The sequence below is a fragment of the Pseudomonas sp. NPDC096917 genome, assembly GCF_044762555.1.
Lineage (GTDB): Bacteria > Pseudomonadota > Gammaproteobacteria > Pseudomonadales > Pseudomonadaceae > Aquipseudomonas.
The window spans coordinates 216,346-265,082 of the sequence record NZ_JBIWEO010000007.1 but is presented as its reverse complement, the minus strand read 5'-3'; the positions used below and the strand labels follow the sequence as shown (position 1 = coordinate 265,082).

Here is a 48,737-nt window from a genome sequence, read left to right as displayed (position 1 = left end):
ACGGCCGGCGGCCAACACCTGCTCGTCAGTGCCGCCGGGATATACGTCAGTTCACCGATCTTGTTGGGAGGGGTGCCGGTGCCGGGGACTGCGGCACTGCCCGCCATCACCTCTGACGTTGCAGCGCTGACAGCTGCCGTACTCACCCCAAACCAAATCAACAGCCTCAAGCGCAACGCACCTTTCTGCGAAGAGTGCGAACAATGCAAAGGAGGTGTGTGTGACATCTGAATCCCTCACTGCCCAGCAATGGCTGGCAGATAACCCACTGCGTTGCGGCGAACACCTGTACGCCGTGATCAGCTGCGCCAGCGATGCCGACCCGCTCGCCGCCTACCGCCAACGGGGCGGAGTCGAGCCCCCCATCGCGCTGTGGGCCGAAACACCGTATGCCGATTGGCTGCCCGTCATGCCTTATTTGCTGAGCCTGACGCCGGACAGCGAATGTGTGCAGTGGGCCGCCGAAACCGACGCGCACGATTGGGGCTGGCTGGCCGTGTCGACCGCAGCCCCTGAACTCATCGCCTCACACCTGCGCGGCCTGACCCACGTCTTGATGCCCGCTGGCGTTGCCGTGTTTTTCCGCTTCTGGGATGGCCGCCACTGGCTGCCCATCCTCCAGCACCTAGGCCCTGCCGCTCGTGACGTTTTACCGGTGTTTGACCGCTATTGGGTCAACGGCCAGCCCGTGGCGGTGGGCCAGGGTGCGGCGCTGCCGGCTCAATCATTCCCTTGGTGGGAAGTTCCCAAAGACCTGCTCAACACCCTCGCCGAAAAGGATTCCAGCACCGTGATCGACAACTTGCTGCAGTGGCTGAAAGAAACTCAAACCGAGCTGTATTTCTCCCTGCCTGAGTCGGGCTTACGCCAGAAAGTCGAGCATTTCGTAACGCTTTCAGACTCAAACCAGGACGACGATAAGCAGCGTTTTATGACCTACCTGCAGCAGGAGCTCGGTCGATGAGTGCCACCCCCCCGACCGGGGGCAAAAGCATTCTGCCGGATGCGCCGACGATTGTGCTGCAACTCAACGACTGCCTGAAGGACTACCGCCAACAGACCGAAAAATTCTATGGCGGCATGCTCGATGTCGAGCAAAAGTTCAGTGCGGGTGAGAACACGATCACCCGCCCCATCAAGCGCAAGGGCCCGTCCAATAACTACGCACAATGCGCGGCAGACGGCACCTTAACGCTGGTTCACGCCTTTGAGTCCGCGCACTTTGTGCCCATTGGCAATACCCCGGTACGCCTTGTCCCCTTGCGTGCGCACCCCCTGAGTGGAAGAAACAAAGGCTTTGAAGAAGCCATCGATGCGCCTGAAATCAACACGTTCATTGATCAAAGCGGCCGCAAACTGCTGGAGGGCTGCAAGCCCAATCAGGAATACCGCGTTACGTTCTACCCCGACACAACCCCTCAGCAGATCGATGCGTACTTCAACTCTTATCAGGGCCTGCTCAACGAGCTAGGCAGTTGGCTGACAGCTCAATGGGAGACCGATTATTTACCGTTGTGGCAGGCGTATGAGCAAGCCAGCAGTCTAGGCCGTCTGTGGATGAATGTTGAGGCGATGATCCAGGGCGTTATCAACTCTTTGAGGAAGCTGTGGGAAAACATCGCCAAGCTGTTCGACATCGTGACCCACCCGAAGAAATACCTCGACAGACTCAGCACTCTTCTCAGCGCTGATCAACTCGAACAACTATTAAACGCTACCAAAGAGTCACTCAGCACCCTGTATTTGGTGGCCACTGACGAGCCGCTGCTATGGGCGTATTCCTCAGCGCTTGTTGCGTGGCTCAAGCTACTGCCGCCACCCACCCTTAGCGAAATAGTCGGGTGCTTAGGCAGTGAAGTACTGATAGACATCGGCATCTGCGTAATCCTGGCTGGCGGCTTGGGCTTGGCTGTAAAAGTCGTCACAAAGGCCGTTGATGGCGTGGTGACAACAGCCAAGTCCACGCAGTTGCTGGATGCATTTATCGACATGCTGATGCGCACCAGCAAAGCCCGCTCGACGCCCCACGCTGAAACCAGCAAACCCATACTGTTACAGGGTGAAGGCGTTTTTAATTCGGCGAAAAAGGGCCCAATTGAGGCCTCTCATCCAGAGAATGGAGCGGTCACAGAATCCATCTCCGACGCCACATTCGCCGTGCGCGCAAAACCTCAAAGCTACACCGAACTGAAGCAAGTCCAGCACGTCGACGACGCCCCCGTTCAATCCAAAACCCCCAACGACCAACCCGCAGAGCCCGCCAAGGACACCCAAACCAACGGTTGCCCGGTCTCAATGGTCACCGGCGAAGAACTGCTGACCCTGACCGATGGCGTGCTCGACGGCGTATTACCGCTTGAGTGGACCCGTCTGTACCGCACCAGCGCGGTCGAAATAAACGGCGACTTGGGATTCGGTTGGAGCCACACCCTCTCTCATCGCCTGCAACGCGATGGCGACGAACTGCTGTGGACCGATCACGAAAACCGTCAGACCCGCTTTCCGCAACCCAGCGCCCAACGCCCGGCCATCACCAACAGCCTCGCCAAGGCCGCGATTTACCTGGGCGACAAAGACAACGAATTGATCCTCGCGCAAGCCGGGAAGAACAGCCGCTTCTACCACTTCAACGACCTGCAACTGTCCGCCATCAGCGACGCCTACGGCAATCGCCTGAAAATCACCTACCTCGACGGGCGCCTGCACCGCATCGACAACGGCGCACATCGAGCCTTGCTGTTGCGTTATGCCCATGGGCGCCTCTGTGCGGTGGACTACCAGCAATACGATGAAAGCCGCGAATTTGCGGAGCGCTCAAACACCCACTACGCCACACATCGCGAACACCTTGAGCGCTGGACCACCCTGCACACACAGGTCACCTACCGCTACAACGACGCCGGCCAATTGATCAGCGCCAGCAATGCGCTGCAAGAAACCGAGCACTACCGCTACGACGACCAGCACGTCATTCAAGAACGCCAACTGGCGGGTGGCGCGGCGTTTTACTGGCAATGGCAACACGCAGGCAAACAAGCGCGCTGCATCCGTCACTGGGCCAACTTCGGGCAGATGGACGCCACCTACGAATGGGATGACAACGGTTCGGTCACGGTCAAAAACCGCGACGGCAGCCAGCAAGTGTATGTGCACGACGACAACGCCCGGCTGATCAGCCAAACCGACCCGGACGGCGCCGAACACCAAAAAGCCTACGACGACAAAGGCCGCCTGATCGCCGAAAAAGACCCGCTCGGCGCCGTCACCGAATACCAGTACAACGAAGCTGGGCAACTCACCGCGCTCATTCCGCCCGCTGACGAGCCGACCTTCTACCGCTACTTCAACGGCCACGTGCGCACCGTGCAACGTGGCCTGGCGATCTGGAAATACGAGCGCAACGCCCAAGGTGACATCACTCGCCAGACCGACCCGGACGGCCATGTCACCCACTACAAATACACGGCCAAAGGCCAACTGAGCGGCCTGTACTACCCGGACGGCAGCCAGCACACCCTGACCTGGAACCCCCTCGGGCAATTGCTCGACGAAACCCTGCCGGATGGCACACAACGCCGTTATCGCTACGACGCCCAGGGTCGCAAAATCACCCAGCAGGACGAGCGCGGCGCCATCACCCAGTACCAATGGGACGCCGCCAACCGCCTGATCCAAACCACCTTGCCCGGCGGCAAAACCCGGGCCTGGAGCTACAACGCCTACGGCAAAGTCACCGCCGCGCGCGACGAGCGCGGCCACATCACCCGCTACGAATACGCCGACAACCTGCACCTGATCAGCCGCCGCATCAACCCAGACGGCAGCCAGCTCAACTACCGCTACGACAACGCCCGCCTGCTGCTGACCGGCATCGAAAACGAGCGCCACGAACACTACCAGTTGGAGTACCACCCCAACGGCCTGATCCGTCAGGAAATCGGCTTCGACGGCCGCAAAACCGCCTACGCCTACGACCTCAATGGCCACCTGCTGGAAAAGACCGAATACCCGGATGCAGTACACCCCGATGCAGAACCGCTAATAACCGCTTACCAGCGCGACGCGGCCGGGCGCCTGCTGATCAAAACCCTGCCCGACGGCAGCGAAATCACCTACACCTACGACACCCTGGGCCGCCTCACCGCCGTCGATGACGGTAAATGGCCATTGGCCTACGAATACGACCTGCAAGACCGCCTCATCAGCGAACATCAGGGCTGGGCCACCCTGCGCTACCAATACGACACACTCGGCCAACTCAGCGACTGCCGCCTGCCTGACGGCAACCGCCTGCACTACCACTACCAAAAAGGCGGCGCCCTCAAAGCCATCGACCTCAATGGCCAGCGCCTCACCGGCCACCGCTTTGCCGGCGGCCTTGAAACACTCCGTCAACAAGGCTCATTGGTCAGCCACTACCAATACGACGAACAAGGCCGACTGCAAGACCACGCCGTCAGCCAACTCAATGCCCGTGGCAACATCGACGGCGACCCGCTGTACCGCCGCCACTACCGATACGACGCCAACGGCAACCTCAGCCTGCTCAGCGACAGCCGCAAAGGGCAAAAAAGCTACGCCTACGACCCGCTCGACCGCCTGATTGAAGTGCGCGGTCAACACCCCGAACACTTCATCCACGACCCCGCGGGCAACCTGCTCGACCAAAGCACCGAATTCCAACGACACGGCAGCTACGCCAACATCAAAGGCAACCGCCTGTTGATGCAGGGCGACAGCCACTTCGACTACGACGCCTACGGCAACCTCAGCCAGGAACGACGCGGCACAGGCCAACGCCTGACCCGCGACTACCGCTACGACGGGCAACACCGGCTGATCGGCATCACCCTGCCAGACGGCAGCCAAGTGGCCTACCGCTACGACGCCTTTGGCCGACGCATCGCCAAAGAAGTCGACGGCACCACCACCCAATTCATCTGGCAAGGCGAACGCCTGATCGCCGAAAGCGCCCAACAAAAGGGCCTACGCGGCATCAGCCACTACAGCAGCTACTTATACGAGCCGGGCACCTTCAAACCCCTGGCCCTGCTACAAGGCGAAGGCAAAGGCGCAGAGGTCTACCACTACCAACTCGACCACCTCGGCACCCCACAAGAACTCACCACCCACAGCGGCCAAATCGTCTGGTCGGCGCACTACCGCGCCTACGGCAACGTACTCAAACTCGACAAAGCCGAAATCAGCAACCCGCTGCGCTTTCAGGGCCAGTACTACGACGAAGAGAGCGGACTACACTACAACCGCCATCGCTACTACAATCCCAACACCGGCCGCTACCTCACCCCCGACCCGATCAAACTGGCCGGTGGACTGAACAGCTACCAGTACGTGCCCAACCCCACGGGGTGGGTGGATCCGTTGGGGTTGAGTTGTGTTGAGGGGGATTGTCCTTCTGATGAAAAACCTGATGAAATTTCCCGAGCAGTTGCTTATGAAAACTTGCCGCACTTACCTGCTGCCGAAGAGGGGTATGTATACCGAGGAATTCATAAAGGGCATCCAGCAGAGAATGAAGCGTTACAGGGAAGAGTCACGCCCGGAAATATGAACGGAGAGATAACTCCTCAGGAACACAATTACGGAGGGGAGTCGGCCAATAGTGCATACACCTCATGGACAAGATCCCCTGAAATTGCTAAAACCTTTGCTAAAAAGGATGGGCTAATTCTTAGAATAAAGCCTAGCCCCCCATCAGATAACTCAACATGGTCGTGGCAGTACTCTGATGACGAATGGAATGAACAAGAAGTTTTATTAAAAGGCCCACGCACAGAAGGCATACAGGTGTTCAAACCATGAATATATTCGAGTTTATTGACAAAAACTTCCACCTAGCTAAAAACTCATTAATCTCACTCAGAAAAGCTGAAAGCCTAATCAATGAAGACATTGAATTTAAAAATGAGCACACTGTAAAAAAAACCTGCGCTGCTTATATTGACGAGATAGAAATACACCACAATATAGCAACTTCAGCCTGCGCGGAAATATCAGGATTTGAAGAACTCATATCTACGCTAAAACTCCAATCTCTAGACAAAGAAATTTTCATGCGATTTATAAATAGCACCAACTGGAGTGGATACGTCTATTTTGATGAGTCAAATAATTTTTTAGGCTATTTAATTGGTAGAAAAAAAAACATAGGGTGGAGCACTCCCCCAAATTGGGATGGGACAGAGAAAATGCTTGAAGAATACAATACTAAAAAATATTAAATGGACAAATTAAATAACTTTAGTTAGCTCTTTAAAAATATGAAACCCATGCAAGCCATAACCCTTCATGGTCGTGAGCTTTAGCCCGGCATCAGCCACTACAGCAGCTACTTATACGAGCCGGGCACCTTCAAACCCCTAGCTCTGCTACAAGGCGAAGGCAAAAACGCACAGGTCTACCACTACCAACTCGACCACCTCGGCACCCCACAAGAACTCACCACCCAAAGCGGCCAAATCGTCTGGCCGGCGCACTACCGCGCCTACGGCAACGTACTCAAACTCGACAAAGCCGAAATCACCCACCCGCTGCGCTTTCAGGGCCAGTACTACGACGAAGAGAGCGGACTGCACTACAACCGCCATCGCTACTACAATCCCAACACCGGCCGCTACCTGACCCCCGACCCGATCAAACTGGCCGGTGGACTGAACAGCTACCAGTACGTCCCCAACCCCACGGGGTGGTGGATCCGTTGGGGTTGAGTTGTGTTGAGGGGGGTTGTCCGGGGCAAGAAAACCTTGATATCGCACCTGGCAAGTTTGATTATTTATTTGGTCGAGTTGCTAGTAATCCTCATAATGCAGCACGCTCAAACCAACTCGCGCTTGAAATGAAACGACTCGGAGTTCCAGACAGTCCTGCCGGACACCAAATGCTGACTGATCACCTGGCAATTTCTGCAAAAACCGAGAACAATGTGTTAGATAAGTTCACCAATCAGCATGGAACCTTCGAAGTAAAAGAATCTTTTTTTATTGGACCTTCAGGTAAGGCAGTTGTTTTTCAGAGTACTTTCTTAGTACTAAATAATGGTAGATCTAAACTCAGCACACTGATACCGCGCCATTAAGGAGAAAATAATGATATTTCCAAAAAATTACGAATTCATGGAGACTTTTGGCATCGAGCCTATAGAAGAGGACTCAAGCATTAGCTTATGCAGATATATTAAGAAAGCTAAAAACAATGAGCTTGAAATAGATATCTCATTTAGTGCTACGATGAAGTCCTTCCAAGTCGTATTAAGACTTTCAGGCCAAGAAATTTCGACAATCTCCTCTGAGTGTGTTCACTCAATTAAAATAGTGAGCGACAACTTAGGAGCAGGTTTGCATGTTGTCTTTGATATATCTGGTACCATTTCTGAGGCGAGAGTTATGCTGGAACCAGATATTGGTTTCCGATGGTGGACATTAAGCGATGCATGAACCTGATCATTATTAACAGAGGTAGACTATTACAGACCTCATTATTTTAAACTCTTATAGCGCAAAAGTCCGTAATTTAGGCTATTACGACAAAATACTAAAACCAAGTATGAGCTGGGTTTGATTCGCTGCGCCGAGTTGCTGAAAAAAGCTGGATATGAAGGATTTTAAATGGCTAAGAAGGTAAAGTTGGGCGACATTTTGCAGGTATTAACCTCGCAGGGTGTCGCATATGCGCAAGTTACTCATAAGCATCCGAAATTTGGTTTTTTAATTCGTATTCTCCCTGGACTCCATAATGAATAACCAAAAGATTTCTCGGTTGTAGTTGATGGTGAACCACTATTTTCCGCATTGTTTATTGTTCAAAGTGCGGTAAATCAAGGCCTTCTATCCGTTGTGGCAAATGTTCCGGTTCCCGAAAGGTTACAAGTGTTTCCTACGTTCCGCTCCAGGAATGGCGGGCCGGGAGGCTCTATTTGGCTGTGGAGTGGAAGCGAAGCACTTCGGCTGGAGAGAGATATTAGCTCGGAAGAGCTGAAGCATTCCACAAGAGGAATTATAAGTGCGCCGTTACTTGTTGAGCGCATTGAAAATAATTACAGAGCGGAGACCCATGAGGTCTGGTGAACTGTAGAAATTTTTCGTCTTGATCTTGTTCCACAGATACCGGCCTCGCGCCGATGTTGTTTTATCCGTCAAGCTGTTACTTCCTTTCGGCTATCCGGCTGCTACCGAACTGCTACTTGTAGCGATTTAATTGGGGATTTTTCATGAAGGAAAAAACTGTAACCAAGGAATCAATACTGCGGCTAGAGGTGGCTTTTGGTCTTGGCAAAGACAGAGCAATCGACAACCAAGAGCACCGCGAAGTTATTTTTAATTTTTCATGGAGTATTAGAGCAAAGAGCTGAAACATTTATACCCCTCACACACAAGACAATTAAAAAAACAATTTTTTGGTTTTAAAAAAACATCCATCATACTTAAATCAGTCGCTTCATACGCTCTTTAACATTCAGACCGATGTAATCTAAAGCTGGTTGTGCTTATTTGAAATACACCTACGAAAGCCTTTGTTCGACGCTTCGCCACCCAATTCATCTGGCAAGGCGAACGCCTGATCGCCGAAAGTGCCCAACAAAAGGGCCTACGCGGCATCAGCCACTACAGCAGCTACTTATACGAGCCGGGCACCTTCAAACCCCTGGCCCTGCTACAAGGCGAAGGCAAAAGCGCAGAGGTCTACCACTACCAACTCGACCACCTCGGCACCCCACAAGAACTCACCACCCACAGCGGCCAAATCGTCTGGTCGGCGCACTACCGCGCCTACGGCAACGTACTCAAACTCGACAAAGCCGAAATCACCCACCCGCTGCGCTTTCAGGGCCAGTACTACGACGAAGAGAGCGGACTACACTACAACCGCCATCGCTACTACAATCCCAACACAGGCCGCTACCTGCCCCCGACCCGATCAAACTGGCCGGTGGACTGAACAGCTACCAGTAAGTGCCCAACCCCACGGGGTGGGTGGATCCGTTGGGGGTGAGTTCGTGTCCTGGGGAGGATGCATGTAAAGCTGGTGAAGGTGCTGTAGATCCGACAGCTATAGCAAAAGTTAATCATGGAGAGCCTGGTGCATCTAACTCTCCAGTTAGAGCTAATAATTTTGCGTCCAAAGAGAGATTGCTAGAGCATTATGATAAACATGGAGGCGAGTTCAATTCAAAGAGTAGTGATGACTATCTCGCTACGGCCAGATATGTTGTGACTAATGGAATTAAAGCAGAATACCTTTACAGAGAAAAGTTAACAACCGGCTATATCGCGCTTATGGGCACTAGCAGCAGAGGACAGGCAAAGTTTGCATTTACCGGAACCAACAACAGACAGGAAACAACAACGCCACACACAAAGAGCGGAAAGATTTTTGGAAACCTATAAACAACGACCCGTCAGACAAAACTATCAGACCCACAAATGAATAACATAAAAAAAGCGAAACTCATAAAATTAAATACAACCATAGAAGAAGAGGTGACTTTATTAGTGGAAGGCGAAGTGATCGAATGCTTTGCAAGTTTCTGCCCTTACAATCTCGAGGTTGGGAAAATTTACGAAGTTGAGCTTTCGCTAAATCTACCTCAAGACTATAAGATTAAAAAAATCGAACCTACAGAGGTCCGTGCAATTAAAAAAGGACGTGGCTTTGCATATTATCTTTACGGAAACCTGGAAGATGAAAAATTTCAAACATTCACAACTTTATTCGATGAAAATATACACTACGAGCATCCAGACTTAAATAATCATTTTATTTGCCTAGAAGTTGAAAGGATTGATGCGAGTTTCTGTTAACTCCCAACCAGATTATGCTAAAGAAAAATATAGACTAATCACTGTATATTGAGAAAGCCGCACTAAAATAGCGAGGTAATCCTACGATCAAAAATACGCCTACTGCCAAGATACTTATTTATTAAAAAAACGCTTCAATGCAGCCTGTCTGCGCGTTCATTAAAAACGCGATTAATTAGTTAGACCAGTTTTGTATTCTTTAATATTTTATTGGTCAATTTCAAAAATCGTAAGGGCAACCTCAGCCTGCTCAGCGACAGCCGCAAAGGGCAAAAAAGCTACGCCTACGACCCGCTCGACCGCCTGACCGAAGTGCGCGGTCAACACCCCGAACACTTCATCCACGACCCCGCGGGCAACCTGCTCGACCAAAGCACCGAGCTCCAATGACACGGCAGCTACGCCAACCTCAAAGGCAACCGCCTGTTGATGCAGGGCGACAGCCACTTCGACTACGACGCCTACGAACGACGCAGCACAGGCCATTAAGCAGGCTTACTGAGAGGCTTGGCATCAAGGGCAACAGTGCTTCGTGCTGCGTCCATTGCAAGTCATCAGCCTAGAACCGACACCTCGAAACACGAGTCTGTAGAGGCTCAACCGCAGGCACCCGGTAATCCCTACATCTTGACGTCCGGTTCCGGCCCGCCCATTTCGGGCGTTATCTCAGGCTCAACATCAGCCTCCCCCACCACCTCAACCCCATCCACCATCTGATCCTGCACCACTTGCTCATCCACACGCGGGTCAAGCGCGGCGACCAATGGTGAGCTGGACATGCTGTCGGGCATGGCGACGTGGTGCAGCGGTGCGTCGTCGACCTGGTGCAGGTTGGTGACGGCGTTCGGGCGGATGCGCCACACCAGGATCAGGCTGGTGACGCTGAAGAATGCATAGAGCATTTGGCTGCCCAGTACTTTCATCAGTACCCCGGCCAACAGGGGCCCGACGCTCGCGCCAATGCCGTAGGTCACAAGCAGCATGGCGGTCAGCGAGACTCGGCGTTCGCTTTCGATGTGGTCGTTGGCAAAGGCCACGGCCAGCGGGTAGATGCAGAATTGCAGCAGCGCGCACAAGAAGCCGGCCACGAACAGCACTTCGACAGGCACGTCGGGAAAGATCGCCAGCGGTAGGGCTGCCACGCCCAGCAACAGGGCGAAGATGCGGATCAACAGCGGTCGGTCATAGCGGTCTGACAGCCAGCCCAGCGGCCATTGCGAGACTAAACCGGCGAAGATGCAGCAGCCCATGTACAGACCCACCTGTTCGGTCGATAGCCCTTGTTGCGATGCGTAAAGCGGTGCCAGGCCGTAGAACGAACCGATCAGCAAGCCTGCGCCCATCACGGCGATCAGTGACTGCGGGACGCGCTTGATGAAGAATTTCGGGTCCATCGGTGCAGGCCGCAATGGCGCCGGGTGGATGCGTCGGGTCATGGCGACCGGTACCAGGCACAGGGCGAAGCATATAGCCACCAGCATCAACAGTTCAGGCCCCAATTCAGGGTGGATGACCAGAATCAGTTGCCCGAGCATCAGCCCCAGATAAGAAGCAATCATGTACAGGCTAAACACCACGCCGCGCTGTTTAGCGTCGGCCTGCTCATTGAGCCAACTCTCGATGACCATGTACTGGCACATCATGCCGAGGCCGACGATCAGACGCAGCAGCAGCCATGCCGGTAGCCAGTCGGTCAGGCCGTGGCACAGCACCGCCGCCCCGACGATCCCGGCGCAGGTCGCGTAAGCCCGTATATGCCCGACTCGGGCTATGAGTCGGTGCCCCAGTTTGCCGCCCAGCACCAGACCACAGTAGTTGGCAGCCATCAGGGCACCAATCCATAACCCGTCGACATTGTCAGCCGCCAGGCGCAAGGCGAGGTAGGTGCTCAACAGACCCGAGCCGATCAGCATCATCAGCGAGGCAAAATATAACGCTCGAAAAGACTTCCAGATTTGGTGCATTGGCTTCCCGTGCGGCTCCTTGTGCAGACCATCAACGACCTCGAGGTCGCCAACTGTTACGGTTCAAACGGGCATGTGCCCGTCTAAACAATTAAGCCTGAGCCGCCAGAACGCGACGTTCCCAGGGGGTTATTTCGTCGTGAAAGCTGGTCAGTTCCAGGGTCTTGGACGCAATGTATCCTTCGATGAACTCATGGCCGAACAGTTCCTTTGCTAACTCACTGCGTTTGAGACGTTCAAGGGCAGCATGCAAGGTACATGGCAGAGACAAAGCTTCTGGCACTTGGAACTCACCCTGAATCGCATCGGTGGGTTCGAGCCGGTGTTCGATGCCGTGCAGGCCGGCTGCCAGGCTCGCCGCAATGGCCAGATAAGGGTTGGCATCAGCACCTGGCAAACGGTTTTCGACCCGTCGTGCGACGGGGGCGCTGGCCGGGATTCGCAATCCGGCGCTGCGATTATCAAGCGACCAGCAGGCGTTGTTCGGTGATGCAAACGGGTGGTACAGCCGTTGGTAAGAGTTGACGTTGGGTGCAAACAGCGCCGTGAAGTCCGCCATGCACGCCTGTTGCCCACCTATAAAGTGGCGGAAGGTAGCCGTGGGTTGCCCCGCCTCATCGCTGAATACGTTACGCCCGCTGCCCGTCTCGACCACGCTTTGGTGAATATGCATCGAGCTGCCCGCCGTGTGTGCCAAGGGCTTGGCCATGCACACCACGATCAGGCCGTGCTTGAGCGCGACTTCTTTAAGCAAGTGTTTAAACAGCAGGGTTTGATCAGCGAGCAACAGCGGGTCACCGTGCAGCAGGTTGATCTCGAACTGGCTGACGCCCATCTCATGCATGAAGGTGTCACGCGGCAAGCCCAGTGCGGCCATGCACGCATACACCTCATTGAAGAACGGCCGCAGGCCGTTATTGGAGCTGATGCTGAACGCCGACATACCGTCTTCGCAGCGACCGTCCAGCCCGACCGGCGGGCGGAACGCTTGAGTCGGGTCAGGGTTGGCCGCAAACACAAAAAACTCAAGCTCGGTGGCCACCACGGGCGCCAGGCCAAGGGCGGCGTAACGGGCGATCACCGCTTTCAACTGGCCACGGGTCGAGAGCCGTGAACGGGCGCCCGTGAGTTCAACCGCGTCGCAAATGGCCAGTGCCCGTGGCGTCTGGCTCCACGGCAAGCGGTGGATCTGCGCAGGGTCTGGAATCAAGGCAAGGTCGCTGTCGTCGCTGCCGTAGAAACGTGCCGCAGGGTAGCCACCCATGATGCATTGCAGCATGACGCCTCGGGCCATTTGCAGGCGCCGTCCTTCGAGCAATCCTGCTGCGGTCATTACCTTGCCACGCGGCACGCCATTCAGATCCGGGGTCACACATTCAATCTCATCAATGCCCGCCAATCGCTGTGCGAGTGAGTCGTGGCCATCGGTCGTCATGACGCTTTCCTTATTGTTGTACAAACCGCGAACGGCAATGCGCACAAAATACGCATCCACTGTTCGTGAATTCAAGCGAGCCACGCATAAATCAGAATAAAGCCACAGCGACTGCGAAGAACAACAGGATCGATTGTATTTTTTCGCGCAGTACCCGGCATGTCCAAAGACGACATTCACTTGATCACCCACACGATGTGGCTCTACAAACACACCGACGGGTTTTGCCGACTAGACTCAGCGCCCACTGTGTCCTGCAAGGCCCAAAGGAAAAACGATGAAGACGTTGACCCCGCTCTACACCGGTCTGCTGCTCGCCAGCATGATCAGCCTGCCCGCCTTTGCCCAGCCCCCAACCAGCGAGGGCTACGTGCTGGACAAGGTTGTTCAGGTCAGCCGCCACGGCGTGCGCCCGCCCACGGCGTCCAATGAAAAACTGCTGACCCACGTCACCCAGCGCCAATGGCCGACCTGGCTGGTGCCCTTCGGCAACCTGACCGGTCATGGCTACACCGGCGCGGTCGAAATGGGCCGTTATCGGGGCGAAGTGTTGCGCAGCGCCGGGTTGATCCCGCAAGGCTGCCCCCACGCCCGTCAAGTGCTGGCCCACGCCAGCCCTATGCAACGCACCAAAGCCACCGCCCAAGCCCTGCTCGACGGTATGTTCCCCGGCTGCGGCTTGCAGCCGGGTTACGTCAGCGGTGAACAGGACGCGCTGTTCCAGGCCAATGAAATGCCCTTTGCCGCACTCGATCCGGACAAAGCCCGCGCCCAAATTCTCCAGGCACTGGGTGGCAGTGTCGAAGCGGCCCAAAAGCGCTACGCCCCTTACGAAGCACAACTGCGAGAAGTCGCCTGCCTGCCCGGCACCGACTGTCCGTACGGCAAACAAACGTGGAAGCTCGAAGAAAACGCCAAAGGCCGTTTTTCGATCAAGGGCCTGAGCGCGGGCGCCAACATGGGGGAAGTGTTCCGTCTTGAATACAGCCAAGGCCTGCCCCTGGATAAAGTCGCGTTTGGGCATGCCCGCACCGCCGCGCAAGTCTCCAGCCTGATGGTGCTGACCAAAGCCAAATATGACTACCTCAACGACATCCCCTATATCGCCAGCCGTGGCGCGTCAGAGTTGATGAACCAGATATCGCTTGAGCTCAAACAAGGCACAGCACTGGCCGACAACACCGCGCCAGGCACACCGCCGGATGTGCCGTTGATGCTGTTGGTGGCCCACGACACCAACATTGCATACCTGCGCACGATGCTGGGTTTTGGCTGGAAACTGGGCGACTACATCGAAAACAATATTCCGCCCGTGGGCACGTTGCAGTTTGAACGCTACAAGGAAGTCAAAACCGGCGAATACTTTTTGCGCATTGCCTTTGAAGCGCAGTCGATGGATCAGATTCGTAATCTGACCCCACTGAACGGCGGGCAAAAACCGCTCAAGCAAGACTTCGCCAGCAGCAAGGATTGCCGCAAAACCAGCGTCGGATTGCTGTGCCCGCTTAAAGAAGCCATGGCCACCGTCGACCACAACATCGACCCGACCGCGCTGACGCCGTACACCTGGTAGCACCCTGCTTGCCTCGCGATTTTTTAAAAGATCAAACGATCGCGAGGCAAGCTCGCTGCGACACGAAAGCGCGAGGGTGAGCGTGACGCAGGGGCTGTCGCCTATAGATACTGCGCCCTGACGTGAGATACATTGAAACGGCCTGTTACCAAAACAACAGCCCGTTCACTCACAGAGGGTGCCACTTGAATACAAATCAAAAAATGCGAACCTTCGATCTGATCCGCGAGGCGGTACTGCCTGAGTACCGCGACCGTGTAGACGACTACCTGAGCCTCTACGAGCAAGCGCTGCACAATGAGCACGCCCCGACCGATAACCTGCACGCCATGGCGCACCAGCTTCGGGGCTACTTGCGGGGCCTGAATACCACGCGTGTGCTGGGCATGGCGGATTGGGAAGAACTCGACCGCCGGGTGACCGAGTCCTGGCTGGAATAACCCGCCTTACTGAGCGTTACGACTGAAGATGCGGATCACTTCATCCAAGTGCTCGGCCATCGCCTGACGTCCATTTTGTGGGAGAGGGCTTGCTCGCGATGCAAACGACTCGGTCTATCTGAATGACCGAGTTGATGCCATCGCGAGCAAGCCCGCTCCCACAGGTTTTGCAATACGTCATAGCCATATGGCATCCCATAGAGGGTAATCCCCTACTCGCTTGACCAGCCCTGCGCGTATAGGGTTGGCGATGACATAACGTGCCAGATGCTTCAAATCTTCGTCATCACGTAAAGCGTGGTCATGGTAGCCCTGCTGCCATCGGCTGCCTGTTCGACCGGTTGCTTGGTTAATGGCCCGCGTACTCAACGATTTGGTGCGACACATCAATTCGTCAAGCGAACCGCTCTGAAGCACCACCAGCCAATGAAAGTGATCAGGCATCACGACCCATGCAAGCGAGTCGACAAGACCTTGTTCTTGTGCGCACCTCAGTTGTTCTACAACCCTCCTGCCGATATGCCAGTCCAAGAAAATGGGCTCGCGATTCAATGTATTGGCGGTTAACAGATAGAGACGGTTTTGCTCGCTGTAACGACCAAGGCGCAGACGATGAGAGGTAGGAAATACGTGCATAAACAGGCTCAATGGGTTGATAAGCCCAAAAACTAGTCACTGCCAAGAAGGCAGCAGCGGGAATCGTTTAACCGTATATTTCATAGCTCCCACAAAAACGTAATGGCGCGAGTTTTTCCTGAGACGCTAGCGTAGACTGCCCAGGTTATTTCAGTATGTTACGAAGGAAAGAAGTCGGTCAAAATCCGACGCGGTCGCGCCACTGTAGTCGGCTCCTTGCCGAAAGCCAGATCTTCCTTTGCCTTATGCACTCTTGCCGGGACGCGCAATCCCAGAGGTAATCATGGCTTACAACGCTTCAACTCAGACTGACATCTCCCTGCCTGCCATTCCCTTGGGCGATATTTTGCCTTGGGCGATCTTCGGCGGCCTGTTGCTGATGCTGGCGATTTATTTCGTCGGCGCCGAACAAGGCGCCACTGCCATTTTCAAGGGCATGTACGTTCACGAATTCGTACACGACGGCCGCCATCTGCTGGGCTTTCCCTGCCACTGATCCGAGGATTACTACATGACTGGTCGTTTACTCGTCAGGGGCATGCTTGTCGGTCTGATTGCTGGCCTGCTGGCTTTCGGTTTTGCCAAAGTGTTCGGGGAGCCCCAGATTGAGAGCGCTATCGCGTTCGAAGAACACATGTCTCACTCACACGGCGATGCCGAGCAAGGAGAACCCGAACTGGTCAGCCGCCAGGTGCAAAGCACCTTCGGCCTGTTGACCGGGGTGGTGGCGTACAGCGTGTCACTGGGCGGCATTTTTGCCCTGGTGTTTGCTTTCTCTCTGGGGCGCGTCGGCAATGTCGGCCCACGCGGCCTGTCTGCGCTGTTGGCGCTGACCGCCTTTGTGGTGGTGTTTCTGATCCCGGGTCTCGTTTATCCGGCCAATCCACCGTCAGTGGGCGATCCGAGCACCCTGGGCAAGCGCACCCAACTGTTCTTTCTGATGTTGCTGGTGTCGGTTGCCGCTGCGGTGATTGCAATCAGTGCAGGCCGCACGTTCATCGCCCGCTCGGGTCTGTGGAATGGCGCGATCAAAGGCGTGGCGCTGTATCTGGTGATTGTTGCAGTGGCCGGCTACCTGTTCCCGACCATCAGCGAAGTGCCGCAAAACTTCTCGGCAGTCTTGCTGTGGAAATTCCGCGTCGCAGCCCTGGGCATTCAAGGGGTGATGTGGACTGCTCTGGGGTTGATCTTCGGCGCAGTGGCTGAACACTTGCTGTTGCCGGCGGGCAAGGCTTACAAGGCCTGAGTCATTGAAATTCTGTAGTCGCTGACGAAGTACGAAGGCTGCGCAGCCGATCGCAGCCTTCGCTCCTCGACAGCGACTACAAGCCCCATCCTCCACCCAAACTTTGAATCAGCGCCACGCTGCCCTGGCTCAGTTGCGCCTGGGTATCGCGCAAGTTCTGCTCGGTCTGCAACAGGATTAATTGCTGAGTCAGGACGTTCTGCTGGCTGACGGTCCCGGCTTTCAACTGCGCCTCTTGGCTGCCAAACAGTTGCTGGTTGCGCGTATAGATCTGTTGGTAAGTGTCGGCCTGCACGTTCAGGTGATTGATCGCCGACAAGTTGTCTTCGACGTTCTGCAACGCTGACAGCACGGTGCCACGGTAATTGGCCGCGTCCTGGTCGTAGCTGGCCTGCGCCTGTTGCACCGCCGCCTCGCGGGCGCCGCCATCAAACAGGGTCGCCGCCAGCGCCGGGCCCAAGGTCCAGATGCGGTTGGGCACGCTGAACAGTCCACCCAATGCGCTAGCGCGATAACCGGCTTCGGCGGTCAAGTCCAGAGTCGGAAAGAACGCCGCTTCGGCCACGCCGATTTTGGCGTTAGCCGCCGCTGCGTTACGTTCCGCCGCCACCACGTCCGGCCGGCGCAGCAGCAGGTTGGACGGCAAGCTCAATGGCGGGCGCGGCACCACAAAGGTGTATTGGGCTTTGGGCTCGATGCTCAATTGTGCAGGCGCAACGCCTACCAGCACCGCTAAAGCGTGTTCGTATTGTTCGCGCGAGCGCTGGGCGGTCTGCAACGCAGCGACCACGCTGCTCAGTTGGTCTTGCGCTTGCAGCAGTTGGTCATTGGCCGCCGTGCCCTGCTGGTATTGGGCCTGGATCATGTCCAGCAGTTGCTGGTTGATCTGCTGCTGTTGCTGCAACAGGCCGATGTCGATGTCCAGTTGGCGCAGGCCCAGATAATTGCTCGCCACGCTGGAACTGATGGACAGCCGCACCCCGGCCAGCAAGGCGTCGGACGCTTGGGCTGTGGCATTGCTCGACTCGATGCCGCGACGCACTTGCCCCCATAAGTCCGGCTCCCAACTGGCAGTTAGGGTAGCGCTGACCACGTTCACCACCCCGCCGCCCGTACTGGTACTCGAACCACTGGAACTGCTGCCACCTACGCCCCGGGTGCCGGACAGTCCGGCCCCCAGGGTCGGCCATAAACCGGCCCGGCTCGATGACACTTGCGCTTGCGCCAGCCGATAAGCCGCCTCGGCGGCATCGATGGACGGGTTAGCCGTGGCCGAACGCTGGATCAACTCGGTCAGCAGCGGATCGTGGTATTCCAGCCACCACTGGCTGGCCAGCGCGCCTTGCGGGTTGGCCACTGCCCGCTGCCATTGCAGGCCCTCCTTGAAGCCCATGGGCAATGACATCGGCGGTTTTTGATAGTCCGGCCCCACCATGCACCCGCCAAGCGTCAGGCTAAGGGTCACAGCCAAGAGCAGCGGTTTGAGATTCATTGGGTTGTCTCCTTGGGTGCCCGGCGCAGACGGTGTGACACGCGGTCCAGCCACAGGTAAATCACGGGTGTGGTGTACAGCGTCAGCATTTGACTAAATAGCAGTCCGCCCATAATTGAAATCCCCAGCGGACGCCGCAGTTCCGAGCCGTAGCCGCTGCCCAGTACCAGCGGCAAGGCACCAAGCATCGCCGCCAGCGTGGTCATCATGATGGGCCGGAAACGAATCAGGCAGGCGCTGCGAATCGCTTCCTGAGCACTGAGCCCCTGCTCTTTGCGTTGGGTGATGGCGAAGTCGATCATCATGATCGCGTTTTTCTTGACGATACCAATCAGCAAAATCACCCCCACCAAGGCGATGATCGACAGCTCGGTGCCCGTCAGCAGCAACGCGATAAGCGCCCCGACCCCGGCCGAGGGCAAGGTCGAGAGGATGGTCAGCGGGTGGATCAGGTTTTCGTAGAGAATCCCCAGCACGATGTACACCGAGAGAATGGCCGCCAGAATCAGCAATGGCTCACTGGACACCGACGACTGAAACACCTGCGCCGTGCCCGCGAACTGCCCGACCACGCTGGCGGGCATGCGCAACTGCGCCACGGCCTCTTCCACCAGGCTCGTGGCCTGGCCGATGGACACGCCCGGCGCCAGGTTGAACGAGGCGGTCACCGCCGGAAAAGTGCCCTGGTGGCTGATGGAAATCGCGGTGCGCGCCACCGCCTGTTGCGCCACGGCTGACAACGGAATCAGGGTCGCGCTGGCATGGCTCGCCAGGTTCGGCGCAGCGCTGGTTTTACTGGCTGTCGAGGCGACTTGTGGCAAATAGATCGACTTGAGCGCAGACGGGTCGGCCCAGTATTGGGGCGCGACTTCCATGATCACGTGGTACTGGTTGGCAGCGCGGTAAATGGTCGATACCTGACGCTGGCCAAAGGCGTCATAAAGGGTCTGGTCAATCGCCGACATACTGACCCCGAGCCGCGCCGCCGTGTCGCGATTGACCGTCACATTGGCCTCGAGGCTATTGTCTTGTTGGTCGGTATTGATGTCTGTGAGCTGCGCCAAGGTGTGCAGTGCCGCGACCACTTTGGGCACCCATTCATCGAGGGTGCTCTGGTCGTCGGCAGTCATCGTGTACTGGTACTGTGCGCCACTTTGGCGCCCGCCCACGGTGATGTCCTGCACCGATTGCAGGAACAACCGAGTGCCCGGCATGTCGCCCAGGCTTTGCCGGATCTGGGCAATGATCTGGTCGGCGCTTTCCTTGCGCTCGCCCAGCGGCTTGAGCGCGATAAACATCTGCCCGCTGTTCACCGAGCCCCCGCCACCGCCCGCGCCGCCGACAAACCCACCGACCGTGTCGACGTTGGGGTTGAGCATGATCTTGCGGTTGATCTCCAGAAAGTCCTTGTGCATGGCCCCGTACGAGATGCTTTGCGAAGCCATGATGCTGCCGCTCAGGCGACCGGTGTCTTCCTGTGGGAAGAACCCCTTGGGCACCAGCACATAGAGCACGCTGGCCAACACGATCACCAGCACCGTGACCAGCCCCATCAACAACGTGTGCTCGATGACCCAGCCCAGAGTGCGGTCATAGAAGCGATGAAAGATCGAGTCCTGCGCCGCTTCATGTTTGTCGCCTGGCTGCGGTGCGCGCAGAAAGATCGCCGCCAGCATCGGAGTCACGGTCAGCGAAACCAGCATCGAAATGCCGATCGATACCGACAAGGTGACCGAGAACTCGCGAAACAGCCGCCCGACGATGCCGCCCATCAACAGCAGCGGAATAAACACCGCCACCAGCGACACACTGATGGTCAACACGGTAAAGCCGACTTCCCGCGCTCCGGCCAGCGCCGCCTGCACCCGCGACTCGCCGCGCTCCAGGTGGCGCATGATGTTTTCGACGACCACAATCGCATCGTCAACCACGAACCCCGTGGCAATGGTCAGTGCCATCAACGACAGATTGTTGAGGCTAAACCCCATGAAATACATGGCGCCAAAGGTCCCGAGCAACGACAGCGGGACCACGATGGCCGGAACCAGGGTGCTGCGCCAATCGCGAAAAAAGGCGAACGTCACCAGCGTCACCAGAAGAATCGAAGCGATCAGGCTCAGTTCCACGTCGCGCAGCGAAGCGCGGATGGTGGTGGTGCGGTCCATCAGGATGTTGAGCTTGATCGACGCCGGGATCGACTGTTGCAGAAACGGCAGCTCGGCCTTGACAGCGTCCACCGTCTCGATGACGTTGGCCCCCGGCTGTTTGAAGATCACCAGCAGCACCGATGGCTGGCCGTTGTACAACCCAAAGTTACGCAGGTCTTCTACGTCTTCGCGCACGTAGCCCAAGTCGCTGATGCGCACCAGATCGCCATTGTTCTGCTTGACCACCAGTGCGCCGTAATCCGGCGCGTTGTAAAGCTGGTCATTGGCCGCCAGCACGTGGCCCTGCGGGCCAATATCAAGGGTGCCTTTGGGCAAGTTGACGTTGGCTGCCCCAATCACTTCGCGCACTTGCTCAAGGCTGATGCCGTAGTGGTTAAGCCGGTCCGGGTTGAGCTCGACGCGCACCGCCGGCAACGCACCGCCGCCCACCGTCACATCCCCCACCCCGCTGGTTTGCAGCAGTTTTTGTTCGAGCAACGTCGACGCCACGTCGTACATTTGCCCCGGCGTGGCAGAGTCGGAGGTCAGGCTGATAATCAGGATCGGCGAGTCGGCCGGGTTGACCTTGCGGTAGGTCGGGTTGCCGGACAAATCGCTCGGCAAATGGGTGCGCGCGGCGTTGATCGCAGCTTGCACATCGCGGGCGGCACCATCGATGTCGCGATTGAGGTCGAACTGCAAGTTGATGCGGGTCGCGCCCAGGCTGCTGGACGAGGTCATTTGTGTGATCCCGGCAATCTGCCCGAACTGGCGTTCCAGCGGGGTCGCGACAGACGTGGCGACGGTGTGCGGATCGGCCCCCGGCAATTTGGCGCTGACACTGATGGTCGGGAAATCCACCTCCGGCAGCGGCGCCACCGGCAGCAGGTTGAACGCCAGCACACCAAACAGCGCGAGCCCCACGGCCAGCAAGGTGGTGGCAATCGGACGCTTGATAAACGGCGCGCTGAGGTTCATCGCCATCAATCCGTCTTGACCGCACGCCGACCGCTAAGGCGTTGCCCGAGGTCATGCATGGCGAGGAAAATCACCGGGGTCGAGAACAAGGTCAGCAGTTGGCTGAGCAACAGCCCGCCGATGATCGCAATCCCCAGCGGATGGCGCAGTTCAGAGCCAATGCCGGTGCCCAGCGCCAGCGGTACCGCGCCAAACAGCGAGGCCATGCTGGTCATCAGAATCGGCCGGAAGCGCAGTTGCGCCGCCTGCTTGATCGCCTCCGCCGGGCTTAACCCGCCATTGCGCTCCAGCTCCAGGGCGAAGTCGACCATCATGATGCCGTTTTTCATCACGATGCCGATCAGCAGCACAATCCCGATCAGGCCAATGATGTCGAACTGCGTGCCCGTAATCAGCAGGGCCAGCAACGCCCCGAGCGCCGCCGACAGTAAGGTCGAGAGGATGGTGATCGGGTGCACGAAACTCTCGTACAGAATGCCCAGCATCAGGTACACCACCACAATCGCCGCCAGCACCAGCAACGCCTGATTGGCCAATGACCCCTCAAAGGTGGCCGCCGCGCCTTGCAAGGAGGCCTGCACCGACGCGGGCAGCGCGACCTGCTGCTCAATGGTTTTGAGTTGGGTCAGGGCCGCGCCCAGGGTTTTGCCCGGCGCCAGGTTGAAGGCGATGTCGGCATAGGGAAATTGCCCCAGACGATTGATCGTCAGCGGCGCGCGCACCACTTGCTGGGTCGCCATGCTCGACAGCTGCGCCACCCCGCCGCCGGGGATGTTGACGTACAGTCCGGTGAGCAAGTCCGCGAGGTTTTTCGGCGGATGGTCGGTGGCCATCACCACGTGGTACTGGTTGAGCTGGGTGTAAATGGTCGAGACCTGGCGCTGGCCGAACGCGTCGTAGAGCACATCGTCAATCGCTTGCGGGGTGATGCCCAGGCGCGAGGCGGTGGAGCGGTCGAAATTGAGCTGAATCTGATTGCCGAACTGCATGGCCTGGCTTTGCACGTCGGTGAACATCGGGTCTTGCTTGATCGCCGCCATCAGCTTGGCGGTCCATTGCTCCAGCACGTCCGGGTCGGTAGCCTGCAAGCCGAGCCGGTAGCTGGTGGTCGCAACGCTGGCATCGAGGGTCAAGTCCTGCACCGAGTGCAGGTACAGGCGAATCCCGGCCACATCGGCATTGGCATCCGCCAAGCGACGGATAACCACGGCGGCACTGTCACGCGCCTCCCGTGGCTTGAGGTTGATCAGCAAATTGCCTTGGTTGATGGTCGGGTTGGTCTGGTCGATGCCGACAAACGAAGACAGGCTCTGCACCGCCGGATCACGCAGGATGCGCGAGGCCAGGCGCTGTTGCTCGACCTGCATCTGCTGAAACGAAATGGTCGGCGCAGCCTGGGAAATGCCCTGAATCAGGCCGGTGTCCTGCTCCGGGAAGAACCCCTTGGGCATGACCATCAGGGTCAACAACGTCAGCAGCGCAGTGAACACCACCGACAGCAACGCCAGGGTGCGGTGCGCCAACACCCAGTTCAGTCCGCGCACATACTGATGGTTGATGCGGTCAAAGAAGTCTTCGCGGCGTTCCTGGAGGTGCGCCTTGAGCATGCGCGAGCACATCATCGGCGTCAGGGTCAGGGTAATCACCGCCGAAATCACAATGGTCACGGCCACCGTCATGGCAAATTCGCGAAACAAGCGCCCCACCACATCGCCCATAAACAGCAGCGGGATCATCACTGCGATGAGCGCCATCGACAGCGAGATGATGGTGAAACCGATTTGCGCCGAGCCCTTGAGTGCCGCCTGCAACGGCGTTTCTCCGGCTTCAAGGTAACGACTGATGTTCTCGACCATGACGATGGCATCGTCGACTACAAACCCGATGGCGATGGTCAGGGCCATCAAGGTCAGGTTGTTCAGCGAAAAGCCCAGCGCATAGGCCACCGCCAGGGTGCCCAGCAGGGTCAAGGGCACGGTGACCGCAGGAATGATCGTCGCCGGGACATTGCGCAGAAACACAAAAATCACCAGTACCACCAGCACCACGGCGACGGCCAGTTCGTATTGAACGTCGGTGACCGAGGCGCGGATGGTCTGGGTGCGGTCGGTGAGCACTGCCACCTTGAACGTGCCCGGCAAGCTGGCACGCAGTTTGGGCAACAATTGCTGCACCCGGTCGACCACCTCGATCACGTTGGCGCCGGGCTGACGCTGGATACTCAGCACAATCGATGGGGTTTCGTTGGTCCAGGCGGCCTGTCGCGGATTTTCCGGGCCTTGGGTCGAGGTGGCAATTTGTGACAGGCGAATCGGCGCACCGTTTTTATAAGCGATTACCAGATCGCGGTACTCCTCGGCCGATTGCAACTGGTCGTTGGCGCCGATGGAGTACGCCTGAAACTTGCCGTCGATGCTGCCCTTGGCCTGGTTGACGTTGGCGGTGCCCAAGGACGTTCGCAGGTCATCCAGCGACAACCCCAGGCTGTTCAGCGCGGAGGTGTTGGCCTCGACCCGTACCGCCGGGCGCTGGCCGCCGCTGATGGTCACCAGTCCCACACCGCTGATTTGCGAGATTTTCTGCGCCAGCCGGGTATCGGCCAGGTCTTCCACTTTGGTCAGCGGCAATACGTCCGAGGTCAGTGACAGGGTCAGCACCGGCGCATCGGCCGGGTTGACCTTGCTGTACACCGGCGGATACGGCAGGTTGGCCGGTAAAAAAGTGCCGGCGGCGTTGATCGCCGCCTGCACCTCCTGCTCGGCAACGTCCAGCGACAGCGCCAGATCGAACTGCAAAGTCACCACCGAGGCGCCATCGGAGCTGGTGGAACTCATGGATTTAAGGCCAGGCATTTCCCCCAACTGACGCTCAAGGGGCGCCGTGATCGACGAACTGATGACCTCTGGACTCGCACCGGGGTATTGGGTGAACACCTGTATGGTCGGGTAGTCGACTTCCGGCAAGGCCGAGACCGACAGCAGCCGGTAACCCACAATCCCCAGCAACAAGATGGCGACCATCAACAAACAAGTGGCGACCGGACGTTCGATAAAGGAGCGAGAGACGTTCATCCGCGGCGGCTCACTGTGCGACTACTTTGATAGCCGACCCGTCGTCGAGCTTGTCCGCACCCTCCGTGATCACCTGCTCGCCGGGTTTGACCCCAGCCTCCAGAATCGCCGTCACATCGCCCATGGCCGGGCCGGACTTGACGTTGCGCAGGCTGGCTTTGTCGCCCGCGACCACAAACACGAAATCACCTTTGCTGCCATGCTGAATCGCCCGGGTCGGCACCACCGGCACCTGGCTCAGGGTCTGGGCCTTGAGCCGGGCGTTGACGAACTGATTGGGAAACAGCACGTGGTTGGCGTCATCGAACTGGGCCTTGACCTTGATCGTGCCGGTACTGGTGTCGACCTGATTGTCCAGCGCCAGCAACTGCCCGCTGGCCAACAGGCTTTTTTTGTTGCGGTCATAGACCAGCACGTTCACATCGCCTGCGGCCTTGGCCTGGTTGATTGCACCGAGGTCATCCTCGGGCACGGCAAACACCACCGTGGCCGGTTTCATCTGGGTGATAACGGCAATCCCGGTGGTGCCGGCAGTGGTCACGTAGTTGCCCGGGTCGACCTGACGCAAGCCGACAATCCCGTCCACCGGCGAGGTGATGGTGCAGTAGCTCAGTTGCACTTGCAGATTTTGCACGCCGCCCAGATCGGCAGCCACGGTGCCGACTTGCTGCGCCACGCTGGAGATTTGCGTATCGAGGGTTTGTTGGCTGATGGAACCGGCCTTGATCAACTCGCGGTAGCGCACCAGATCACGCTGGGCATTGCTCAATACCGCCTGATCATGGGCCAGAACCCCTTTGGCCTGAGCCAGTTGAGCCTTCAGCGCGCGGTCGTCGATGCGCGCAATGACCTGCCCTTTGCGCACCTGCTGACCTTCTTTGAACTCGACCGCAGACAGAATGCCGTCGACCTGACTGATCACCGTGATGCTTTGGGTGGGCGTGACTGTACCCAGGGCGTCTATATAGACCGGCACGTCCTGCTGCACCACCGCCACCGCCGCCACTGGCTCGCCTTTGGTCATGGGTCGGGTTTTGTGAGACGTGGCCGGCCAGTAAAAATACAGGCCCAATGCAATCGCTGTCAGAACAAGCGCTGTGAGCGCCCAAATCATCTTGTGTCTGTTCACACGCGTCACTCACCCAAGGGAGGCAGAGGTCAGCTTAGCTGAGCGACACATTCCGAAATTAAATTCGGTGACAGCTTACAAAGGATTTACATAGGCCTGTCCTGTGGGAGCTCCCACAGGGTGATTCATGCCGTTGCAGGGGCTCCATTTAAGCGCGTTTGCGGGGTTGAAGGCTCTTTGAGCAGCGCAAAGTAGGCGAACGCCGAGCACAAGGCGACCACCGCACTGATCACAAACGCCGACGAGAACGAGCCACTCTGCTGCACGCTAAACCCGGTGAGGATCGGCGCAATCGAGCCCGCCAAATAACCGCCAAAGTTCTGGATCGAACCAAACGAGGCCACACGCTCAGACGGCACGATGGTGTTGACGATCATCCACGCCGTGGCGCTGGAGATGTTGATGAAGAACATGGTCAGGCACAGAAGCACCACACATGCCACGACGTGGGTGGTGAAGGCCACGATCAGGGTAAACAGCGCCCCGCCGACCAGACCCAGAATGACCATGAGTTTGCGGCTGGCCAGCACGCGCATGCCCCGCGCCACCAGTTTGTCGCAGCAGCGGCCCGCAACGATGGTCCCCAGCGCCCCAAACAAGTAGGCCAACGAGACCACCCAGGCGGTGCGATACAGGTCCAGGCCGTGCTCACGCTCGAAGTAGCCCGGCAACCAGGTCAGGTTGAGCCAGATCATGTAGATCACGCCCATAAAGCCAAGAAACGCACCCCAGGTGTTGCGGTCTTTGAGCAGTGAAGACCAGCGCAGTTTCGGCGCCTTTTTTTGTTGCACGGGCACCGGTTCTGCACGGCCAGTGGCAGCCATGTACTCGGCTTTGCTTTTGTAGAACTTGAACCAGCACACCGCCAGCAGCAAACCGAGGATGCCAGTGAGGATGAACATGCCGCGCCAGCCCAGGTGCACCATGAACAGCGTCAGCAAAGGCGGCGCCAGACACGGACCGATGCAGGTCGATGACCACACCCAGCCGGTGGCCGTGCCGCGCTCTTGGGTGTCGAACCACTCGGACAACGCTTTGGCCGCCGAGGGAAACACCGGCGCTTCGCCAATCCCCAGCAACACCCGCAGGCCGACCAGATGGCCATAGCTGCTGAACAAACCAAAAGCCCCCTGCGCGAGCGACCACACCACCAAAGAGCCGCCCAGCGCCAGCTTGCTGCCGAGTTTGTCGATCAACGCGCCCAAAGGAAGTTGCGAGAAGGCATAGGCCACGGAAAAGGCTGAGAGCATGATGCCCATTTGCATCGGGCTAATGGCCAGGTCTTTTTGGATGGAGGTATTGGCGATAGAGAGAGCACTGCGATCGAGGTAGTTGACGACGCCAATCATGAACAGGAAAAAGATAGTCAGCGTTTTGTAATTTTTTATTGTTTTCATACGCGCCTCTGATGAGCGATGGCGCCCGACCCAAGTGTTTGAGCGGACGACTGCACTCTAGTAGGCCACTTGCGCGCTGCCCAATCACAAGATCCCATCACTCAATAACCGCGAGTTATTGAGGCGTCTGGCGAGCACCGCGCACGGCATCGGGGCCGTTTAACAAGGCATCGATAAAAGCCTTCATCGACCAACTGGCCGGCTCGTTGCGCCGGGTGATGATGCCGTAGTCGGCCAGCACCAGCGGAAACGGTAGCGCCAGACGGGTCAGGCGCCCGGCCTGAATTTCGGGTTCGGCCATGGATTCGGCCAGCATCGCCACCACCGGGGCGGTTTGCAGCAACTGCATGGTGGTTTGCAGAGAGACGGTTTCCACGGTGTTTTCCGGGGTTTGCATGCCCGCCTCGACGAAAGCCCGTTCCAGCCGCGCGCGCATCGGCGTCCCCGTCGGGTAGACCACCCACGGCCAACTGCCGAGCTCGTTCAGCGGAATTTCGCTGGCGCCCGCCAACGGGTGCTGACTGCCCGTCACCAGACACAATGGCTCCGGCGCCAAGGCTTGGAAATCGAACAGTTCACGATGGCGATCCAGGGTGAAACGCGCCACCACCAGGTCCAGTTGCTTGTGTTCAAGCATGGTCAGCATATTGGCGCTGGTGCCTTCCAGCACTTCAATCGTAAGCAACGGCCATTGCTGTTTGACCTCGACAATCGCCGCGGGCACCGCAATCGCCGTGGCGGCGTAGATGGTGCCGATCTTCAGAAAACCATGCCCGCCTTGGCGCAGATGGTTGATTTGGCCGACGAACTGCCGGGTGTCGTTGAGGGCGATTTGCGCAAAGCGCGCCACGTGACTGCCCAGGTCGGTAAGCGACATGCTGCGCGGCAACCGCGCAAACACATCAAAGCCCAGCTGGTGCTCTATCTCGCGCAGCATCTTACTGACCGCCGGTTGGCTGATGTTCATTTCCTGAGCGGTGGCGTGCATGTTTTGGGTGCGCGCCAGGGTATCGATCAGCACCAAATGGCGGAACCGTAGCCAGTTGCACAGTTGATTAAACCCGACATCCGCCATCCGATAACCTCCAGTTATTAAGGCTTGAGAATATCTCATTGGCGATTATCGGAGCGCAACATTAGTGTTAAGCCATTGGGCCCAATAAAAATAATGGAACTGCTTTCATGAACCTCGCCAACAAACGCGTTCTGATCACCGCGGCGGCCAACGGCATCGGTCGAGCATCGGTACTGGCCCTGCGTGATGCCGGTGCCCACGTGATCGCCACTGACCTCAATATCGACACCTTGCAGGACATCCCCGGCATTCAAGCACTGCAACTGGACGTGACCCAGACCTCGGACATTGAAGCCATCAGCCAGCAAGTTGGCACGATCAACGTCTTGTTCAACTGCGCAGGGTATGTGCACAGCGGCGCGTTGCTGGAGTGCGACGACCGCGCCTGGCAGTTCTCCTTCGACCTCAATGTCACGGCCATGTACCGGATGATCCGCGCCTTTTTGCCGGGCATGCTGGCAGCCGGCGGTGGCAGCATCATCAACATGGCGTCGGTCGCGTCCAGCGTCAAAGGTGTGCCCAACCGTTTTGCCTACACCGCCAGCAAGGCCGCTGTGATTGGCTTGACCAAATCGGTGGCCGCTGATTACGTCGGTCAAGGTATTCGTTGCAACGCCATCTGCCCTGGCACAGTGGACTCACCTTCGCTGCGCCAGCGCATTGGCCAACAGGCACGTGAGCAAGGGCGCTCGGAGGCAGAGGTGTATCAGGCCTTTGTCGATCGCCAGCCCATGGGCCGCATTGGCAACGTTAATGAAATCGCCCAGTTGGTGGTGTACCTGGCCAGCGATGCCAGCAGCTACACCACCGGTACCACCCAGATCATTGATGGCGGGATGAGTAACTGAATGTGGCAAAACCTGTGTAGTCGCTGCCACAGGCGGCGATAAGGCCGTAGGACCTTCAAACGCTGGGGGTCGCTATGCGCCCCCATCGCAGCCTGCGGCAGCGGCTACAAAGACAGTTCTATTTCTTATTGGCTACAGGAGCTTTTATGAAACTGCTGCGCTACGGCGAAAAAGGTCAGGAAAAACCCGGTCTGCTGGATGCCCAAGGCAATATTCGCGATTTGTCGGCGCACATCGCCGATGTCGCCGGTAACGCCCTTGCGCCCGAAAGCCTGCAGGCACTGAGCAAGATTGACCCGTCCACCCTGCCGCTGGTCAACGGCTCGCCACGCATTGGCGCGTGTGTGGGTCAGGTCGGCAAATTCATCTGTATCGGCCTCAATTACGCAGACCACGCCGCTGAATCCGGCCTGGCAGTGCCTACGGAACCGGTGGTGTTCAACAAATGGACCAGCGCTATCTGCGGCCCCAACGATGACGTTGAAATCCCCCGCGCTTCGACCAAGACCGACTGGGAAGTCGAACTGGGCGTGGTCATCGGCAAAGGCGGTCGCTACATCGATGAAAGCAACGCTATGGATCACGTCGCCGGTTATTGCGTGATCAACGATGTGTCCGAGCGCGAGTGGCAACTGGAGCGTGGCGGTACCTGGGACAAAGGCAAAGGCTTCGACACGTTCGGCCCGCTTGGCCCATGGCTGGTGACTCGCGACGAAATCAGCGACCCGCACCAGCTCAACCTGTGGCTTGAGGTCGACGGACAGCGCTACCAGAACGGCAATACCAACACCATGGTGTTCCAGGTCCCGGCACTGATTGCCTACCTGAGCCGTTGCATGTCGTTGCAACCGGGCGATGTGATCTCCACCGGCACGCCACCGGGGGTTGGGCTGGGCGTGAAACCCGAGCCGATCTTCCTGCGCGCAGGCCAGGTCATGCGCCTGGGCATCGAAGGCCTCGGCGAGCAACGCCAACGCACCGTACAAGCTGACTGATTCAGTGCTCGAACAACTATAAGAAACAGGAGCAACACATGCGCATTCTCATCACTGGCGGCACCGGCTTTATCGGCAAGCAACTGGCTCAACGCCTGGCGGACTTGAACACCCTGACCCTCGAAGGCGAAGCGCCACGCACCATTGAACGCATCGTACTGTTCGATACCTTTGCCGGTGAAGACGTGCCCAACGATCCGCGCATTGAGCGGGTGACCGGCGATGTGGCCGACCCTGAAGTCATTGCCCGCGTGACCGATGGCGTGGACCTGGTGTGGCATTTGGCAGCGGTGGTCAGTTCGGCCGCCGAAGCGGATTTCGACTTGGGCATGCAGGTCAATCTGCACGGCCTGATGCTGTTGCTCGAAACCTTGCGCAAACAAGGCACCTCGCCGCGTCTGGTGTACGCCAGCGGCTTTGCAGTGTTTGGCGGCAAGCTGCCGGAAGTGGTCGACGACGACACCGTGCTCACCCCGCAATCGTCTTACGGCATGCAAAAAGCCGTCGGTGAATTGCTGGTGGCCGACTATGCCCGTAAAGGTTTTGTCGATGGCCGCGTATTGCGCCTGCCGACCGTGGCCGTGCGCCCAGGCAAGCCGAACAAGGCGGCATCGACCTTCTTCAGCTCAATCATCCGCGAGCCGCTGGTGGGTCTGCCGGCCGTGTGCCCGGTGCGCCCGGACACTCAGGTGTACCTGACCTCGCCACGCCGCATTGTTGAATCGATGCTGCTGGGCATGACCTTGTCGCCGCAGACCTTGGGCGGCGAACGCATCATCCCGCTGCCAGGCGTGACCACCACCGTGGCCGACATGGTCGCGGCGCTGCAGCGAGTGGCCGGTGATGACGTCACCCAACTGATTCGCTGGGAGCCGGACGCAACCATCCAGCGCATTGTTGAAAGCTGGCCGAGCAAGGTGCAAGCGCCACGTGCGCGAGCACTGGGCTTTACCGCCGACCCGGATTTTGATGCCATCGTGCGGGCGCACATAGAGGACACTGCACGCTGACTGAAATGCACTCTCCCCTGTGGGAGCGGGCTTGCTCGCGATTCAGGCGAGGCGGTGTCACTGCTGAACCGAGTTGATACCCTCGCAAGCGAGCCCGCTCCCACAGGAGAAGGTTGACGCTAATAACAATAAAAAATTGAGGCCAAGCGCTATGACCACACCGCTTCCAGATGTCACAGACATCGAACAACAGACGATCAAGCGTGTAACAAAACGCATGATTCCCTTTCTTATCCTGCTGTTTGTGGTCGCCTTTCTGGATCGCAACAACGTCGGGTTCGCCGCGCTGCGGATGAACGACGACATTGGCATCAGCCAGACCTTGTATGGCCTGGGTGCGGGTATTTTCTTCCTCGGCTACTTCATTTTCGAAGTGCCAAGCAACGTGTTGCTGCACCGTTACGGCGCCCGCGTGTGGATCGCCCGAATCATGGTGACCTGGGGCATCATCGCCGGGGCCATGGGCTTTTTGCAGACGCCTGTGCACTTTGTTTCGCTGCGCTTTCTGCTGGGCATCGCTGAAGCCGGGTTCTTCCCAGGGGTGATTTACTTGCTGTCGCTGTGGTTCCCGAGCCGCTATCGCGCCCGCATGATCGCCACCTTTTACCTCGGCGTGCCGATTGCTCAGGTCATCGGCGCCCCCCTGTCAGTGGGCCTGATCGAAATGGGCGACGCGCTAGGTTTTGTCGGCTGGCGCCTGATGTACATCGTTGAAGCCGTCCCCGCCGTGATCCTGGGCGTGGTCTGCTACTTCTACCTCACTGACCATCCTCACCAGGCGCATTGGCTGAGCGATGAGCAGCGCAACTGGCTGATCAATACCCTGGAAAACGAAGAGCGCAACAAACCGCTGGTGGTGGGCATTCAGCCGACCAAATGGCAGATGATCCGCAAAGCGTTGTCCAGCCGGCAGGTGTGGCTGTTGGCGCTGGTGTACTTCGGGATCACTTCGGGCTCCAACGCCATGAACTTCTTTATGCCAACGGTGCTGGCGTCGTTCCGTGGCTCGTTCGGGCTGGAAATCGGTCTGATGCAAAACGGTCTGATCACCGCCATTCCTTACGCCTTGGCCGCCGTGGCAATGATCTGGTGGAGCCGTCGTTCTGACCGTCTGCAAGAACGTCACTGGCATGCGGGCGGTGCCGCGATGTTGGCCGCGGTGTCTATCGCGGTGGCGCTGTGGCTCAACCAGCCGTGGATTATCGTGATCGGCTTTATCTTGTTGGCGATGGGCGTTTACAGCGCAATCAACGTGTTCTGGGCAGTGCCTGGACAGGTGCTGACAGGCCTTGGGGCTGCCGCCGGGATTGGCTTGATCAACTCCATCGGCAACCTCAGCGGTTTCATCGGGCCTTACCTGACCGGCTATCTGTTCAACGTGACCGGCAGCTACACCCCAGGCTTCCTGGTGATTGCCGCACTGGTCGGCGCCGGTGGTCTGGGCATGGTGCTGATGCCGCGCAACAAAGTTTCACTGGGTAATTCGACACAATCTGCAACCGTGGGAGGCAAGGCATGAGCCTGCAAACCGTAGCGTTTATCGGGACAGGGATCATGGGCAAGCCCATGGCCCGCAACCTGCTGCAAGCCGGCTATCCGGTACGGGCATGGAACCGCTCGGCCACTAAGGCGCAGGAATTGTCTGCGCAAGGTGCCGAGGTTTTTGACACACCGGCCCAAGCGGCTGAGGGCGCTCAAGTCCTGATCTGCATGCTTAGCGACGGCCCGACCTGTGACGAAGTGCTGTTTGGCGAAAACGGCGCGGCGAGGGCCTTGGCCCCCGGCGCGCTGGTGGTGGTGATGAGCTCGATTCCGGTCGAAACCGCCGTCGAACACGCCCGCTTGAGTGCCGCCATGGGGCTGCGTTACCTCGACGCTCCGGTGTCGGGGGGCGAGCGCGGGGCCCGCGAAGCCAGCCTGGCGATCATGGTCGGCGGCGAAGAGGCTGCGTTTGAGCAAGGCCGCCAAGTGCTGGCGGCCATGGGCCGACCGGTGCACGTCGGCCCGGCCGGAACCGGGGAGCTGTCGAAGCTGGTCAACCAGTTGATCGTCGCCAGCACCATCGCCGCTGTCGCTGAAGGCCTGCTGCTGGCCGAACGCGGCGGCGCCGATCCGTCAAAGGTACATGAAGCCTTGATGGGCGGGTTTGTTGACTCGCCGATCTGGCGCCAACACGGCCAGCGCATGCTGACCAACGATTTCACCCCCGGTGGCCCGGCCAAGTGGCAGCTCAAAGACACCCGCACCGCCTTGGCCCATGCCCACAAACTGGGGCTCACACTGCCGGTCGGCCTGCGGGTCGACGGGCTGTTTCAGTCCATGGTCGAGGCCGGTGACGGCGAGCTCGACCACGCGGGGCTGATCCGCCAGCTACGCCGCCACAATTCACTGCCTGAATAAAAATAATCTGCTGGAGCCTGCCATGACCGATTCAACCCCACGCCGCCTGCGCAGCCAGTTATGGTTCGACGATCCCAGCCATGCGGACCTCACGGCGCTGTATGTAGAGCGCTATATGAACCAGGGTCTGACCCGTGCCGAGCTGCAATCGGGGCGACCCATTATCGGGATCGCCCAAACCGGCAGCGACCTGACACCGTGCAACCGCCATCACATTGAACTGGCCAAGCGGGTCAAGGATGGCATTCGCGACGCAGGCGGGATCCCAATGGAATTCCCGGTGCACCCGATTGCCGAGCAATCGCGCCGCCCGACCGCCGCGCTGGACCGCAACCTCGCTTATTTAGGCTTGGTGGAAGTGCTGCACGGCTACCCGCTGGATGGCGTGGTGCTGACCACCGGTTGCGACAAAACCACCCCCGCGTGCCTGATGGCCGCCGCCACGACCGACTTGCCCTCTATCGTGCTGTCTGGCGGGCCGATGCTCGACGGCTGGCACAAAGGCCAGCGCATCGGCTCCGGCACCGTGCTATGGCATGCGCGCAACCTGCTCAGCGCGGGCGAAATTGATTACGAGGGTTTCATGACCCTGACCACCGCATCATCGCCGTCGGTGGGCCACTGCAATACCATGGGCACCGCGCTGTCGATGAACGCGCTGGCCGAGGCGTTGGGCATGTCGCTGCCTGGCTGCGCGAGTATCCCGGCACCCTACCGCGAACGCGGTCAAATGGCCTACGCCACCGGCATGCGCATCGTTGATCTGGTGCGCGAAGACGTACGTCCATCGCAGATCATGACCCACGCCGCCTTTGAAAATGCCATCGCCGTGGCCTCGGCGCTCGGCGCGTCCACCAACTGTCCGCCACACCTGATTGCCATCGCCCGTCACAGCGGCATCGACCTGTCGCTGGAAGACTGGCAGCGCGTGGGTGAGGACGTGCCGCTGCTGGTGAACTGCATGCCCGCCGGTGAATACCTGGGCGAAAGCTTCCACCGCGCAGGCGGCGTCCCGGCGGTGATGCACGAACTGGATAAAGTCGGCCTCCTGCACCGCGATTGCCTGACCGTCAGTGGTCGCAAAATGGGCGAAGTCGTGGCCGATTGTGTCACCGGCGACCGTGACGTGATCCGCTCCTACGAAGACCCGCTGATGCACCGCGCGGGTTTTATCGTGCTCAGCGGCAACTTCTTCGACAGCGCAATCATGAAGATGTCGGTGGTGGGCGAAGCCTTCCGCAAAACCTACCTCAGCGATCCGGAGCAACCCAACAGCTTTGAAGCACGGGCCATTGTGTTCGAAGGCCCGGAAGACTATCAGGCGCGTATCAACGACCCGACGCTGGACATCGACGAGCGCTGCATTCTGGTGATTCGTGGCTGCGGCACCGTGGGCTTCCCCGGCAGTGGCGAGGTGGTGAACATGGCCCCGCCTTCCACGCTGATCAAGGCCGGCATCGACTCGCTGCCGTGCATGGGCGACGGCCGCCAAAGCGGCACCTCGGCCAGCCCGTCGATTCTCAACATGTCGCCGGAATCGGCGGTGGGCGGCGGCCTGTCATTGCTGCGCACCGGCGACCGCCTGCGCGTCGACCTGAATGCGCGCAGCGTCAACCTGCTGGTCGACGAAGCAGAACTCGACGAGCGCCGCAAAGAACCGTTGCCGCCATTGGCCCCGTCACAAACTCCGTGGCAGGAGTTGTACCGCCAATTGGTTGGCCAGTTGTCCACGGGCGGCTGCCTGGAACCGGCAACCTTGTACTGGCGTGTGATCCCGGAAAACGGCCCGCCCCGCCACTCTCACTAATCATCACAACCTCCTGTAGGAGCGAGCTCGCTCCTACAGGAGTCGTTCGCCCAAAATTCGAGGATTGCTCCTATGAAAACGCTGCAATTGAACATTGAAAACTCCCTGCCAGAAGACTGGCAACGCGCCACATTGGTCGGTCGCGCGTGGCTGCCCGGCGAGCGCGGTGGCCCGGCGGTGGTGGTGATTCGTGACGGTGAAGTGCTCGACTGCACCGCCCATTTCCCGACCCTGAGTCTGCTGCTGGACCACGATCAGCCGTTACAGGCCGTGCGTGAAATCGGCGGTACTTCACTGGGTTCAATCCAGAACCTGCTGGCCAACAGCGGCGAACAGCGCGACCCGGCCAAACCTTACCTGCTGGCCCCTGCCGACCTGCAAGTGATCAAAGCCGCTGGCGTGACGTTTGCGTCGAGCATGATCGAACGCGTCATCGAAGAAAAAGCCGGCGGCGATGCCCTGCGTGCCGAAGAAATCCGCGGCCTGGTGCACGCGGCCATCGGCGACAACCTGCGCGACCTCAAGCCCGGCTCGCCAGAAGCGATGCGCCTCAAACAGGTGCTGATCGAGCAAAAAATGTGGTCGCAATACTTGGAAGTCGGCATCGGCCCAGACGCTGAAATCTTCACCAAGGCACCGATTCTGGCCGCCGTGGGCAGCGGCAACGCAATTGGCATCCATCCGGGTTCCAGCTGGAACAACCCTGAGCCAGAAGTGGTGCTGGCTGTTGACAGCCGTGGCCGCATTCACGGCGCGACGCTGGGCAACGACGTCAACCTGCGCGACTTCGAAGGCCGCAGCGCGCTGCTGCTGAGCAAGGCCAAAGACAACAATGCCTCCTGTGCGCTGGGGCCGTTTATCCGCCTGTTCGACGAACACTTCAGCCTCGACGACGTGCGTAACTGCGAAGTGACCCTGCGCGTTGAAGGGCAAGACGGCTATGTACTCAACGGCAAAAGCTCAATGAACCAGATCAGCCGCGATCCGGCCGACCTTGCCGAACAGACGCTCAACGACAATCACCAATACCCGGACGGTTTTGTACTGTTCCTCGGCACCCTCTTTGCACCGACCGACGACCGCGACCATCCGGGCCAGGGGTTTACCCACAAGGCCGGGGATGTGGTGAGCATCTCGTCCACCCCCCTGGGCGCCCTGCACAACCGTGTCACGGGCAGCGATCAGGCACCGCGCTGGACGTTTGGCGTGAGTGCATTGATCAAGAACCTCGCGGGGCGTGGGTTGTTGGGGTAGGTCACTGCCGATGGGGGTGATACGGGCTTGAGTATGCAGGCGCTGGGGGCAGCGCCTGTCGGCCGAGCAGAAATCTGATCGTCGGCATTCCATCAGGCATTATTTTTTATTGTTAAAAGACACGTGATAGTCGAGTGCGTCCAAATTTATGCGATGCACACATAACGGCTGCACAGTTACGAGCCACTCGCTACCAACATCAAAACATCCGTTATTGACATCATGCGCTGTTGACAGGCTTGGCGCCTCGACGAGAGTGACAGCGTTACCAAACCCCTTAGACGTTTCGTCTTCAACCATAAATTCTGTTTGTCACACCACGAAAGCTCAACTGTTAACCCCATCACTCACGTCACAGATATTTTTTGTATTTCTATTTTTTGTTTGTCTTTGCCTTTCTCGAATCCCATCACTCAAAAAATCATGGCTCTATCCTCCGGCCCTTATCAGCAGGTTTAGTGTGTTCGCTCGTCTGTGGTGCGCCTTTTAACGGTGGAATGCCGAGCGTGTCTGTGGGATTTATCGCAGGCGTCCAGATCAACTCGACGCCGCCCCCAACATCCGCCACGTGTTGCGAGCCACGCTGGCTGAACGGGATGACGTCGATCATTTTCCATTCGGTTTTTGAGCCGGTGCAGGTCACGAACCCAAGTAAAAGGGAATGCGTTGTTTTTATGGAATGAAATTCCATTTATGCCGTGGTAGATTTCTCCCGTCGACCTTGCCAATAGGTCAAGCGCTGACTGTGCGCGCAACACGTGATGCTCAACGTCAATGAAACGGAAACAGACCCTAGGAGAACGTGATGTCTGATGTGTTGATACCCAGCCCTACAGGCAATACCCGAATTTTTGCGGTAGTCGGTGATCCGATAAAACAGGTGAAGGCTCCACAGTTACTGAACAAGGTGTTCACCGAAGAAGGCGTGGATGCGGTGATGATTGCAGTGCATGCGCGCCCTGAACAGCTCGCTACAGTGATACGTGGCCTGCAAGCGATGGAAAATTTTTCAGGAATGCTGATCACCATTCCTTACAAGTTTGCCACGTGTGAATTCGCGGATACGCTAAGCCTCGCCGTTAAGGTCTCTGGCAGCACCAACGCGTTGCGGCGCAACGAACACGGCGTGTGGGAGGCTGATAACTTCGATGGCACAGGCTTTGTCTTGGGCCTGCAGCGCAAGGGGTACGAACTGCCGGGCAAGCGTGTCTTGATGGCCGGAGGCGGTGGTGCGGGCAGCTCGATAGCTGCAGCATTGCTGCAAGCAGGAATAGACCGGTTGTATCTGCAAGAACCGGATACGGTCAAAGCCCTGGAACTGATTGCCAGGCTGGATCAACATTGGCCGGGGCGATGCGAGGTTGCTCAGCCAGCGCATCTGAGGTCAGTCGACCTCGCCGTCAACGCCACGCCGCTAGGGCTCTCGGATGAAGATCCACTGCCTATTGATCTCGACAACCTGTCTGCCGGAACACGGGTGGCAGATATCATCATGCAACCCGTCGAGACGCGCTTGCTACGTGAGGCACAAGCTGCCGGCCACCCTGTGCATCCAGGAAGCTACATGCTCAATGAGCAATTAGGTTGCTACAAGACATTTTTCGGGATCTGAGTCCCCATCGCCGGGTCACCACATTAGCGTGCTCATCCTCTTTTGCGCGGCCCGCTGAGCCGACTGCAGGGTTGGCTGGTTTTCTCTTTGGTAATGAGTCCTGAGCGCCTGCAACCCATGGCTGTAAACTCAGGCACCCCCTTCGTTTACAGCCTCATAACGATTGGAATAGTATTCCAATGTATTTTCGTCGGGAGCTCATCTCTCACACGCCAAGGAATAACTATGAGTAATGCGCTGGAACGCGGCCTGCACGCTATTGAGCTGTTGGCCGGAAAAAGCACCGGGCTGGCCCTTCAGCAAGTCGCTGAAGCCTTGGATATTCCGCCGAGCGCTACTCACCGCATGCTTAATTGCCTGGTCGAACAGGGTTTTGTGCGCCAAGACCATCAGCACGGCAATTATGTGCTCGCCCTCAAGGTCGTCTCGCTTGCACTGAAGCATTTGTCACAGAGCGATATGGTCGACCTCTCCAAACCGATACTTGATCGCCTCGCTCGCCTGTCCGGCGAACTTGTGCGCTTGAGCATCGTAGATGGCGATAATTTGGTATGGATTTCCAAAGCACAAGGCACGCGCTCCGGGTTGCGCTACGACCCTGATGCAGGGGCCGAAGCCAAACTCTGCTGCACAGCGTCGGGACTTGCCTGGCTAAGTTGCCTGAGTAACGAACGCGCACTCGAACTGGTGTACCGCCAAGGCCTGGCCAAACCCGGTGAATACGGACCCAACGCGGCGACTACCATCGAACAGTTGCTTAACCATCTACAGCTCGCACGTGATCAACGTTATGCCTGCGTCGATGAAAGTTTTGAAATAGGCGCGGCGGCGATGGCGGCTGCCATCCGCGATTCGCAGCAGCACGTTATCGGTGTTATCAGTATTGCCGGTCCAAGCGTTCGCCTAACCCCTGAGCGCATGCAGACCTTAAAAGAGGCGTTACTGGAGGCCGCTGAAGAAATTACCGCAATCAGTCTGGACAGTCTTCCCAAGCTGTCGATGATGACCTCCCGAATCAGCGAACAGAACGACTGATCGGACCCTCCTGCTGTAGGCGGCCTGTCGTGCGACCTGGCCGCATCCTCAAATGAAACCTTAATGCCGAGCGCTTTGGCACTGCGCAGAATTGCGGCTGGACAAAAAACGACATGGAATAACTTTTGTTTGTGGAATGGTATTCCAATAATGATAGTATCAGCCCCACACCCCTCGAATTGCTTTTGGCACCCTCAGAAAAAATGCCATGCAAAGAAAGGCGCTTTGATAAAAAAATAAAAAAAGCAGGAGTCATCTATGTCGAACTCTTCAACCCTCGATGTCAGCACCTTCATGGACTCTAGAAAGATGAGCGCCAGGCAATGGGTGGTGCTGTTCTTGGGCTTTTTGGTGCTGGTCTTTGATGGCTTCGACACAACGTCGATCGGTTTCATCGCACCCGCGCTGGTTGATGACTGGGGTTTGCTGCGACAGGACCTTGGACCGGTGATGATGAGCGGCCTGCTCGGGCTTGCTTTCGGTTCATTGACTGCGGGTCCGCTGGCTGATCGTTTTGGCCGCAGACCAGTGATCATCGGCTCGGTGCTGCTCTTCGGTTTCTGGAGCCTGGCTTCAGCCTGGTCCACCGGGATTGTCAGCCTCACCGTGCTGCGGTTTCTGACCGGGGTCGGCCTGGGGGCATCCATGCCGAATACCGCGACCCTGATCTCCGAATTTGCGCCCAAGCGTTATCGCTCTCATATGGTCTCGTTCATCTACTGCGGCTTCGCATTTGGCGCAGCCTTGGGTGGCCTGGGGAGTGAATGGCTGATTGAGCATTTTGGCTGGCGATCGGTGTTGGTGGTCGGCGGCGTTCTCCCCATCGCGTTTGCCCTGCTGCTGCTGCTCAGTCTTCCGGAATCCATCCGCTTTCTGGCACAGAACAGCGCTTTGAAAGAACGCCTGATCAAGGAAATAAACAAAGTGGCCCCCGGCCTGGCCAACATCCATACCCGATTTCATAGCAGCGAAGCGTCGGTCAAGGAAACAGGCAAGGTCAGCGCACTGTTCGCATCCGGCTACAGCCTTGGCACCTGCATGATCTGGATCACCCTGTTCATGGGCCTGCTGACCATGTACCTATTATCAAGCTGGTTACCTTTACTGAGCCGCGATGCCGGGCTGAGCATGGGCGAGGCAGCACTACTGGGTTCATTGCTGCAGATCGGCGGAATGTTGGGCAACTTCACCGTCGGTATGAAGATGGACCGCTGGGACCACCACACGGTAGTCGGCCTGACGGTGTTTGGCGGTGGCGCGTGCGCGGTGCTGATCGCCCTGCAGCAGCCGACGATGCAAGTCCTCTGCCCGTTGATTCTGCTATTGGGCTACTTCCTCAATGGCGTCAACGTCGGTGGCTACGCGCTGGCCGCTGCATTCTACCCAACCCAAATCCGCGCCACCGGGGTGTGCTGGGCGACCGGTATCGGGCGCTTGGGCGCTATCAGCGGCGCCGGCCTCGGCGCGCTCATGCTCGCGGCCCAGTGGAATTTCAGTCAGGTCTTTGTGTTCCTCGCGATCCCTTCCCTGATCGGCGCCACAGCGCTGTGGATCAAAGGCCGCAAGCGCAAAACGTCGGCGATTCTCACTGCAGCCAATTAAACCCTGTGCGCTTTCAAGCCCTTTATGGAGACATGCCATGCACGCCAGCTATTCCATTGCCCAACTGACCGCTCTCGATCTGACCCCCCCCGAAATGATCGAGCTGGCTGCCCGCACGGGTTATGACCAGGCAGGCGTGCGCCTGTTGCCGGTGGCTCCAGGAGCGGTGGCCTACTCATTGATGGATGACAAACCCATGCTGCGTGAAACGATCGCGCGGATGAACGACACCGGCGTAAAGATATTCGATCTGGAGTTGATTCGACTCGATGCGCACTTCGATGTGAACCGTTACCTGTCTTTCTTCGAGGTCGGGGCCAAGCTCGGGGCCAAGGCTGTACTGGTAGCCGGCGACGATCCAGAGCAAAGCCGGCTGATTGAGCACTACGCTCAGCTATGCGATGCCATGCAGCCCTTCGGCCTTTCAGCAGACCTGGAATTCATGCCCTGGACAGCCGTCAACGATCTGGCCAGTGCACTGCATATTGTTGAACAAGCCGACCGCGCCAACGCAGGTATTCTGGTCGATGCCTTGCACTTTGATCGTTCCGACAGCCGCTTCGAGGATCTGCAACGAATCCCCGCGCAGTGGCTGCATTACGCACAAATATGCGATGGCCCGGCGCTTCGACCGGGCACCCGTGAAGGGCTGATCCACGCGGCTCGCTGCGAACGCCTGCTGCCTGGGGAAGGTGACATCGACCTGGCGAAGATCTGGCGCAACCTTGCGGCGCAGGTGGCAGTCAGTGTCGAAATTCCACATCACGCCAGGGTTGCGCAAGTGGGAGTGGAGACGTGGGCACGGCAGGCATTGGCCGCCGCCAAGGCAGTCATTGAACCGCTGTAAATCTTCATCGCATGTTTGAACCCACCACACGAGAAATTACTGAATGCAGGCCGACACTGCCCTGTACGCCAAGGTGGAGTGCGATGTTCTGGTCATGGGCTGCGGCGCAGCCGGCGGTATCAACTTGGGCCCTGGCGCCACCGTTTAAGAATAACCACGCGCCGAGACCACTGGCCTGAACCCTCGATAAACCCAGCATGCCATGTGCTGCCAACACCTTCGCCCTGAACATTGAGGAGAGATCATGAAGAACACCCTTAACCACACCCCATTGCACTGGGACCAGGAAGTCGATCTATTGGTGTTCGGCGCAGGCACCGCAGGCATGACGACCGCTTTGATGGCTAACCACCACGGACTGAACGTATTGCTGTGTGAAAAAACCGCGGTCGTGGGCGGCATCAGTGCGACCTCGGGCGGTACCACCTGGGTGCCCGGCACCACCCAGAGCCGGCGCGCCGGGGTGCCGGACACCGTGGAGGATGCCGCCACCTTCCTCAAGGCGGTGGTCGGTGAACGCGGTGGCGAAGCCTTGCGCGAAGCCTTTCTGGCCAGCGGCCCCCTGGCAATTGATGAATTGGAGCGTATCAGCGAAGTGAAATTCGTGGCCGCCGCCGCCCACCCCGACTACGTCAGCGGCCCAGGCGCAGCGTTCGGGGGGCGGGCTCTGGCACCGCTCGCGTTCGACGGCAGACTACTGGGCAAAGACTTCGCCCGTGTACGGCCACCCCGCCAGGAATTCATGGGGCTGGGCGGCATGATGGTGCCGCGCGCCGACCTGGATGCGCTGCTCGCGCCATTCACCTCGTTGAACAACCTGACCCGCACCCTGAGCGTAGTCGGCCGCTATTGCATCGACCGCCTGAGCTACCCGCGAGGCACAAACCTCGTCATGGGTAACGCCTTGGTCGCCCGGTTGTTCTATAGCCTGCGCCAACGCAACGTGGCCATTCGTTTTGAAACCCCCCTGCACGAATTGATCCTTGAAAACGGTCAGGTACAGGGCGCCGTGGTGCTGCACAATGGTCAGCTCCAGCGTATCCGCGCCCGCCGGGGCGTCGTGTTGGCCACCGGTGGAGTGACCCGCCACCCGACCTTGCGCAAGCAACTATTTCCAGCGCCAGCCCAGCCCCTTTCACTGGCGCCCACGACCCATACCGGCGACGGCATCGACCGCGCGCTCAAGATCAACGCCCAACTCGACAACGGCCACGACAGCCCTGGTCTATGGATGCCCTGTTCGATCCGCACAGCCAAAGATGGCTACCAGGCCGTCTGGCCACACATCCTGCTAGACCGCGCCAAACCCGGGCTCATCGCGGTGAATGGCCGGGGCCTGCGCTTCGTCAACGAGTCAGACTCCTACCACGACTTCGTGATGGGCATGCTTGCCGATGGCAGCCCCACTTCCCACCTGATCTGCGACGAAGACTTCGTGCGCCGCTACGGCCTGGGTCTGGTGATGCCGCAACGCAGCGCCATCCATATCGCCCGCTTCGTGAAGTCTGGCTACCTGATTAAAGGCCGCACCCTCGCCGAACTTGCCGGCAAGCTCAAGGTTGATGCCGAGGGCCTTACGAACACGGTCAGCACCTACAACGTCGCCGCTGCACGAGGAGAAGACCCCGTGTTTAGGCGTGGCAACAGCCCCATGAACCGCCACAACGGCGATCCACAGCAAAAACCCAACCCGTGCGTGCGCCCACTGGGTAAAGGCCCCTACTACGCAGTGACGGTGCAACCGGCCGACCTTGCCTGCAGCGCCGGCTTGAACGGCAACGCCGACGGCCAGGTGCTGGACACCCGGGGCCAGGTGATAGAAGGACTGTATGCCTGCGGGAATGACCTGGCCTCGATTTTCCGCGGCACTTACCCTGGCCCGGGCACAACCCTGGGCCCGGCAATTGTGTTTGCCTGGCGAGTGGCCCGGCATGCGGCAGGGCTCGACCATTCCAAGGTAAACGTGACAGCTCTGCAGGGAGCGTGTACCGCGTGAAATAGAGGCAGGAGCCAAGCACACAGATGCTAGCTGCAGGCGCAGTTCTGGCCGTTGGCTAGGGAGATGATCTGAGCGTGAAGGATGTCAAAACACACATCCAAACCACTTTCGTGTTCGGATTCAACCCACAGTCATGGAGGCAGAAGATAAGCGACCACAAGATCGGTGGGCGCTCAGCCGTGAAAAATGGTGTCCCAGGCGGGGTTCGAACCTGCAACCTTCCCCTTAGGAGGGGGATGCTCTATCCAATTGAGCTACTGAGACAAATTGTGTACGCCACACGCTGGCGGTGTGACGCAGATGACGGCGTGCATGGTAACGGGCACGCCTTTGTTTGTCATGTCGTCCGTGGGCTTTTTACGTGTCAGGGCAAGCGCTACAGGTTAGCGCTTAACGCTTTGATCCAGCGTGAACGGGTTCTCTGTGGGAGCCTGGCTTGCCAGTGATTCAGGCGATGCTGTGTGCGTCAGGCCGAACTGGCGGTGATTGATGGCGTCAGCGCAGCAGTGACCATCGCTGAGTCGCTGGTGCGGCTGGGGTTATCGACGTCCAAGGTGCGTACGTATGCCACGCCACGGCCCAAGGCGATAAGCGGCTGGGCGGCGAAATTTGTACGATAAGCGCTTCTTTTGCCCCAGGCTGCGACCTCTTAAGCATGAAAAGATCGCAGCCTGCGCCAGCCTCTGCAGGGTTATTCACGGCCCTCCCCGCCTGGATTTTTCAGCATCGTGCATTTTGCACTTCCCCAAATAGCCAGCATTGCAATTTGCAATAAAAACCCGTCACCAAAACACTACAACCTATTGTTTATAAAGGTTTTTTCTCTTTATAAGAACTGGCACGATGCATGCTCTATTTAGGGTATCTAACACACTCAACAGGGACGACTGCGATGAACAGCACACTTTTACTGTTGAATGCTCTCGCCCTGGCTGTTTTGGCGGGTTTTCACTTTCAATCCGAACCTGTGGCCGCCCAGCAGAGCGTTGAGGTGGCGAGCACGTACGCCAAACCCCATAAGCCACTGCCACAGTTGGCAGTCATGACGCGCGCCAGCAGCGTAGCTGCGGCCAAGCGCAATGCCACTCCCAGCGATAGCTCTCAGAACGATCACTGGGCCTTTTAAAGAGAGTCTGAATTCCATGCCCAAAATAGCTGTTGGTTTGCTGATAATGGCGCTATTGAGCCTGGCCCTTGGTGTCTTCACCCAAGGCCAATTGGGTCATGCACCGTTGGTTGCAGCTGCGGTGTTATTCATCGTCGGCCTGATTGCCTGGGTGCTCGGCCGCCGGATCAAGTTTGACCCGCAGTTACGCTGAGGCCGCACCATCGGTGCCGATACCTGCATCGATAAGCGCCAACAAACCTTGAACCCCTACCGCCAATGCCGCCGAGTTATCGAGCACGTGCACGCCTTCTGCGCGTAGCGCGTCGACCGAATCAAGAAACAGTTCATTGCGCGCAAGCCTGGCGTTGATCTCATCCGGGGCCTCTCGCCCACGCGCCTGCAAGCGTTGCTGCAATACCGGGGTATCAACCCGCAGCATGATCGCCAGCAAATCAGGGTAACGCTCACGCGCCTGCTTCAGGTGCCCTCTTGAGCCGTTGACCAGCACGTTGCGCCCGGCATTGAGCCAATCATCCAACTGCACGCAAATGCCGTATTCCAGGCCGTTAGCTTGCCAGTCCAGGGCAAAGGCACCTTGGGCCTTGAGCAACTCAAAGGCCTCGTGGGACACGCCAATAGCGTCTTCGCCCACCGCTTCGGCAGAGCGGGTGATGACTCGGCGTATGACCTCACACCTGCGGCCCGCCAGATAAGGGCGCACCGCTTCGATCAGGCTGTCTTTGCCTGAGCCTGAAGGCCCCATCAAATAGATCAACTTGCCTGGCACTCTGTGGATCTCCCGGAATGCAAAAAAAGAACTCACCGCAAGGGCTGGCATCAAAAACGGGTCTGCTAATAAGCATTAAAGGCACTCAATAGTGGCCTTTACACATAACCGTTCCTTCTCGAAGAGTAGATAGCCTGTAAACTACGCAGGCAAATGAAGATTTTTGACAATCGATACTGGCGTATAGCCTTTATCAGGTTCAATATTTGTCACAGAATTGACGCCAGGGAAGTGGCAGATTTGAGGCATGATGCGCGCCTCTTCGCAATTCAGGTTGAACATTTGGTCATAAGGCTGGTCTTAAACCACATCTTGCGGCCAATTTCCAAGAACCGCTCCCCTGAACTAACCGGTTGACTATAATGCGCCCATTGAAACAGGCAATTTACTCAAGCCGTACGGCTGACAAGTTCGTCGTACGCCTGCCAGACGGAATGCGTGAACGCATTGCCGAAGTGGCTCGCAATCACCACCGCAGCATGAACTCAGAAATCATTGCTCGACTGGAGCAAAGCCTTATACAAGAAGGCGCACTGGGTGAGGAACTCACCATGCGCATGGACAGCCCCGAGCTGTCTCTGAACGAACGCGAGTTACTGCAACGCTTCCGCCAACTCTCACACCGCCAACAAAACGCCCTAGTTTCTCTGATTGCTCACGATGTTGAAGTAAAATCCGACGCCTCTTGAGTTAACTCAGGCAATGAAAAAGCCAGCACTGCGCTGGCTTTTTTTATGGGCGCTTTTCAGGCGCCCGGTGCGCTGATGCAAAAACGGCCTGATCAGACAGATGTCCGGTCAGGCCGCTTGCGGTCAAAGCAGGAAGATCGTTGCCAGACCAAGGAAGATGAAGAACCCACCACTATCGGTCATGGCGGTGATCATCACACTCGCCCCCATGGCCGGGTCGCGCCCCATGCGGGCCAGGGTCATGGGGATCAAAACCCCCATCAGCGCGGCCAGCAGCAAGTTAAGCGTCATGGCGGCGGTCATCACCACCCCCAGCGACCAACTGCCATACAGCAGGTAAGCGACGATACCGATGACCCCACCCCACACCAAACCGTTGATCAAGGCAACGGCCAGCTCTTTGCGCATAAGGCGCGAAGTACTTCCGGTGTTGACTTGGTCCAGCGCCATGGCGCGCACAATCATGGTGATGGTCTGATTGCCGGAGTTGCCGCCAATCCCGGCCACAATGGGCATCAGTGCCGCCAGGGCTACCAGTTTTTCAATCGAACCTTCAAACAGGCCGATAACCCGCGAAGCAATGAACGCCGTGACCAGGTTGACTGCCAGCCAGGCCCAACGGTTACGCAGGGATTTCCAGACCGAGGCAAAGATGTCTTCCTCTTCGCGCAGACCGGCCATGTTGAGGACTTCGCTTTCGCTTTCCTCACGAATCAGGTCGACCATTTCGTCGATGGTCAAACGACCGATCAACTTGCCATTCTTGTCAACCACCGGCGCCGAGATCAAGTCATAACGCTCAAATGCCTGAGCCGCATCGTAGGCGTCTTCGTCCGGGTGGAAACTCACCGGATCGCTGGCCATAACATCAGCAACTTGTTTTTCAGGATCGTTGACCAGCAAACGCTTGATCGGCAGCACGCCCTTGAGCACGCCGTCATAATCGACCACAAACAGTTTGTCAGTATGCCCGGGCAATTCTTTGAGACGACGCAGGTAACGCAAGACCACTTCGAGGCTGACATCCTCGCGGATCGTCACCATCTCAAAGTCCATCAGTGCGCCGACCTGATCCTCGTTATAGGACAACGCGGAGCGAACGCGCTCACGCTGCTGGCCATCAAGGGTCTCCATCAGTTCGTGGATGACGTCTCGCGGCAGCTCAGGGGCCAGGTCAGCAAGTTCGTCGGCATCCATCTCCTTGGCTGCAGCCAGGAGTTCGTGATCGTCCATGTCGGCGATCAGGGTTTCACGCACGGAGTCAGACACTTCCAGCAGGATGTCGCCATCACGATCAGCTTTGACCAACTGCCAAACCGTCAAGCGGTCGTCCAGCGGCAATGCTTCCAGGATGTAGGCAACGTCTGCAGAGTGCAGGTCTTCGAGCTTGCGCTGCAGATCAACAAGATTTTGGCGGTGAACCAGGCTCTCGACCCGGTCCTGGTGATGGCCTTCCTGACGATGAGTCAGGTCTTCGACCACACGCTGGCGATTAAGCAGCTCAATAACTTGAGCGAGGCGGCTTTGCAGGCTGTCTTGCGTTTTCTTTACTTCAACTTCGGTCATAGGCGAACTCCACTCCCAGCAGCAGGGCACGCCGGAAGGATCAATCAGTCAATTCATGATTGGAAAAGCGGGATGCTGAGCTACTACTGGGTAAGTCCATGGAGGGTTTCCACAAGCCCCGGCGGGGCTGACGGGCGCATCATACACGGCTTAAAAATTAATGACGCTATAAATCTTGGGGCATTACAAACGCTTACGAGCCTGCGCCAACGTTTGCGAGTGACGATGAATCTGCGACGCTTGATGACCTTAAGAGAGCACACCTTTATGGAGAATCACTGCGCTCTCACTTTCTCCTGAGGGAGCTGCCAAATTGGGTTTTTACGCAAGATCAAAAGATCACAGCCTTCGACAGCTCCAACACTAGACCTCACCCCACCCAGTAAATTCCTGAGCGCAGTGGCTGGGTAGAACTCAAGATAAACAGGTGATAAGTCCGGCACATGACAAAACGTTGCTGTTCGCCTGCGCAACTCAAGCGACTCAAATCGCAGACAGCAAAAAGCCCGCATAAAATGCGGGCTTTTTGGTGTTTGGTGCACTCGACAGGATTCGAACCTGTGACCGCTCGGTTCGTAGCCGAGTACTCTATCCAGCTGAGCTACGAGTGCAAGTTGTGTTTGTTAGACCAGACCACCCTGGTTGAAGCAAAGTTAACTACCGAAGCAACTAACCCTTAAATGGTGCACTCGACAGGATTCGAACCTGTGACCGCTCGGTTCGTAGCCGAGTACTCTATCCAGCTGAGCTACGAGTGCAAGTTGTGTTTGTTAGACC

General features: G+C 57.9%; 39 protein-coding genes, 3 tRNA genes, 5 pseudogenes and 1 riboswitch. Of the genes and pseudogenes, 31 read left to right on the top strand and 16 right to left on the bottom strand.

Annotation, left to right across the window (positions count from 1 at the left end):
- From ACIQYF_RS10955 to ACIQYF_RS10905, 11 genes and pseudogenes are all read left to right on the top strand, one after another.
- Nucleotides 1-231 (top strand): annotated as a pseudogene (locus ACIQYF_RS10955) (type VI secretion system tip protein VgrG); the annotation flags it as partial.
- Nucleotides 221-964, top strand: a complete 744-nt coding sequence (locus tag ACIQYF_RS10950) for a DUF4123 domain-containing protein (RefSeq protein WP_402860779.1) — start codon at nucleotides 221-223, stop codon at nucleotides 962-964. The pseudogene ACIQYF_RS10955 and the gene ACIQYF_RS10950, both read left to right, overlap by 11 nt.
- Nucleotides 961-5,823 carry an RHS repeat-associated core domain-containing protein gene (locus ACIQYF_RS10945; RefSeq protein ID WP_402860776.1) on the top strand — a complete coding sequence of 1,621 codons (4,863 nt, stop codon included), beginning with the start codon at nucleotides 961-963 and terminating at the stop codon, nucleotides 5,821-5,823. The genes ACIQYF_RS10950 and ACIQYF_RS10945 overlap by 4 nt, the downstream gene beginning before the upstream one ends.
- Nucleotides 5,820-6,242 (top strand): hypothetical protein, encoded by a 423-nt coding sequence (locus ACIQYF_RS10940; RefSeq protein WP_402860773.1) that lies wholly within the window; start codon nucleotides 5,820-5,822, stop codon nucleotides 6,240-6,242. Before ACIQYF_RS10945 ends, ACIQYF_RS10940 begins: the two co-directional genes overlap by 4 nt.
- 93 nt (nucleotides 6,243-6,335) lie before the next feature.
- Nucleotides 6,336-6,760, top strand: a pseudogene (locus ACIQYF_RS10935) (RHS repeat domain-containing protein); the annotation flags it as partial.
- A 346-nt stretch (nucleotides 6,761-7,106) separates the two neighbouring features.
- Nucleotides 7,107-7,454, top strand: coding sequence for a hypothetical protein (locus tag ACIQYF_RS10930; protein WP_402860770.1), 348 nt, complete (start codon nucleotides 7,107-7,109; stop codon nucleotides 7,452-7,454).
- 773 nt (nucleotides 7,455-8,227) lie between these two features.
- The gene (locus ACIQYF_RS10925; protein ID WP_402860767.1) at nucleotides 8,228-8,368 is read left to right on the top strand and encodes a hypothetical protein; all 141 of its coding nucleotides are present in this window, start codon (nucleotides 8,228-8,230) and stop codon (nucleotides 8,366-8,368) included.
- 179 nt (nucleotides 8,369-8,547) lie between these two features.
- Nucleotides 8,548-8,966: pseudogene (locus ACIQYF_RS10920) on the top strand (RHS repeat domain-containing protein); the annotation flags it as partial.
- Between the two features lie 39 nt (nucleotides 8,967-9,005).
- Entirely contained in the window at nucleotides 9,006-9,404 is a 399-nt protein-coding gene (locus ACIQYF_RS10915) for a hypothetical protein (protein WP_402860764.1), read from the top strand.
- A gap of 36 nt (nucleotides 9,405-9,440) precedes the next feature.
- Entirely contained in the window at nucleotides 9,441-9,818 is a 378-nt protein-coding gene (locus tag ACIQYF_RS10910) for a hypothetical protein (RefSeq protein WP_402860761.1), read from the top strand.
- A gap of 234 nt (nucleotides 9,819-10,052) precedes the next feature.
- Nucleotides 10,053-10,301 (top strand): annotated as a pseudogene (locus ACIQYF_RS10905) (hypothetical protein); the annotation flags it as partial.
- Between the two features lie 137 nt (nucleotides 10,302-10,438).
- On the opposite strand, the gene ACIQYF_RS10900 reads toward ACIQYF_RS10905, so the two are convergent.
- Both ACIQYF_RS10900 and ACIQYF_RS10895 read right to left on the bottom strand, forming a co-directional pair.
- Entirely contained in the window at nucleotides 10,439-11,782 is a 1,344-nt protein-coding gene (locus ACIQYF_RS10900) for an MFS transporter (protein WP_402860758.1), read from the bottom strand.
- 91 nt (nucleotides 11,783-11,873) lie between these two features.
- Nucleotides 11,874-13,115 carry a glutamine synthetase family protein gene (locus ACIQYF_RS10895; RefSeq protein ID WP_402860802.1) on the bottom strand — a complete coding sequence of 414 codons (1,242 nt, stop codon included), beginning with the start codon at nucleotides 13,113-13,115 and terminating at the stop codon, nucleotides 11,874-11,876.
- A gap of 379 nt (nucleotides 13,116-13,494) precedes the next feature.
- Here ACIQYF_RS10895 and ACIQYF_RS10890 point away from each other — a divergent pair, with 379 nt between their 5' ends.
- Together ACIQYF_RS10890 and ACIQYF_RS10885 are read left to right on the top strand one after the other, a co-directional pair.
- On the top strand, nucleotides 13,495-14,790 hold the full coding sequence (locus tag ACIQYF_RS10890) for a histidine-type phosphatase (RefSeq protein WP_402860755.1): 1,296 nt from the start codon (nucleotides 13,495-13,497) through the stop codon (nucleotides 14,788-14,790).
- Between the two features lie 203 nt (nucleotides 14,791-14,993).
- The gene (locus ACIQYF_RS10885; RefSeq protein WP_402860799.1) at nucleotides 14,994-15,230 is read left to right on the top strand and encodes a hypothetical protein; all 237 of its coding nucleotides are present in this window, start codon (nucleotides 14,994-14,996) and stop codon (nucleotides 15,228-15,230) included.
- A 177-nt stretch (nucleotides 15,231-15,407) separates the two neighbouring features.
- Here the strand turns inward: ACIQYF_RS10885 and ACIQYF_RS10880 are convergent, their stop codons facing one another.
- Nucleotides 15,408-15,866 carry an REP-associated tyrosine transposase gene (locus tag ACIQYF_RS10880; RefSeq protein WP_402860752.1) on the bottom strand — a complete coding sequence of 153 codons (459 nt, stop codon included), beginning with the start codon at nucleotides 15,864-15,866 and terminating at the stop codon, nucleotides 15,408-15,410.
- A 147-nt stretch (nucleotides 15,867-16,013) separates the two neighbouring features.
- A riboswitch (adenosylcobalamin (AdoCbl) riboswitch) is annotated at nucleotides 16,014-16,151 on the top strand.
- Between ACIQYF_RS10880 and ACIQYF_RS10875 the strand changes: the two genes are divergently transcribed.
- Both ACIQYF_RS10875 and ACIQYF_RS10870 read left to right on the top strand, forming a co-directional pair.
- Nucleotides 16,150-16,362: a CbtB domain-containing protein gene (locus ACIQYF_RS10875; protein ID WP_402860749.1), complete on the top strand. Its 213-nt coding sequence runs from the start codon at nucleotides 16,150-16,152 to the stop codon at nucleotides 16,360-16,362. (Overlaps the previous riboswitch by 2 nt.)
- A 15-nt stretch (nucleotides 16,363-16,377) precedes the next feature.
- Nucleotides 16,378-17,112 carry a CbtA family protein gene (locus ACIQYF_RS10870; protein ID WP_402860746.1) on the top strand — a complete coding sequence of 245 codons (735 nt, stop codon included), beginning with the start codon at nucleotides 16,378-16,380 and terminating at the stop codon, nucleotides 17,110-17,112.
- Between the two features lie 76 nt (nucleotides 17,113-17,188).
- Here ACIQYF_RS10870 and ACIQYF_RS10865 read toward each other — a convergent pair whose 3' ends face one another.
- The 6 genes from ACIQYF_RS10865 to ACIQYF_RS10840 all read right to left on the bottom strand — a co-directional run bounded on the left by ACIQYF_RS10865 (nucleotide 17,189) and on the right by ACIQYF_RS10840 (nucleotide 28,401).
- Nucleotides 17,189-18,604, bottom strand: coding sequence for an efflux transporter outer membrane subunit (locus ACIQYF_RS10865; RefSeq protein WP_402860743.1), 1,416 nt, complete (start codon nucleotides 18,602-18,604; stop codon nucleotides 17,189-17,191).
- Nucleotides 18,601-21,729, bottom strand: coding sequence for an efflux RND transporter permease subunit (locus tag ACIQYF_RS10860; RefSeq protein ID WP_402860796.1), 3,129 nt, complete (start codon nucleotides 21,727-21,729; stop codon nucleotides 18,601-18,603). The genes ACIQYF_RS10865 and ACIQYF_RS10860 overlap by 4 nt, the downstream gene beginning before the upstream one ends.
- Nucleotides 21,730-21,734: 5 nt before the next feature.
- Nucleotides 21,735-24,800: an efflux RND transporter permease subunit gene (locus ACIQYF_RS10855; RefSeq protein ID WP_402860740.1), complete on the bottom strand. Its 3,066-nt coding sequence runs from the start codon at nucleotides 24,798-24,800 to the stop codon at nucleotides 21,735-21,737.
- A 10-nt stretch (nucleotides 24,801-24,810) separates the two neighbouring features.
- On the bottom strand, nucleotides 24,811-25,914 hold the full coding sequence (locus ACIQYF_RS10850) for an efflux RND transporter periplasmic adaptor subunit (RefSeq protein WP_402860737.1): 1,104 nt from the start codon (nucleotides 25,912-25,914) through the stop codon (nucleotides 24,811-24,813).
- 140 nt (nucleotides 25,915-26,054) lie between these two features.
- Nucleotides 26,055-27,326: an MFS transporter gene (locus tag ACIQYF_RS10845; protein ID WP_402860734.1), complete on the bottom strand. Its 1,272-nt coding sequence runs from the start codon at nucleotides 27,324-27,326 to the stop codon at nucleotides 26,055-26,057.
- A gap of 115 nt (nucleotides 27,327-27,441) precedes the next feature.
- Nucleotides 27,442-28,401 (bottom strand): LysR family transcriptional regulator, encoded by a 960-nt coding sequence (locus ACIQYF_RS10840; protein WP_402860731.1) that lies wholly within the window; start codon nucleotides 28,399-28,401, stop codon nucleotides 27,442-27,444.
- Nucleotides 28,402-28,508: 107 nt separating this feature from the next.
- Between ACIQYF_RS10840 and ACIQYF_RS10835 the strand changes: the two genes are divergently transcribed.
- From ACIQYF_RS10835 to ACIQYF_RS10805, 7 genes are all read left to right on the top strand, one after another.
- Nucleotides 28,509-29,249, top strand: a complete 741-nt coding sequence (locus ACIQYF_RS10835; protein WP_402860728.1) for an SDR family oxidoreductase — start codon at nucleotides 28,509-28,511, stop codon at nucleotides 29,247-29,249.
- A gap of 146 nt (nucleotides 29,250-29,395) precedes the next feature.
- Nucleotides 29,396-30,244 carry an ureidoglycolate lyase gene (locus tag ACIQYF_RS10830; protein WP_402860725.1) on the top strand — a complete coding sequence of 283 codons (849 nt, stop codon included), beginning with the start codon at nucleotides 29,396-29,398 and terminating at the stop codon, nucleotides 30,242-30,244.
- A gap of 38 nt (nucleotides 30,245-30,282) precedes the next feature.
- Nucleotides 30,283-31,254, top strand: coding sequence for a D-erythronate dehydrogenase (gene denD / locus ACIQYF_RS10825; RefSeq protein ID WP_402860722.1), 972 nt, complete (start codon nucleotides 30,283-30,285; stop codon nucleotides 31,252-31,254).
- Between the two features lie 151 nt (nucleotides 31,255-31,405).
- The gene (locus ACIQYF_RS10820; protein WP_402860719.1) at nucleotides 31,406-32,773 is read left to right on the top strand and encodes an MFS transporter; all 1,368 of its coding nucleotides are present in this window, start codon (nucleotides 31,406-31,408) and stop codon (nucleotides 32,771-32,773) included.
- Nucleotides 32,770-33,654, top strand: coding sequence for an NAD(P)-dependent oxidoreductase (locus tag ACIQYF_RS10815; RefSeq protein ID WP_402860716.1), 885 nt, complete (start codon nucleotides 32,770-32,772; stop codon nucleotides 33,652-33,654). Before ACIQYF_RS10820 ends, ACIQYF_RS10815 begins: the two co-directional genes overlap by 4 nt.
- A 22-nt stretch (nucleotides 33,655-33,676) precedes the next feature.
- A complete protein-coding gene (locus ACIQYF_RS10810; RefSeq protein WP_402860713.1) occupies nucleotides 33,677-35,461 on the top strand; it encodes an IlvD/Edd family dehydratase in 1,785 nt (594 codons plus the stop codon).
- Between the two features lie 72 nt (nucleotides 35,462-35,533).
- Nucleotides 35,534-36,715, top strand: coding sequence for a fumarylacetoacetate hydrolase family protein (locus tag ACIQYF_RS10805; RefSeq protein WP_402860710.1), 1,182 nt, complete (start codon nucleotides 35,534-35,536; stop codon nucleotides 36,713-36,715).
- A gap of 99 nt (nucleotides 36,716-36,814) precedes the next feature.
- Here ACIQYF_RS10805 and ACIQYF_RS10800 read toward each other — a convergent pair whose 3' ends face one another.
- Nucleotides 36,815-37,015, bottom strand: a complete 201-nt coding sequence (locus ACIQYF_RS10800; RefSeq protein WP_402860707.1) for a colicin E3-like toxin immunity protein — start codon at nucleotides 37,013-37,015, stop codon at nucleotides 36,815-36,817.
- A gap of 121 nt (nucleotides 37,016-37,136) precedes the next feature.
- Nucleotides 37,137-37,406 (bottom strand): hypothetical protein, encoded by a 270-nt coding sequence (locus ACIQYF_RS10795; protein ID WP_402860703.1) that lies wholly within the window; start codon nucleotides 37,404-37,406, stop codon nucleotides 37,137-37,139.
- 114 nt (nucleotides 37,407-37,520) lie between these two features.
- Here ACIQYF_RS10795 and ACIQYF_RS10790 point away from each other — a divergent pair, with 114 nt between their 5' ends.
- From ACIQYF_RS10790 to ACIQYF_RS10770, 5 genes are all read left to right on the top strand, one after another.
- The gene (locus tag ACIQYF_RS10790; protein WP_402860700.1) at nucleotides 37,521-38,327 is read left to right on the top strand and encodes a shikimate dehydrogenase family protein; all 807 of its coding nucleotides are present in this window, start codon (nucleotides 37,521-37,523) and stop codon (nucleotides 38,325-38,327) included.
- 225 nt (nucleotides 38,328-38,552) lie between these two features.
- Nucleotides 38,553-39,362 (top strand): IclR family transcriptional regulator, encoded by an 810-nt coding sequence (locus tag ACIQYF_RS10785; RefSeq protein WP_402860697.1) that lies wholly within the window; start codon nucleotides 38,553-38,555, stop codon nucleotides 39,360-39,362.
- 258 nt (nucleotides 39,363-39,620) lie between these two features.
- On the top strand, nucleotides 39,621-40,964 hold the full coding sequence (locus ACIQYF_RS10780) for an MFS transporter (RefSeq protein ID WP_402860694.1): 1,344 nt from the start codon (nucleotides 39,621-39,623) through the stop codon (nucleotides 40,962-40,964).
- Nucleotides 40,965-41,001: 37 nt separating this feature from the next.
- Nucleotides 41,002-41,811 (top strand): sugar phosphate isomerase/epimerase family protein, encoded by an 810-nt coding sequence (locus ACIQYF_RS10775; RefSeq protein WP_402860691.1) that lies wholly within the window; start codon nucleotides 41,002-41,004, stop codon nucleotides 41,809-41,811.
- A gap of 244 nt (nucleotides 41,812-42,055) precedes the next feature.
- Complete coding sequence (locus tag ACIQYF_RS10770) at nucleotides 42,056-43,807, top strand: FAD-dependent oxidoreductase (RefSeq protein ID WP_402860688.1); 1,752 nt, start codon at nucleotides 42,056-42,058, stop codon at nucleotides 43,805-43,807.
- Between the two features lie 190 nt (nucleotides 43,808-43,997).
- Here ACIQYF_RS10770 and ACIQYF_RS10765 read toward each other — a convergent pair.
- A tRNA-Arg gene (locus ACIQYF_RS10765) sits at nucleotides 43,998-44,074 on the bottom strand.
- Between the two features lie 218 nt (nucleotides 44,075-44,292).
- Between ACIQYF_RS10765 and ACIQYF_RS10760 the strand changes: the two are divergent.
- The 3 genes and pseudogenes from ACIQYF_RS10760 to ACIQYF_RS10750 all read left to right on the top strand — a co-directional run.
- Nucleotides 44,293-44,430: pseudogene (locus ACIQYF_RS10760) on the top strand (Asp/Glu/hydantoin racemase); the annotation flags it as partial.
- A gap of 272 nt (nucleotides 44,431-44,702) precedes the next feature.
- Nucleotides 44,703-44,936 (top strand): hypothetical protein, encoded by a 234-nt coding sequence (locus tag ACIQYF_RS10755; protein WP_402860685.1) that lies wholly within the window; start codon nucleotides 44,703-44,705, stop codon nucleotides 44,934-44,936.
- A 16-nt stretch (nucleotides 44,937-44,952) separates the two neighbouring features.
- Nucleotides 44,953-45,129: a PA3371 family protein gene (locus ACIQYF_RS10750; RefSeq protein WP_402860682.1), complete on the top strand. Its 177-nt coding sequence runs from the start codon at nucleotides 44,953-44,955 to the stop codon at nucleotides 45,127-45,129.
- Here ACIQYF_RS10750 and phnN read toward each other — a convergent pair.
- Nucleotides 45,121-45,705: a phosphonate metabolism protein/1,5-bisphosphokinase (PRPP-forming) PhnN gene (gene phnN / locus ACIQYF_RS10745; protein WP_402860679.1), complete on the bottom strand. Its 585-nt coding sequence runs from the start codon at nucleotides 45,703-45,705 to the stop codon at nucleotides 45,121-45,123. The genes ACIQYF_RS10750 and phnN overlap by 9 nt on opposite strands.
- A 362-nt stretch (nucleotides 45,706-46,067) precedes the next feature.
- Between phnN and ACIQYF_RS10740 the strand changes: the two genes are divergently transcribed.
- Nucleotides 46,068-46,394, top strand: coding sequence for an Arc family DNA-binding protein (locus ACIQYF_RS10740; RefSeq protein ID WP_402860676.1), 327 nt, complete (start codon nucleotides 46,068-46,070; stop codon nucleotides 46,392-46,394).
- 123 nt (nucleotides 46,395-46,517) lie between these two features.
- Here ACIQYF_RS10740 and mgtE read toward each other — a convergent pair whose 3' ends face one another.
- The 3 genes from mgtE to ACIQYF_RS10725 form a co-directional block, all read right to left on the bottom strand.
- Entirely contained in the window at nucleotides 46,518-47,960 is a 1,443-nt protein-coding gene (mgtE, locus tag ACIQYF_RS10735; RefSeq protein WP_402860673.1) for a magnesium transporter, read from the bottom strand.
- 534 nt (nucleotides 47,961-48,494) lie between these two features.
- Nucleotides 48,495-48,571, bottom strand: a tRNA-Arg gene (locus ACIQYF_RS10730).
- 70 nt (nucleotides 48,572-48,641) lie between these two features.
- A tRNA-Arg gene (locus tag ACIQYF_RS10725) sits at nucleotides 48,642-48,718 on the bottom strand.
- Between the last annotated feature and the right edge of the window lie 19 nt (nucleotides 48,719-48,737).

Bases quoted from the DNA above. Each gene is read 5' to 3' on its own strand.
- ACIQYF_RS10945 (WP_402860776.1), top strand. From the start codon at position 961: ATGAGTGCCACCCCCCCGACCGGGGGCAAAAGCATTCTGCCGGATGCG.
- ACIQYF_RS10940 (WP_402860773.1), top strand. From the start codon at position 5,820: ATGAATATATTCGAGTTTATTGACAAAAACTTCCACCTAGCTAAAAAC.
- ACIQYF_RS10930 (WP_402860770.1), top strand. From the start codon at position 7,107: ATGATATTTCCAAAAAATTACGAATTCATGGAGACTTTTGGCATCGAG.
- ACIQYF_RS10925 (WP_402860767.1), top strand. From the start codon at position 8,228: ATGAAGGAAAAAACTGTAACCAAGGAATCAATACTGCGGCTAGAGGTG.
- ACIQYF_RS10910 (WP_402860761.1), top strand. From the start codon at position 9,441: ATGAATAACATAAAAAAAGCGAAACTCATAAAATTAAATACAACCATA.
- ACIQYF_RS10900 (WP_402860758.1), bottom strand. From the start codon at position 11,782: ATGCACCAAATCTGGAAGTCTTTTCGAGCGTTATATTTTGCCTCGCTG.
- ACIQYF_RS10895 (WP_402860802.1), bottom strand. From the start codon at position 13,115: ATGACCGCAGCAGGATTGCTCGAAGGACGGCGCCTGCAAATGGCCCGA.
- ACIQYF_RS10890 (WP_402860755.1), top strand. From the start codon at position 13,495: ATGAAGACGTTGACCCCGCTCTACACCGGTCTGCTGCTCGCCAGCATG.
- ACIQYF_RS10885 (WP_402860799.1), top strand. From the start codon at position 14,994: ATGCGAACCTTCGATCTGATCCGCGAGGCGGTACTGCCTGAGTACCGC.
- ACIQYF_RS10880 (WP_402860752.1), bottom strand. From the start codon at position 15,866: ATGCACGTATTTCCTACCTCTCATCGTCTGCGCCTTGGTCGTTACAGC.
- ACIQYF_RS10875 (WP_402860749.1), top strand. From the start codon at position 16,150: ATGGCTTACAACGCTTCAACTCAGACTGACATCTCCCTGCCTGCCATT.
- ACIQYF_RS10870 (WP_402860746.1), top strand. From the start codon at position 16,378: ATGACTGGTCGTTTACTCGTCAGGGGCATGCTTGTCGGTCTGATTGCT.
- ACIQYF_RS10865 (WP_402860743.1), bottom strand. From the start codon at position 18,604: ATGAATCTCAAACCGCTGCTCTTGGCTGTGACCCTTAGCCTGACGCTT.
- ACIQYF_RS10860 (WP_402860796.1), bottom strand. From the start codon at position 21,729: ATGAACCTCAGCGCGCCGTTTATCAAGCGTCCGATTGCCACCACCTTG.
- ACIQYF_RS10855 (WP_402860740.1), bottom strand. From the start codon at position 24,800: ATGAACGTCTCTCGCTCCTTTATCGAACGTCCGGTCGCCACTTGTTTG.
- ACIQYF_RS10850 (WP_402860737.1), bottom strand. From the start codon at position 25,914: ATGATTTGGGCGCTCACAGCGCTTGTTCTGACAGCGATTGCATTGGGC.
- ACIQYF_RS10845 (WP_402860734.1), bottom strand. From the start codon at position 27,326: ATGAAAACAATAAAAAATTACAAAACGCTGACTATCTTTTTCCTGTTC.
- ACIQYF_RS10840 (WP_402860731.1), bottom strand. From the start codon at position 28,401: ATGGCGGATGTCGGGTTTAATCAACTGTGCAACTGGCTACGGTTCCGC.
- ACIQYF_RS10835 (WP_402860728.1), top strand. From the start codon at position 28,509: ATGAACCTCGCCAACAAACGCGTTCTGATCACCGCGGCGGCCAACGGC.
- ACIQYF_RS10830 (WP_402860725.1), top strand. From the start codon at position 29,396: ATGAAACTGCTGCGCTACGGCGAAAAAGGTCAGGAAAAACCCGGTCTG.
- denD (WP_402860722.1), top strand. From the start codon at position 30,283: ATGCGCATTCTCATCACTGGCGGCACCGGCTTTATCGGCAAGCAACTG.
- ACIQYF_RS10820 (WP_402860719.1), top strand. From the start codon at position 31,406: ATGACCACACCGCTTCCAGATGTCACAGACATCGAACAACAGACGATC.
- ACIQYF_RS10815 (WP_402860716.1), top strand. From the start codon at position 32,770: ATGAGCCTGCAAACCGTAGCGTTTATCGGGACAGGGATCATGGGCAAG.
- ACIQYF_RS10810 (WP_402860713.1), top strand. From the start codon at position 33,677: ATGACCGATTCAACCCCACGCCGCCTGCGCAGCCAGTTATGGTTCGAC.
- ACIQYF_RS10805 (WP_402860710.1), top strand. From the start codon at position 35,534: ATGAAAACGCTGCAATTGAACATTGAAAACTCCCTGCCAGAAGACTGG.
- ACIQYF_RS10800 (WP_402860707.1), bottom strand. From the start codon at position 37,015: ATGGTTGAAGACGAAACGTCTAAGGGGTTTGGTAACGCTGTCACTCTC.
- ACIQYF_RS10795 (WP_402860703.1), bottom strand. From the start codon at position 37,406: ATGGAATTTCATTCCATAAAAACAACGCATTCCCTTTTACTTGGGTTC.
- ACIQYF_RS10790 (WP_402860700.1), top strand. From the start codon at position 37,521: ATGTCTGATGTGTTGATACCCAGCCCTACAGGCAATACCCGAATTTTT.
- ACIQYF_RS10785 (WP_402860697.1), top strand. From the start codon at position 38,553: ATGAGTAATGCGCTGGAACGCGGCCTGCACGCTATTGAGCTGTTGGCC.
- ACIQYF_RS10780 (WP_402860694.1), top strand. From the start codon at position 39,621: ATGTCGAACTCTTCAACCCTCGATGTCAGCACCTTCATGGACTCTAGA.
- ACIQYF_RS10775 (WP_402860691.1), top strand. From the start codon at position 41,002: ATGCACGCCAGCTATTCCATTGCCCAACTGACCGCTCTCGATCTGACC.
- ACIQYF_RS10770 (WP_402860688.1), top strand. From the start codon at position 42,056: ATGAAGAACACCCTTAACCACACCCCATTGCACTGGGACCAGGAAGTC.
- ACIQYF_RS10755 (WP_402860685.1), top strand. From the start codon at position 44,703: ATGAACAGCACACTTTTACTGTTGAATGCTCTCGCCCTGGCTGTTTTG.
- ACIQYF_RS10750 (WP_402860682.1), top strand. From the start codon at position 44,953: ATGCCCAAAATAGCTGTTGGTTTGCTGATAATGGCGCTATTGAGCCTG.
- ACIQYF_RS10740 (WP_402860676.1), top strand. From the start codon at position 46,068: ATGCGCCCATTGAAACAGGCAATTTACTCAAGCCGTACGGCTGACAAG.
- mgtE (WP_402860673.1), bottom strand. From the start codon at position 47,960: ATGACCGAAGTTGAAGTAAAGAAAACGCAAGACAGCCTGCAAAGCCGC.